Origin of the sequence: Shewanella algicola, assembly GCF_014648035.1 — a bacterium.
Taxonomy (GTDB): Bacteria; Pseudomonadota; Gammaproteobacteria; order Enterobacterales; family Shewanellaceae; genus Shewanella; species Shewanella algicola.
This window is the reverse complement of the sequence record NZ_BMQI01000006.1, coordinates 57672-115342: the sequence shown is the minus strand read 5'-3', so window position 1 is coordinate 115342 and position 57671 is coordinate 57672. Positions and strand designations below refer to the sequence as shown.

Here is a 57671-nt window from a genome sequence, read left to right as displayed (position 1 = left end):
CCAGTCTAACGGGATAAACACATCTTCACCGCTAGTAGTACCGTTCATAAACGCCATCATTAATGGGTTATGACGACGGCCAATTTCTACGCCTTCATGATCGGTTGGGATTAAAGCACAGGTAATACCTAGATTTTTTACATCACCTAATAAACCATCAGGGTCACGCATTTGGAACGCTAAGCCTAATACCGTCGCAACAGGTGCAAGGGTTATATAACGTTTGTTCCACGTTAAGCTTAAACCTAATGTTTCTTCACCTTCAAACTCACGACGACACACAATACCCAAATCAGGGATTGCGCCTGCATCACTGCCCGCTTCAGGACCCGTTAATGCAAAACATGGAATGTCTTTACCCACAGCAAGAGACGGTAACCAACGCTCTTTTTGCTCTTGAGTACCATAATGAGTTAATAACTCACCAGGGCCTAAAGAGTTAGGCACCATTACCGTTACTGCTGCACTAACGCTGCGCGTGGCAATTTTGGCCACAATGGTCGAGTTTGCATAAGCAGAGAACTCTCGACCACCGTATTTTTTAGGAATAATTAAGGCAAAGAATCCTTGTTCTTTAAAGTATTGCCACAACTCTGGCGGCAAATCTTTGCGATTATGAACAATGTCAAAATCATCGATCATGGTTAAGGCTGTTTGAACTTGATTATCGATAAAGTCTTGTTCTTCAGCCGTTAATGTTGGTTTGCCGTAACCATGTAAAGTATTCCAATTTGGCTTACCACGGAATAGCTCACCTTCCCACCACACATCGCCCGCTTCCATTGCTTCTTTCTCGGTAGTCGACAAAGGCGGCAATACTTTTTTGAAGAACGTAAACACAGGACGTGTAATAAACTGCATCCTGATGTTACGTACACCAAAGAGGACAATGATTACTATAAGTAACAGTATGACGATACTCATTTTATACCTTCTTAATTGTTTAGCACAGGGACAGCCACACCGGCCGCCATGTATGGAATAACTTTACGAATAATTGCTTCAGTGTTGTTGTGCTCACCATAATCGGCTGCTGCAATTTCATTTAACGCGTCTGCTGAAGCCATAGTGAACACGATAGTCCCCAGAGTGAAATGCAAACGCCAAAACATTTCTGCTGGCGGAATATGTGGCGCACTTGCGACAACCGCTTTCACGAATGTAGCTAAATGTTCACCATAATGCGTGGTAATAAACCAGCGTAAATGGCCCTGGCTTTCAATGTAGCCTCGACCTAACAACTGTAAAAAGATGATCGTGCCGCCATTACGCACTTTATTCAGTTCTAATAACGGTTTAATTAAAGCAGAAAATATTTCGTTTAGTGATGCATCTTCAGGTGCATTGTGTAAACGTTTAATCTCTATGGCAGCGTTTGGCATAAACACATCTAAGTATCTTGCTAATACTGCACGGATTAATTCTTTTTTCGAACCAAAATGGTAATTGACTGATGCTAAATTCACTTCAGCTTTACTGGTGATCAGTCGTAACGAAGTTTCAGAAAAACCTCTCTCAGCAAACAACTTTTCAGCTGCATCGAGTATTCTTGTTTTTGTATCAGTACGGCTTGCCATCCCATGACCCAAGTTAATTTAAACACCCGTTTAAATTAATCATTGAGCGCACAGATGTCAATCGAAATTGTTGGAATTTTTGTGTTGAGTAAAGAAGATAAACTGCAATAACTGCAACAAATTGGTCACTATTATGCAATGTTGATCATTTTTGGGTAAACTAACGTCGATAAGAAAAACAAGGATGCCAATAAATGAACTTCCCTTTAAAACAACCGTCTCAAATTGCACTCATCGTGTCACTCGTGTTAGGTCTGAGTGCCTGTAATGACGCCCAAGAAACTGTTAACACGTCAACAGCAGATCAACCGCAAGTAGCAAGTGAACCAAAAATTGACAGTGCTGCAGCGATTACCTTTATTAATCAAGCTGAAGCCGACTTAGCTGCGTTATCTGTTGAAGCCAATCGCGCGGAGTGGATTTACTCAAATTTCATTACTGATGATACTGCAGCATTGTCTGCCGCCATGGGCGAAAAAATCACCTCAACATCTGTGCGTTATGCTACTGAAGCGGCAAAGTATGCTGATGTCGCACTCGATGCGGTTAACAGCAGAAAGCTCAATAGCCTTCGCAGTAGCCTGGTGTTACCTGCTCCGCTCGACCCTGCCAAAAACGCAGAGTTAGCCAGTATTGCTTCAAAGTTAAACGGTTTATACGGTAAAGGTAAGTATTGCTTTGCTGATGGTCGCTGTTTAACTCAACCTGAATTATCTAATTTAATGGCTGAGTCGAAAGACCCTGCTGTGTTACTTGAAGCATGGCAAGGTTGGCGCGAAATCGCCAAGCCAATGCGACCATTATTTGAACGTGAAGTTGAACTCGCCAATGAAGGCGCTAAAGATCTGGGTTACACAGACTTGTCTGAACTTTGGCGTAGCCAATATGACATGAAGCCTGACGAGTTTTCTGCAGAACTGGACCGTTTATGGGATCAAATCAAACCACTGTATGACTCATTGCACTGTTATGTACGTGGTGAATTGAACGAACAATACGGTGATGACGTTGCTCCTAAAACAGGCCCTATTCCAGCTCATTTACTTGGTAATATGTGGGCACAACAATGGGGCACCATATATAACAGTGTTGCACCCGAAAATGCCGATCCGGGTTATAACGTCACTGAGTTATTGGCCCAAAATGACTATGATGAAATTAAAATGGTGGAACAAGCTGAAGGTTTTTTCACTTCGTTAGGATTTGACGAGCTACCAGAAAGCTTTTGGCGTCGTTCATTGTTTGTTCAACCGCAAGACCGCGATGTGGTATGCCACGCATCAGCATGGGATTTGGACAACCTCGATGATATTCGCATAAAAATGTGTATTCAAAAAAGCGCTGAAGACTTTACCGTCATTCACCATGAGTTAGGGCATAACTTCTATCAACGCGCTTATAAAAATCAGCCGTTTATCTTTAAAAATTCGGCCAACGATGGTTTCCATGAAGCCATTGGTGACACCATTGCATTGTCAATTACGCCTAAGTATTTACAAAAGATTGGCTTGTTAGCCACAGTACCTGACGCCTCTAAAGACATCGGTTTACTCTTACGTCAAGCTCTAGATAAAATTGCATTTATGCCGTTTGGTTTAATGATTGACCAATGGCGTTGGCAGGTGTTTAACGGCACCATTAAGCCAGAGCAGTACAACCAAGCCTGGTGGGATTTACGTGAAAAATACCAAGGCGTAAAAGCCCCTATTGCGCGCACAGAAGCTGATTTTGATCCCGGCGCTAAATACCATGTTCCAGGAAATGTACCGTACACACGTTACTTTTTAGCCCATGTCTTGCAGTTCCAATTCCACAAAGCTTTGTGTGATATTGCTGGCGATACCGGCCCTGTTCATCGTTGCAGTATTTATGGAAACAAAGCTGCTGGCGCTAAGTTGAATGAAATGCTTGAAATGGGTGCGAGTCAACCCTGGCCTGAAGCCCTTAATGTTGTCACAGGCACTAAGCAAATGGACGCCAAAGCAGTATTAGATTACTTTGCGCCATTACAAGTGTGGCTTGATGAGCAAAACAACGAGGCTAACCGCCAATGTGGTTGGTAATACTGAGATAAACCGAGATTAACTACTCGGCTCATACTTGAGTGTGATGCAGAAGTAAATCAACAAAGTGGCGCTCAAAAGCGCCACTTTTTTATCTAAAGCCACTGCCTTTTCGATTCAACTCACTGTTTTCAAGTTTCTTTTGTTGAGACTTCTTCAACATCACAAATACAGCCCCCACACCACCTTGATTACGTGTAGCAGAGTGATAAGCGGTAACAGGTTCAATTTGTTGTAACCAGTGACACACGGCTGATTTCATCAATGCTGGATACGGTTTACTTTTATAACCTTTGCCATGAATGATTAACACATTGCGCTCACCACGTTCATAGGCACTCAATAGGCAATTAATCATGCTGTCGCGCGCCTGATGCAGCCGATATTCATGGAGATCTAACACCGTTTTAATCGGGTACTTGCCCAACCTTAATTGTTTAAATACTTCGTCTTGAATACCGTCGATTTTATAACTGACCATGTCATCTGGCTGCAAAGGATGAATTAAATGCGGATCAGTCGGCAATAACTGTAACAATTCGTGTTGCTCGGCCGCGGCTCGCTTTGCCAATTGAGCCTCTGTTACACTAACTGGGTTTGACCATGTCTGCGCAGCGATGCTTTGACGCTCTGACTTTAAGGGGGTGACGTCTGCCATTTCTTGTAAAAATAAATCATCTTCTTTTAACGACATGGTTTACCTCCTACATACTTTGTAAAGATTATGCGCTTTGGCAAAATCATTGGATAATTTATAGTGATGAAAACGGTAACGCATTACTGTAGTTTGTTTTACCTATTATAAAAAAGAGAAACACTCATTGAAGAAAATATTGATCCGGTTGAATACACTAAGAATTACTGGGGCTTTACTGGCCTTAGGGCTATGCATTACCACGTTAAACGCTGTCGCAGCAGAAACCGTCCCTCATAAAACCTTAAACGCTAATTTTACCCAATTAGCCGATGCATTTGAACATTTAGACCTATCCAGCATAGAACAAATTTATACTGAAGATGCGGTATATATTTCAGAAACCCAAGATAAAGGCATTATCAACGGTAAAGCGAATATTGTCAGTTTGTATACGCGTTTTTTTGACAAAATTAAACGTAAGCAAGCCAAACTTGAAGTCGACTTTAGGGTTGTTGTGCGTCACATAGATAAAAATACCGCAACCGACGTAGGCTATTATTTAGTGCGTTTTCACCCGGGTGCTGATTCAGGCGAGCCTGTTAGTGAATTTGCTGGTAAGTTTGTGACCATTTTTGCAAAAGACCGTGATGGACATTGGCGGATAAGCGTTGACTCAAATACTCACGCAACCCCCCAATTTTATTATGATGCTAAACCTGTGCCTAACCTTTACTATGGCCGCCAATTTATCAGCTCGCCACACGCTGACACAAGTAGCCAGCCATAATGACGACAAAGATTAATCCAGCTGATTTATGCCCCTGTGGCAGCCAGCAAGCCTATCAACAATGTTGCTTACCTTTGCATGTAAACCAATTGGTTGCTCAATCACCGGAGCAACTGATGCGCTCACGCTATTGCGCTTTTGTGGTCGCTCAATTTGAGTATTTGCTAGTGACGCACCATCCAGATTACCGCCAAGGCTTAACCATTGAACAGTTAGCCCAAGGCAATATTCATTGGTTAGGTTTGCAAGTGATAAACACGAAACAGTTAGATACTACTGGTGAAGTTACGTTTAAAGCCTGGTATATAGATGACAAGCAGATAGACGCCATATACGAGCAGTCTAGATTTGTTTTGCAGCAAGGACGTTGGTTTTATACTGAGGGCAAACAAATGCACACGAAATTACCCGAAAGAAATGAGCCGTGCATTTGTCAAAGTGGTAAAAAATTTAAACAATGCTGTGCTAAGTTAACCTATTAATGCTCGACGGGTACCCAGGTAGTATGGTGCTCAATAAATTGCGCAAAATCGTTAACTCGAATGGCTGGACTGTACAAATACCCCTGGGCATGGTGACAAGCACTTGAGCTTAAAAACGCTTCTTGCTCTTTGGTTTCAACCCCTTCTGCGGTCAGCGAAATATTCAATGCATTGGCCATCGCTATAATGGCGCTGACAATTTCACGGCTTTCACGGCTCGATGAAATATCCATAATAAAGGAACGATCTATTTTTAACTTTGAAATGGGAAATTGTTTCAAGTATTTCATTGAACTATAACCCGTACCGAAGTCATCGATCGCCAATCCCACACCCAGTTCAGCTAATTCATGACACAAATTAATGGCATAGCGAATGTCACCCATTAATTCGGTTTCGGTGATTTCAAGCACCAAGGTTTTTGGCTTGATACGATAACGAGTCACTAAACGCCAAACTTGCTCATATAAATTGCCACTAAAAAACTGTCTCGCAGACACGTTTACGTGCATCGCAATATTAACGTCTTTATGTTGCCACAAATTAAGCTGCTTACATGCTGACTCTAGTACCCATTCACCGATTGGATTTATCATGCCCGTTTGCTCGGCAATTTCAATAAATGCACCAGGATAAAGCACGCCTTTTTTGGGGTGGTGCCAACGGATCAACGCCTCTGCACCTATGTATTGATTGGTTTTTAAATCCATTAACGGTTGATAGTACAATTCAAACTCACGCCCGCGGATTGCTTGATGTAAATCGCGTTCAATCTCTGCGTTAGTGGTAAATTCGCTCAACAAGTCTGCATTAAAAAACTGATAATGCATTTCAGACTTATTTTTAGCATGTTGCAAGGTGATATCAGCACAGGATAAAGGCGTAAATAACCCCGCTACCGATTTAATATCAACCACGGCGAGTGCCGTTTTAGGCTCAATTTTCTCTCGCGATATTATCGATGGCGCGGCAAGGCTTAAGTATAAACGTTTAATCACTTGCTCAAAATCAGATAGTGCCTGGTGGCTATTATCTTGGCTTTCAGGTAATAAAATGGCAAATTCGTCACTACCAATTCGTGCCACATCAATGGCATTTGCGGCGCTGGCAAAATGTTTTAAGCGACGGGCAATTTCAACCAACAACGCATCACCTTGTTCATGGCCATGGGTATCGTTAAAACGCTTAAAGCTCAGTAAATCAATGAGTATTAACGTGCCATCTACGGCACGCTCTAATTGCGGAATAAAATAACTGCGGTTATGTAAACCGGTAAGATTACAATGCCAGGCTAAGCGCTCTAACTCTGCTTTGTGCAAGTATTCCGCTGAATTGTCGTAGCTTGATACCAACGCATAGTGTTTGCCTAGCTCTGTTACAAAAGGTGAAAAGTGATAATTCATCCAATAGTCACTGCCATCGGCACGTTTTAGCTTTAAATTGCCCTTCACCACCTCATTATTGCGTATTTGGCTAATAATGCTGCTGTAAAGTAGTTGATTAGTTTTGAATATATCAAGATTTTTAGCACTGTGATGCTCAATGGTATTTCTAGGTAGCCCAGTCATTTTTTCATGGGCACTATTTACATACTCAACAATCCCAGTATCGGTATTGACTAGCATCACGACATGCTCTGATTGCTCAGTCGCATTGCGTAATAAGTATATTTGTTCATTGCTGTCATAGGTGTGGCGTGTCGCTAAAGTCAACGCAAGTTGGTCAGCGCACTGAATCGCAAATTGAATCGCTGATTTGAGCCATTTGGTGTCTTCACAATGCTCAATCGATAATACACCTTCAATATGACCATTAATACGAATAGCCACATCCACACTGGTGATAATTCCATGTTGTTGGTAATAGTCAGAAAATTGATGTGTTATCGATTGCTGCTGTGACTCACTTGATAAAATATATCGATGAGAACGCAGTTCGGTAAAAAATTGTGGTGTGATTGTGTTGGTTTGACGTAAATCAGGTGCATGATGTAATGACGGTGCGGTTTGACTAGCCACAAGGTTGTGTGAACACACTAAGTGCTCATCATGGTTTACCTTTGTAGTGTCAGGGTCAGTGGTCAATAACCAAACAGACACAAAAGAGGCATCAAAGTGTTCTTGCAGCAGTTGACATACCAATGCTGAGGTCTGTGAAAAATCACCTTGTTGTTTAGCACTGGAATTTACAATTAATTCCAATAAGTGCTGTTTCTCTTGTTGATTCATTTAAATCCCGAAATATGGCTTTTTTACTGATTTATCTGGTCTATATCATTTAATATGATTTTATTTATTAATAGGTTAAAACATACCAGATAAATTTAAGTAAACTTTGGGAGCGAAATCCGCTATTTGGCATGGTAAACGCCGTAAATAAGCTACAGCTACTATACCTTTGTTTAATAAATGCAGATTACACTTGTTATCCAAAAACAGCAATCCATTTAGTCGTGACTTGATCCTTTCTGCTTACGTCAAAAAAACATAAAAACTTTATATTTAACAAAAAATTAGTTTATATGCTTAGTTAAACAAAACCACTGATTTTGTGTTATTACAGGGCGTGTTCTAATTGAAAAATCATTTTTTCTACACTAAAGGCAAACTGCAATGACAACGTGACGCTACCTGCTTGTTGTTCAATATTGGCTTTCGTGTCGCTAAAACGTGCCAACGCAGCTTGTTGCAACTCTTGTGCTTGTGCCAATGCATTGTCACCATTTAGGTTGACTTGCAATAATGTATCATCTGCTTCTACTACGGCACCAATATCAACGTAGCTGCCGCAGTCGCTGCAACTATCATTAACAGAATCAGATTGTTGCTGCTTAATTTGTTTAATCATTTTGTCACCTCGAGTGCATGGTTTAATGCACACATGCTAACGTAAACCTTAAAAGCATTTATTTGCCAAGCTCACAAATAAGTAAAAAATTAGTTGTTTGTTAAGCATATTGCTGGGCAATGGTTTGGCTTATTTTACGTTGTGTCGCTAATTGATCAATGAAGTGCATGTCTTCAATCACTGTATGTTGTTGATAACTGTTAATCGCTTTACGCTTAGTTAATTCATCACAGTTGCTTAATACTTCGACCATGGCATCGGGTTGCGGCCCTCTTATTACTATGGCTTCTGGCGTTAACGCTTGTTGTAATTGAAATTGACGAGCGCCCTGTTGTTGAAATAGCGGCGCGTTATCGGTGACATGAATATCGCTTGAAACATCAGCAACCAGAAGTTGTGTTGGAGGCAGTTCAAATTGTTTGCGCAACTTTTGGTCTACATTGAGATCATTGTCTAACTGAAATTGCGCCATGTCGCGAGCATCTGCCGATAACATAGCCAATAGTAAACCAAATTCACCACGGCGATTTTGTTCAACCGCCCCGTTTAATCGGCTGCCTATTTGTAACTCATTGACTAATGTTGACTCAATTTGCATATAAAAACATCACTACTCTTGTGCATTGATATTTTATCGACCAAATAAATCAAAACTTTAGATTTTTTTTCAATTTTAGGCTTTACATACCAAGGGTTTGTGAATACTATGGCGGCCGCAATTGAGGAGGGGTTCCCGAGTGGCCAAAGGGATCAGACTGTAAATCTGACGGCTCAGCCTTCGAAGGTTCGAATCCTTCTCCCTCCACCATTTGCGTTATTATAAGGTGTACCCGTTTTAGTGATATAGATGACTAAAACAAAAGCGTTAAAGTGTAAAAAGAAAGTAAGTAGTAAAGAAAACGTGTGGAGGGGTTCCCGAGTGGCCAAAGGGATCAGACTGTAAATCTGACGGCTCAGCCTTCGAAGGTTCGAATCCTTCTCCCTCCACCATCTTTTCTTTGTTATCTTCTTTCGCAGTGGAGGGGTTCCCGAGTGGCCAAAGGGATCAGACTGTAAATCTGACGGCTCAGCCTTCGAAGGTTCGAATCCTTCTCCCTCCACCATTTTACATCTTGCGTTATCTTCGTTAAATTTTCCTACGTTTAATCCTCCTATTTTATTGTTATTCATTTATTTTTGTTCATTATCTACTGATTTAATTAAAAATAATCTTCAAATCCACTGTAAAAAATATCACTTTTTTTCGTTATTCATATTGGTTATTATCTATACCCATTTGTAATAACGAGTATTATCATGCCGACAACTTGGGTCAATCAGGCCATCGCAAAAATTGAAGCAGATTACCAACGTTCTGCTGATACGCATTTAATCAAATTAGATTTGCCTCAATTAACCGGCATAGATATTTATTTAAAAGACGAAAGCACCCACCCAACCGGCAGCTTGAAACACCGCTTAGCCCGTTCATTGTTTTTATACGCATTATGTAATGGTTGGATAAAACAAGGCACACCAATCATAGAGTCATCGTCTGGCAGTACGGCAGTGTCTGAAGCATATTTTGCGCGCTTATTGGGGCTACCTTTTATTGCGGTGATGCCAGAAACCACGGCAAAAAAGAAGATTCAACAAATCGAATTTTATGGCGGCCAATGCCACTTTGTTGATAACGGCAGCCAAATGTATGCCGAGTCAGAACGTTTAGCACAAGAATTAAATGGCCATTATATTGACCAGTTTACTTATGCAGAGCGTGCAACTGACTGGCGTGGTAATAACAACATTGCCGATTCTATTTTTAATCAAATGAAAAAAGAACCACACCCCATTCCAAGTTGGATTGTAATGAGTCCAGGTACAGGCGGCACCAGTGCGACTATTGGTCGTTATATTCGTTATCAACAGCGAGCGACTCAATTATGTGTTGTCGACCCTGAAAACTCAGTGTTTTATGATTACTTTACCAGTGGTGATGCCAATATTGTCAGTGATAAAAACAGCAAAATTGAAGGAATTGGCAGACCAAGAGTAGAACCCTCGTTTATTGCCGGAGTGATAGATGAGATGTTGCAAATTCCCGATGCGGCTTCTGTTGCCACGATTTTATGGTTAGAACAACTGATTGGCCGCAAAACGGGCGCATCGACCGGGACCAACTTATACGGTGTACTATTATTGGCGACTCAAATGCATCAAGCAGGTAAAACGGGGTCTATTGTGACCTTAATATGTGATGCGGGTGAGCGTTATTTAGATACTTATTACAATCCGCAATGGATTGACGCCAACATAGGCTGTTTTAAGCATTATCGACAAAAGCTGCAGCAATTTAATGATAGTGGTTTGTTGCTTTAATAGCGTAAGTCACCTCAGCTCGGGTTAAATACAACAATGCCGCAGATTATCCGCGGCATTGCTTTATCAATTTACAAGCAGTATCAATTGATGACACGAGCACAAGTGGAATTGGTATTAATCAATATTTAAATATTTGTGGGTCTGAATAGACAAACGCCAGTTACGAGCAATACAGACTTTCATCGCCAACTCTGTCGCGCGTTCTTTTTGACTAATAGGTTGTAAACAAATCGTTTTACCCGTTAGGTCAATGCCATTAAGCAGTGCATCTAATTCATCGACATGTTTTTCAGTCGCCACAGGGTGTTTAATTTCGTTGGCGCGCACTAATGCTTGCTCAAGGACTTTATAACCGCCTTTCATGTTCACTTTAGGCGACACCGTCACCCAAACCGAGTCATGACATTTAACCTCAAAAGTGCCACTGGTCTCAATTTGCACTTGATACCCTGCTGCAATAAAGTCACTGGTCATTTCGGTTAAATCATATAAACACGGCTCTCCACCGGTTAATACAATATGTTTTGCCGTAAAGCCTTTGTCTTTAAAGGCTTGGATTAAACTGCTGCCAGTATGATCGGCCCAACGACCAATGGTGCCGTCCACCTGAATAACTTGCTCTGTAGTGACTTTATTTTCAGGTAATACGTCCCAGGTTTGTTTAGTATCACACCAGGCGCATCCAACCGGACACCCTTGTAAACGAACAAAAAGTGCTGGTACGCCAGTAAAGCAGCCCTCACCTTGTATTGTCTCAAATACTTCGTTAACCGGATATTTCATGTTTTACCTTACTTTTTTACGCCCAGCCAAGCACCAGACAAACAACAGGGCGGCATTTATAGAGTATTTTACTTCTAGCTGCAAGTATTTACGCCGCTCGCTTTGCACTTAAGCTGACCTTAGGTAAAATATCATTTTGATTTTTTCTGAACGGCTTAGGTCATTATCTTGAGTCCATTTTCAGAACGTTAATGAGTATCCCCATGTCAGATTCATCAGTAAAAAACACCACTAAAGCGCTTGTTGTATTCAGTGGCGGCCAAGATTCTACCACCTGTCTTATCCAAGCTTTATCTCAATATGACGAAGTTCATGGGATTACCTTTGATTACGGGCAACGCCATCGCCAAGAAATAGAGGTTGCCAAAGCGTTAGCCGTTGAACTGAATTTGGCCAGTCACAAGATTATGAATACCACATTACTTAATGAGCTGGCGATATCTGCATTAACCCGCGATGCTATCCCGGTGTCGCATGAATTAATGAACAATGGTTTACCTAACACGTTTGTACCAGGACGAAACATTCTGTTTTTAACCTTAGCCGGAATTTATGCTTATCAACTTGGCTGCGATGCCATTATTACTGGCGTGTGTGAGACTGACTTTTCGGGTTACCCAGATTGTCGTAATGAGTTTATTCAGTCTATGCAGCAATCGCTTGCTCTCGGAATGGATAAACCACTGAAGATAATCACCCCTTTAATGTGGCTCAATAAAGCTGAAACCTGGGCATTGGCAGACAAATATCAACAACTCGCCCTAGTGCAACAACAAACCTTAACTTGTTATAACGGGATTGTCGGTGCAGGTTGCGGTGATTGCCCAGCTTGTTTATTACGCCAACGCGGTTTAGATGATTACTTACAAAACCAGGCATCGGTGATGGCATCTCTCAATCAAAAAATGGCAACAAACTAAGCTGCGGATCTGCTAAACAGATATGGTTTTATGACTAAAAAGTGATAAAACCGTCTTTTTAAGTTAATTTGACTATACTCAACAATAGATGCAACAAAACACAAAAATGATGTTTAGAGGTAATTTTGGCCAAAAATTATAATGCTGTTGGACCCTATCATTTTTTGGTGATGATCAGTGTACTCTGTATCGCCCTGTTTGCTGCTGACATTCCAACACCTGCATTTTTCCCTATCGATCAATATTTCAGCTACCGATATGATGATATTGCCCATGGGCAAGTGTGGCGTTTACTCACGGGTAATCTATTACATACCAATTTGTGGCATTTGCTCATGAATTTGGCGGGGTTTTGGGTCATCGTGTTTTTACACGAAGTGCATTACAAACGTCATCCCGAGAAACTCGTCTTATTGTTTTTATGCCTATGCTTATTAGAAGGCATTGGTTTGTACCTGTTTTACCCCAGCCTTAAAGCCTATGTCGGATTAAGCGGTATGCTGCATGGCTTATTTGCTTTTGGCGCCATGATGGACATTCGTAAAGGTTATATGTCTGGTTATTTGTTGCTTATTGGAGTAATAGCCAAAGTGGCTTATGAGCAATACTTTGGCGCATCGACAAGTATCACTGAATTAATCGCGGCTAGAGTCGCTACCGAATCACATTTGGTGGGGCTTATATGTGGTTTATTGTGTGCGGTATGTTGGTCAGTGATTGCCAATCGCTTTAAATACAATAAATTGTCTTAACTACCAACCTCGTAATGTATAGATTACTACTCAGTTGATTGTGATAGCACTTGTTTCTCATCAATGGCGGGTGTTGACAGATCTGTTTGCTGTGCGTTTTCAACCAGCTTGTTGTATTGCTCTTCGGTAATTAAATAACTCTTTAGTACTGGCAAAGGCTTGGGCGCGGTTTGCTCAAGTGGAATGTCGTTTAATCCGCTAATATCCACCCGTCCAAAAATCAATGCCATCGCAACCACTATCACATGGATCATCAAAACCAGCAGCCAACTATGGTCACTAACAAGTTTGCTTACTTTGCCTTGCAAGCCTTTATTATTTGCGGTTTCAACGTCAATTAAAAGTGGCTCATTATTGTTAGGAGAAGCCGCAATTGCACCTGAGAACTGTAACTGAATCTCATTCGCCACCTGTTGTTGATGTTGCTGTAAAAGCGTGTCGTTAGTGTCCTCTTTAGCATCAACAAACGGGGTCATTGCTGGGTCAAAATCAATATATACGCTGTCTGTTGCAGAGTGCATACACGGCTCAGTGGGTGACTTAGCGAGAGAATCATCAGAATCACACGATTGAGCTTCATGCTGATGAAGATGATTTTTCGATTGATTTTTATCTGTCATAAAAAACGAATAAGCCAAGAATAATTGCCTCAGTATAACGCGATTATGCCGTTTCAATAGCATTAAATCTTACCGTTAAAGTCTATCTAGTTGTGAACCTTTATTAATCTCATTGCTTCAATACACTGAAAATAAATAACAATTTATTAAACCATAATTTAAGCTTACACGTGTACTCTAAAATGTAGCATTTTAGTATTTAGGCTGATAGACTAACTTCGCTGAAAATCCATACAGCTTAGCAAACAGGATATTATGAACTCTTTAACAGATACATTAACGACGCCTCAATCGGAGACGACCACATCAATATCTGACTATTGCGCTAGAGAAGAATTAGCTAATGCCAGCTCGCATGCCTTAGGCGTTCTCACGGGTATTGTTGGATTGGTATTCATGTTGATCAAAGCGCCAGCACAATTAACGTTTGTGCAAACCAGCGGTATTGTGGTGTATGGCTTAAGTATTATTGTGTTGTTTTTGGCTTCAACGTTATATCACTCAAGCCAAAGTATGGTGTGGCGTAAACGTTTTAAAATGGCCGACCATTGCGCTATTTATACGTTAATTGCGGGCACTTATACCCCGCTTATGCTGATCAGTTTACAAAGTTCGCAAGCCAGCATCGTACTCAGTGCGATTTGGGCACTAGCCTTGGGTGGCATTATATTTAAAACTTTGTTTATAGGCCGCTTTAAAGCCTTTAGTGTGGTGCTTTATTTAGTCATGGGCTGGCTGTGTGTCACAGTTATGGATGATTTAAAAAGCCAAATGTCAGCGTTAGGGTTAACGTTGTTATTAGTTGGCGGTTTATTTTATAGCCTTGGAGTGATTTTTTACGTAGGTAAACGCATTCCATTTAATCATGCTATATGGCACTTATTTGTACTCGGTGGCGCGTTTAGTCACTTCTTTTGTATCTACTTGACAGTACTCTAAGTCACCCATTAATAATCCTTCATATACAAAATTGCGGTTGTACATTCGCCGCAGTTTTTCTATTATCTGTCGCTAATATTACCACTTTAATCGGATCCCCATGACTTCAGTTACGCCCATGGAGCGAATATGGTTTATTGTTAATCTTATCCCTCACGGCTCTGTGTTACCTTATGGAATAGTAGCGGATTTAGCGGGGTTACCAGGCAGAGCTCGATATGTATCGAGAGCCCTAAAACTGGCGCCAGACTCTTTATCACTACCTTGGCACAGAGTAATAAATAGCCAGGGGAAAATTTCGTTTGCTAAAGACAGCGAGCCCTATAGGCAACAACAAGAATTACTCAGATTAGAAGGGATAACAGTGAACACTGGCAAGATTTCGTTGTCTCAATATCAGTGGAAACCAGATCTTGCAACATTAGTAATGACATTACCCTTTTAATTTCAAGTTGTTAAAAATATTAACTGTTAAGGTATTTATACATTGAGCAATAAATTGACGCGATTTTGTACATTAATACTCTGCATCAGCCCAGCATTTTATGTGCAAGCTGCGGCTTCACTGCAGCCTACCGACAGTGAATCTACTGAGCAGTTGAGCAAAAAAGAAACCCAATTGATTGCAGAAAAAGCAACACAACTTATTTCTGCGGTGCCGTTATCCGAATTTGAAAAAGCCGCAATTTTATCTCCATTAACAGCGCATAAAGCCAACTACAAAGTATTTTACGGCAGTATCGAATTAGGTGAGGCTATCTATAGTTTGCCCGCAACCGATACTGGATATTACACCTATCATTTTGACAGCAATGTCAGCTTGCTATTACTGTCTGACAAACGCCAGTTAACCAGCGAATTTACTTTAGAAAATGGCAAGCTTGTGCCGTTTAGGTATGTGCATGAACGCAGTGGCACAGGCAGCGATTACACAGAACAAACCGCCTTTGCCAAAGCACAAGAGTTCATTCACACCATATACAAACAAAAAGCGCTTAAACTTCCTTACCAAGAGAGAGTGTTTGATCCGCTCATGGTGCAATTGCAATTTAGAATGGACTTAGCGGCCAATACCCGGCCGTTAGATTACAAGATGGTCAAAGAAAAAGAAGTGGATGACTATCAATTTAGAGTATTGGGCAAAGAGCAAGTGGTATTAGAGAGTGGCACTTACGACACGGTTAAAGTGGAAGTGGTTCGCGCGGCAAAGAAAGCAAAAAAACGTCAAACCTATTTTTGGATGGCACCCGATTTAGCTTATTTACCGGTAAGGTTAAGCCATTTTTCAAAAGGCAGTAAGCAGCTAGACATTCAGTTAGCCACTTATCAATTTGATCAACCGTTACCACCAATGACCCCCATTGTGATTGATGGCCCGGCAACGAATGCTTCGACATCAATAGATGATCTCACCGCCGAAGCTGACAATGATGCGCAAATAACAGAGTCTGAACTCGATGATATTAAGCAATTAGCCGAGGACTAACTCGCCTTTTCTAAATAACTTCCAGTCGCCAGGGCTGAGCACAACCCAATTTTCATTGTTGGTTAATGGCCTTGTCGCAATCACGGTCACCACGTCATTTGGCGTGGTTTCTTGACTAAAATCAATCACCACATCGGTATCAATCAGAGTTGCCTTACCAAAGGGCGCACGGCGGGTAATGTGGCATAAATTGTTGGTGCAATATGCCATTAAATCGATGCCATTACTCAGTAACATATTGAACACTCCTAACTCACGAATTTCATCTGCAAGCTTGGCGATATAATCAAAAACTGGTTGCATATTTTCAGGTTCTTGCTCACCAAAATGGTTAACGACTGATTCTAAAATCCAGCAAAAAGCCAATTCACTGTCTGTGTCTCCGACAGGTTGAAAACGTGATACTGTAAACTTACCTTTGTAATCTGATAATTGGCCATTGTGGGCATAGGTCCAATAGCGTCCCCATAACTCGCGGGTAAACGGGTGGGTATTGACCAGCGACACGCAACCTCGATTGGCCTGGCGAATATGGCTCACCACGATCTCACTTTTAATCGGATAAGATTTAATCAAATCGGCAATGTGCGATTTACTACTCGGACACGCGTCTTTAAAAGTGCGATTACCTTTGCCTTCGTAAAACGTAATTCCCCAACCATCAACATGCGGTCCGGTCACCCCACCTCGTTCGGCTAAGCCTGTAAAACTGAACACAATATCTGTTGGCACATTGGCACTCATCGCCAGTAATTCGCACATTAAACTTGCCTTTATAGTTGTAAAATTGAGCCATTTTGACCGATTTTAATAAGTCGAACGTATTGTATCTACTATGCTTATTGAGTGGAACGTTTCAAACACACAAATTTTCAAACAATTGTTTGAAAAACACTTGTATTCGAGGCTAGATAAGGTTAACTTTTATGTGACACAGGTCAGACCACAACAATTCCTGTGAATCAGATCAATAATAAATAAGCTATTTTCTGCCTATAAAATAGCTTTAAGGAGAAGTACAGTGACCACCCTACTTTGGATCATCGCGATGATCTTTGTGCTCGGCGCTATGGCATACCTTCGCGTATCGCTATTATCAACCACCATTGCTGCGGCAATTGTGATGGTTGTTGGCAGCACATTGGACATTATTGGTGTCATTTCATGGATTGTATTCCTTGTTATCGCACTGCCATTAAACATCAAATCTTTCAGACAAAATTACATCAGTCGTCCACTGTTGAAAGTTTATCGCGGCATTATGCCAGAGATGTCTTCTACCGAAAAAGAAGCCATTGAAGCGGGAACAACCTGGTGGGAAGCTGATTTGTTTGCCGGTAAACCGAACTGGAGCAAACTTCATAATTATCCAAAAGCACGCTTAAGCGCTGAAGAACAAGCATTCTTAGACGGCCCAGTTGAAGAAGTGTGTAAAATGCTTAACCAACATCAGGTTTCGCATGAACTTGGCGATCTCCCACAAGATGTGTGGCAGTATCTTAAAGACAACGGCTTCTTTGCGATGATCATTAAGAAGAAGTACGGCGGTTTAGAGTATTCTGCTTATGCGCAATCTTGTGTATTACAAAAATTAGCCGGTGTAAGCAGTGAACTGGCTTCAACAGTGGGTGTACCTAACTCATTAGGCCCTGGTGAGCTTTTACAACACTATGGCACTAAAGACCAACAAGACCACTACCTCCCTCGTCTAGCGCAAGGTTTAGAAGTGCCATGTTTTGCACTAACTAGCCCAGAAGCAGGCAGTGACGCTGGCTCTATTCCTGACTTTGGTATTGTATGTAAAGGTGAGTTCCAAGGCGAAGAAGTCCTTGGTATGAAGCTAACCTGGAACAAGCGTTACATTACTTTAGCACCTGTTGCGACTGTACTAGGCTTGGCCTTTAAATTGCGTGACCCTGAGCAGTTATTAGGTGATAAAGAAGAATTAGGCATTACTTGTGCGCTTATTCCAACTGACATTCCAGGTGTTGAAACTGGCCGTCGTCATTTTCCATTGAACTGTATGTTCCAAAATGGTCCAACACGCGGCAATGAAGTCTTTGTACCGTTAAGCTTCATCATTGGTGGTCCTGAAATGGCCGGCCAAGGTTGGAGAATGCTAGTTGAGTGCTTATCTGTTGGTCGTGGTATCACCCTGCCATCAAACTCTGCCGGTGGTGTTAAAACTGCAGCGATAGCAACGGGGGCATATGCGCGTATTCGTCGTCAATTTAAGTTACCTATTGGTAAGTTAGAAGGCATCGAAGAGCCAATGGCACGTATTGGTGGTAATGCTTACCTTATGGATGCCGTGTCAACATTGACCACGACTGCAATTGATTTAGGTGAAAAACCATCGGTAATTTCTGCCATCGTTAAGTACCATTTAACAGACAGAATGCAAAAATGTGTTATTGATGCAATGGACATTCACGGCGGTAAAGGCGTGTGTCTTGGCCCAAATAACTACTTAGGTCGTGGCTATCAAGCTGCACCGATTGCCATTACGGTAGAAGGCGCAAACATTCTAACCCGTTCAATGATTATTTATGGTCAGGGCGCAATCCGCTGTCATCCATATGTATTGGCCGAAATGGAATCTGCCTTTGATACTGATGCTAGCCGTGGTTTAGATAACTTTGACTCAGCCATCTTTGGTCATATTGGTTTTGCAACGTCTAACTTTATTCGTAGCTTCTGGATGGGTTTAACCTCATCTTACTTCACCAATAGCCCTTATTCAGATAAAACAAAACGTTATTATCAGCAGATGAACCGTTTCAGTGCTAACTTAGCGTTATTATCTGACTTAGCTATGGCAACCTTAGGTGGCAACCTTAAACGTAAAGAACGTATTTCTGCCCGTTTAGGTGACTTATTAAGCCAGCTATACCTGACTTCAGCTACGTTGAAACGTTATCAAGATGATGGCCGTTTAACTGAAGATTTACCATTAGTACAATGGGCTGTAGAAGATTCGTTATACAAGTTACAAGATTCATTAGATGACTTGCTTAACAACTTCCCAATGGGGCTTGGCATTGCACTACGTGCCGTTATCTTCCCATTTGGTCGTCCAATTAAACGCCCTAGTGATGTATTAGATCACAAAGTGGCTAAGATCATGCAAACGCCATGTGCGAGTCGTGACCGTTTAGGTAAAGGCCAGTTCTGGACCCCATCAGAGTTCAACGTTGTGGGTATTCAAGAACAAACCTTTAAAGATATTCTTGCAGCCGAACCGCTTTATGACAAAGTCTGTAAAGCTGCCGGTAAGCGTCTACCATTTATGTGGTTAGACAAAGTTGCTGCAGAAGGTAAAGCGCTTGGTGTGTTAAGCGACAGCGAAATCGCTTTACTTGAACGTGCTGAAATTGGTCGTCTGAAATCAATTAACGTTGATGACTTTGACACCGAAGAGTTACGTGCACAACTTGCGCCTAAAGCCAAGCAAGGAAAAGCAGCTTAATCACTAAGCTGAAGTCAAAAAAGGTAAAGCATGTGCTTTACCTTTTTTTATGGTTAAAAATTGTGAATGACATAAACCGTCAAGGATAATGATGAAAAATCTCACTGGATTACAACAAATGCAAGCCATATTAAATGGCGAGATCCCTGCCCCTTCAATTAGCAAAGTCATCCCGATGAAGCCCATCGATGTCAATGAAGGCAACGTGATGTTTGAAGCCTTTGCAAATGAACACCATCTGAATCCTATGGGCGGTGTACACGGTGGGTTTGCGGCGACAGTACTAGACACTGTCACCGCCTGTGCTGTGCATTCGGCATTGCCAGCCGGTGTAAGTTATTCAACCATTGATCTAAATATTAAAATGGTGCGCCCTGTACCGAAAAATCAGCGCTTAATTGCCAAGGGTAATTTAATGAACTTGTCTAAATCTTTAGGTATTTCAGAAGGTACCTTAACCACAGAAGATGGCAAGTTACTCGCTACTGCAACCGCGACATGTTTGGTTATTCGCCCTTAATTATGTGTTAACACATTTCAGGAAGAGACAATACAAACAAAAAAGCCAGTCATTGACCTGACTGGCTTTTTAAGTGCTTGCGAGCCGCTATTAGTCTTCTTTTAATTCGATTTCTAACTGCTTAGCCACCGCTTCTGGCGAGCTGCTATTACGGGCAAAGAGACTGTATGCCACCGGAATAACAATCAAGGTAAAGAAGGTTGCCAATAAAATACCCGACAACACCACCACACCAATCACAAAGCGAGTTTCAGCCCCTGCACCAGAGGCTATCACTAACGGAATAGCGCCGGCTGCAGTGGTGATACCTGTCATTAAAATAGGCCTTAAGCGCTGAGAAGAAGCCTGCAAAATGGCTTGTTGAAACTCAACTCCGCGGTCACGGAGCTGATTAGAGAACTCCACAATCAAAATACCGTTTTTAGCCGCCAGCCCCACCAACATGATGATACCAATTTGGCTATAAATGTTGATACTTTGGCCAGTCACCCACAATCCGATTAACGCACCTAAAGTTGCCAATGGCACCGTAAGCATAATCACCATCGGGTGAATAAAGCTTTCAAACTGCGCTGCTAACACTAAAAACACAATGCCCAGCGCCAGCAAAAACACAAAGTTCATCGAGTTACCAGATTCTTGATAATCCAATGACGGCCCTTTGTAACTAATCACGGCTTCAGCAGGTAAATAAGTGCTGGCTAAGTTATTTAGATAATCAAGCGCTTCACCTAGGCTGTAATCATGAGCGAGGTTAGCCTCTAGGGTAATCGAGCGCATGCGATTATAACGATTAAGCGAACTGGCATCGGCAAACTCTTCAATCGTGACTAAGTTTGATAATGGTATTAGCTCTTGTGAGCGGTCAGAGCGCACATAGATGTTTTCCATATCAGTGGCCGTATTTTGATTATCGCGGTTACCTTCAACGATCACGTCATACTCTTCGCCATCACGCATAAAGGTAGTGACCAGGCGTGAGCCTAACATTGACTCTAAAGTACGCCCAAGATGCGAAATAGACACCCCTAAATCGGCGGCGCGATCACGGTCAATGATCACTCTTAATTGCGGTTTAGTTTCTTGATAGTCATGATCTAAGCCAATGATATTTTGATTGTCTTTGGCTTTCTCAAGCATGGTGTCTCGCCAATCGGCGAGTTCTTCATAACTTGGGCCACCAATGACAAACTGTACTGGTTTACCGACGCCACGACCAAAAGCTTGTCGCATGATGGGGAACGCTCTTATACCAGCCAAATCTGCTAAACGAGCGCGTATATCAACAATAATCTCATTGGCACTACGGCGTTCAGCCCAATCCTCTAATACAATGATAGCCATACCTTTGGAGAAATCAGCTCCTGCACCAAAACCTCGTGGTGCACGAATAAGTAAACGTTTAATATCACCGGCTTCAACCAATGGCATTAAGCGCCCTTCCACTTCATCCATGTACTTTTCAATGTACTCAAAACTGGCGCCTTGCGGACCATTAACAATCAAAAACATTGAACCACGGTCTTCTTGAGGAGCAAATTCTTGCGGCACTTTATTGAGCAAATAGCCACTTAAACCAAACGCAATTAGCACCACGAGCGACACCATAACAGGACGCTTCATCCCAGTATTAAGTGTAACCAGATACCAGTCAGATAACTTGTTCATCATCTTATCGACTTGCTTAACGAGCCATGGGTCTTGATCGGCCGGTTTAAGTAGTTTAGAGCACATCATTGGAGTCAGCGTTAACGCAACAATACTTGAAAATATCACCGCGGCGCTCATGGTCACCGCAAACTCTTTAAATAGCTTACCTAAATCGCCTTCTAGGAAGGTAATAGGCATAAAGACCGCTACCAGTACCAATGTGGTTGCTACGACGGCAAAGGCGACTTCTCGGGCACCTAAGAAAGCCGCTTTTAATGGCGAGTCACCTTCTTCGATACGACGGTGAATGTTTTCTAACATCACAATCGCGTCATCAACCACCATACCAATGGCTAAAATCATTGCCAGTAAGGTCAGTAAGTTAATGGTATAACCTAAGGCATAAAGCACAATAAAGGTGGCTAATAACGACACAGGTACCGTGATTGCCGGAATTAACATTGCCCTAACTGAGCCTAAAAACAGGTAAATCACAATAATGACCAATACCATGGCGATAAATAGGGTTTGGTACACTTCATCAATCGAGGCTTCAATAAATACCGAGCTGTCGTATGAACGTTTAATTTCCATACCCGCTGGTAATGTTGGGTTTAATTGATCAACCAAGGCATTAGCAGCACGGGCAACTTCAAGTGTATTCGCCGTTGATTGCTTGCTTACACCAAGGCCAATCATCGATTCTTTGTTGCCTCTAAAGATAATCCGCTCTTCTTCTGAGCCAATTTCAACTTTGGCAACATCTGCAAGTTTGACTAAGTAACCATCATCACCTTGAGTGATCACCAAGTTAGAAAAATCTTCTGCTGTTTTGAACACCCGATCTAAACGAACGGTAAAGTGACGGTCTTTAGATTCAATTGAGCCTGCGGGTAATTCAACGTTTTCAGAGCGTAATGCATCTTCAACATCAGACACGGTTAGATTGCGTGAAGCAAGAGCTTGACGGTCAATCCATATCCGTAAAGCATAAACCTTGCCACCGCCTAAACGCAGCGTTGATACCCCGTCAATCACCGAAAAACGGTCAACTAAGTAACGGTTAGCATAATCCGTTAACTCTAGTATATCCATTTGATCAGAGACCAAATTTAACCACATGATAACTTCATCACTACCGTTAGCTTTGTAAATAGACGGTGAATCGGCTTCTTCTGGTAATTGTTCTAATAACCCCGAAATTCTGTCTCGTACATCGTTGGTCGCGGCTTCAATATCACGATTAATATCAAACTCAATCGTCACGTTTGAGCGGCCATCGCTACTTGATGAACTGATTTGACGAATACCTTCAACACCACTGATTTTATCTTCAATCAGCTGGGTAATACGGCTTTCTACCACTGAAGCACTTGCTCCACGGTAACTGGTTTCAACCGAAACAATCGGTGGGTCGATATTGGGGTATTCGCGCAGCGGCAACTTACCAAACGACACTAAGCCCAATACAATTAATAAAATACTGATTACAGATGCAAAAACTGGCCGTTTGACAGATAAGTCAGTTAATATCATGCTGCCTTCTCCGTATCTTCGACTTGGGCAAATTTAAAGTTTTCTGCTTGTTGGACTTTTACTTCATCACCTGGACGTACTTTTAAAATACCGCGAATAATCACTTGCTGACCAATATCGAGTCCTTCAGTAATTTCAGCCCAACCTCTTGAGCGGATCCCTAATGTCACTTGCTGTTGAACCACTTTATTGTCTGCACCAACGATATAAACAAAATGTTTACTTTGAATAGGAATAATGGCCGCTTCAGGTAATAAAAGTGCTTCGCGACTTTGTTTAATCAGCTTTACTTTCATTAGCATACCTGGCAGTAGGCTAAGGTCTGAGTTTGGCATCACCGCACGAACAATCACCGCACGGGTTTGAGGATTAACTCGGCTGTCTATCGAAGTCACAACCCCTTTGAATATACGATCAGGATAAGCAACTGCGCGTGCTTCCACCAATTTGCCTGGTTGTAACTCTTGAATAAACCGTTCAGGTACTGAGAAGTCTAATTTGATTTTACTGACATCATCTAAGGTGCTTATTTGCTCGCCTGGGGTGACTAAACTGCCCATACTAACCTGACGTAAACCAAGACGCCCTGCAAAAGGCGCTGAAATAACCCGATCGTTTAAGGCCGCTTTAGCTTGCGCAACTTCAGCACGGGTGGTGTCAATAAGGCTTTGTAAACGGTCACGCTCTAATTCTGCAATGGTTTTACTGCTTACCAGTGAACGAATACGCTCAAGTTCACGTAAGTTTTCCGTTAATTTAACTTCTGCCGCAACCACTTTGGCTTTTTGTTCATCGCTACGTAACCGCACTAACACGGCACCTTTTTTAACGATGTCACCATCATCAAAATTAATTTCATTCACGATTTCAGAGACTTTAGATGTCACGATAATCGATTCATATGCTCTGCCGGTACCTAGTGCTTCAACTTCATCACGGATCGGCATCACTTCAACTTTTGCCACCACCACGTTTGGTATTGGTCTTGGTCGTTGAGTTTGAGTCTTTTGAGGCACAAATGAGTTGTAACCTAACACCGCAATGACCACTATGGCGATCAGTAAGAGTATTTTTTTCATTGTTTGTCCGTAACCATCCAGGAAAATGAATATTTATTATTAATAACAGAGATTGTACTCAGCAAACCGCTTGCTTCAAGGCGTTTTACTTACGCCAACATATTACGCATTTACGTTAAAAGTGGTTTACCATGACAACTTATGCAACAAACATACAATTTACGCAACAATATCGCATAAATGTTGCATAAAAACGCATAACACTTAATTTAACACTCATCATCACAGGTTAACTTGTTACAAATAGCTTACAATCGACACATATTGTGACAATTAGCTTAAAAAAAAAGACGCATAAATGCGTCTTTTTTAATCAGCAGATTAAATCACTTAGGGTCTTTCACCACGTTCTTCACGTTGCACCGGTGCTTGTTGTTGTGAATTTTCAGAGATTTTACGATCTTCTTGCATTAAGTCTGAAAGCACTTGATACACTTCGGTGATCGCTTCATTGTCTAAATCATTATCTTCTACATCGTGTAGTAAGATTTTTGTTTGCTCTGGGTTATCAGTCTCTTCAAGCAATAAACGATAATTACCCTTTTTCAATGTGAGCTTTTCTTCAGCCCATAACGAACTCCAGAAACCACCACTCTCTTCTAAACTGATGAAGAACAAGCCTTTGCTGGTATCCATATCAACCACATCAAAGCCCATTTCTGGCAACACTAAACGTAAACGATTCCAAACAGAATTGTAATTCGCATCCGCTAACCAATATGCTGGATCATCAACACCGCCAGTGATTAAATCAACTTTAATCCCTAGACTTTGTTTAATACGTGCAGCACGGATTGCTCTGTCACGCGCAATGCTCATATAACTAATGGCATTGTTAAGCATGTCAGTGGTGTAACGACGTTTATCGTCACCGCTCAGTAAAATCTTTTGATCTTCGCCGTTATAGAACTCTTCATGTTCGAGCAAATTAATCATGACACTGCCAGAACGACCGTGCGATTTAACATCAATGTTATAGCTATAACGCTGACGCAGCGTATACACTTTGTCGCTGCCCCACCAATTTGATTCGATCACTTCTTGGTGCTCAATCCAATCAGTTTCAATCACACCTGATGCGTAATCTTCAGCACGAATAACCATATTGTTCTTCGATAAGTAGCCTTTGATAACATCAAAGACTTCCTGTTTTAGATCTGTGGTACTTTCGATTGAATCAATCACAACACGGATGTTGTCACTGCTTTCTTCGATATGAGTACCTTCAGCCATTGGCAATACTTGCAGTGGTGCACGGATATCAAGTTTTTTACCAATTAACGATTTATCTGACTTAGTACCCACAGAAGGAATATCATACTCTTTGCTGTAAGTAGGCGCATTTAATCCTTCAGGGATCGATAATATTGGTGTAGTTTCGGCATTGATAAAATCGTCAGTACCATTAGCCTGACGACGCTCAATTGGGGTACTGCAAGCTGAAACAGCTGCAACAAGAAGTAACGGAGTGACTTTCTTTAACATGAATTTATTATACCTTTATCTGGGCTTGTTTCATTGTTTCTATTAACAGACCATGAAACTGCTCAGAAAGTTCAGTTAAAGGCAAACGAATATGTCCATGAGAGATTAAGCCCATGTGGTGAACTGCCCATTTCACAGGGATTGGGTTAGCTTCACAAAATAACGAACTGTATAAGCCCATTAGCGGCTCATCGATCGATTTAGCTAATTGGGCATCTTTGGCTAATGCGGCATCACACATGGCTTTAAACGCACGTGGAACCACATTGTTTGCCACCGAAATAACACCATTACCACCCAAGAGTAAAAACTCACGAGCAGAGCCATCATCGCCGCTGTAAAGTAAAAAGTCTTCGCCACATAATTCACGTAAACGTGCAACACGGCTTACATCGCCAGTGGCTTCTTTTACGCCAATAATGTTACTTACGCCTGCTAATTCAGCCACGGTTTCTGGTTTCATGTCCACGGCAGTACGCCCTGGTACATTGTATAAAATCTGCGGAATATCAGTACACGCAGCCACGGCCTTGTAATGGGCAATTAATCCCTTAGGCGTCGGCTTATTGTAATATGGGGTTACACCGAGCATTGCAGCAACACCGGTATCTTGCAGAGACTTTGTTAATTCAATGGCTTCAGCGGTCGCGTTAGCGCCGTTACCGCCAATCACAGGAACTCTACCTGAGGCAAATTTAACGGTTTGAGCCACAACAGCAGCATGCTCTTTCATTGGCAACGTCGCCGACTCACCGGTCGTACCGACTGCCACAATGGCATCTGTGCCTTCTTCGATATGAAACTCAACAAGCCGTTCAAGGCTTGCATAATCTATTGTGCCATCACTATTCATTGGTGTGATTAAGGCTACGATGCTTCCGTTTATCATCTATCTTCCCCAAGTTTTCAGGATTCGCTATGTTACTGATGCCAACCACTAATGACAAGCACTACGGCAAGCAATCTCCGAAATAACTCACTTCAATTCTTTATACTGGTATAACCTAGCATTTTTCAAGCTATTCCAGTAAAAAATAATCGTATTAATGTGACCGATATGAGTTAGTATCTTGAGGTGTTTTGCGGTTAAATGTTAGCATTAGCTCCCGCATATAAACGCAGAGCTTAAGTAGGCGTTTTCGCAACAAGATATCGACAGTGAGGAAAATCCATGACCAACTACCTGGTCGTTACGGCAATGGGCGCTGACCGTCCTGGTTTAGTGAGTCGTTTAGCGCGTTTAGCTAGTGAGTGTGAGTGCGATATCGTCGACAGTCGTATGGCGTTATTTGGTAATGAATTTACCTTAATAATGATGATATCTGGCTCATGGACAGCCATCACTAAAATTGAAAGTTTATTACCGAGTTTAAGTGTTGAACTTGAACTCATGACAGTAATGAAGCGCACCTCTAAACACACGCCTAAAAACTTTATTTCGCGGATAGAAGTCATTTTCAACGGTGAAGACCAACGTGGGTCGATGAAAATCATTACCCAATTCTTAGCCGATAAAGGCTTAGATCTCGCCGCAGTACGCTCGCATGCCGACGATAACGACAATCTCAAAACGCAATCCATTTTGTTGGCAATCAATATTCCAGACAAAGTCAACTTACTCACACTTGAAAATAGTATCCATGAGCTGGCTGAGTCAATGTCTTTAGAGTGCACCATTAAACGAATGCAAGGCATTGCAGCGCCTTAGCAGTCAGGTTCAGCTTGAGTTGAACCTCACTCGCCATTGGATCGTATTATCTGCAAATGACCTGATAAGGAAAAATCATGAACACCCTAAACGTGGGCGACATCGCTCCTAATTTTAGTTTGCAAAACCAAGCGGGTGAAACCGTATCATTACAACAAGCATTAACCAACGGACCTGTACTGGTGTATTTTTACCCCAAAGCCTCTACCCCAGGCTGTACAGTACAAGCTCAAGGCTTACGTGACATCAAAGCTCAACTTGATGGGTTAAACGTTACCGTGTTTGGTATTAGTCCAGATCCAGTGGCAAAATTGGCCAAGTTTGCTGACAAACAAGCGCTCAACTTCACCTTACTCAGTGATGAAGACCACGCTGTAGCAGATGCTTTTGGCGTATGGGGCGAGAAAAAGTTTATGGGTAGAATATTTGATGGAATACATCGCTTAAGCTTTATTGTGGGCATTGATGGTAAAATTAGCCATGTGCTGAATAAATTTAAAACCAAAAACCATCACGAAGTCGTGCTTACAACGTTAGCTGAATAGTTATCTGTACTGTACGAACTTCTAATCGTATAAAACCCAATAAAAAAGGTTTAGCAATGACTGCTAAGCCTTTTTTGTTACCCGCTAACGATTAAACCGTTTTAGGGTCTGTTGATTGTGCAAGCTTATCTTCCTCTGCAGATGACTCAACCTGAGTTGATTCATCAGCACTTTCAGATGTTGCTTGGGCTTGTGCGGCCACTTTTTTCGCTTTTTCTTCTGCGGCCAACTCTTTGGCTAATTCAGCCGCTTCTTTTTTGACTAGTGCAGCTTGTTCTTCAGCAAGCAGTCGCGCTTTTTCTTGCTCTTCAAACTTTGCTAACTCTTCTTCTTTTCGACGTGCTTTTTCAATTGCGCGTTGCTCAGCCTCTTCCGCTTCGCGAATAGCGCGGGCTTCTGCAGCGGCTTTCGCTTCGGCTTCGGCTAATGCTTTTGCTTTACGGTCAGCTTCGTCATCTAATGCGCGCTGAATAACCGCTTGGTCTTGGGCTTCTTGTGGTAACAAGCTTATCAACTCAATCCCAACAGGATAGTCAAATGGCCCCACGCCAGACAAGACTTTCACTTTACCCTCTTTAGTTAGGTACACCAGCGGCATCGCCGTTTCGCCATAGCGCTTTTTAAAGTGCTCATAGGTAAAATTTTCAGTAATGTTGGTGACTTTTAACACCGCGCCTTTAGCCATTAAGCTGGCAATTTTTGCATATGAAATATTTTCACCAAACAAACACAAGCGCTTTAAATACGACTCAGACAACTGATGACGGGCACTGCCGCTGTCGGCGTTGTTTAAGCCATAAACCTTTTCAACCCCAAGTAAGTCCTGGAAATAGAAGGTCACTAATGGGTTTAACTGGCGATAAGGTGACATCACTAGCACACGGCCTACACCACTTAAGTCCATGTAGGTTTCAGCATGTTCAGATGCAGGATTACCAAAGTACACCGGAATGTTTTCCATACGCGCCTGGCGAATACTGTCCCAGTTGTTATCAGCTAACAACACCTTAATGTTTTTAGACATAAGGACTTTGGCCAGTTCACGTGAAAAATTAGACGCACCAAAAATTAATAACCCCTGGTTTGAACCTTCTTTTACGCCTAAATATTTTGCCCAACGTCCAGCCGTTAAACTTTGAATAACAACCGTACCAATAATAATTAAAAACACTAATGGTACGATTGAACTGGCGCCTTCTAAGCCGACTTCTTCTAGCTTAATCGCAAATAATGATGAAATCGCTGCCGCAACAATACCGCGTGGTGCAACCCAGCTTAAAAACCATTTTTCTTTTGACGATAAATTAGTCCCAAGCCCCGATATCCAAATGCTTAATGGCCTCGCCACAAACATCACCACTAATAACACAGCAAAACCACCAAAACCTAGCTCGAGCATGGCGCCAGAATCTAATCGCGCCGCCAGTAAAATAAACAGTGCCGAGATCAGCAATACGGTAAGGGTTTCTTTAAATTCTAAAATATCGGCAATATCTACGCCGCGCATGTTAGCCAGTAAAATACCCATCACAGTTACAGTTAATAAACCTGACTCATGCTGCACTAAGTTAGAACCAACAAACACCCCTAGCATAATGGTTAATACTGCGGTATTGAGTAAGTAATGTGGGAATAAGTTTTTACGGATAGCCAAACCCGTTAAATACCCTGCAACAGAACCTAAACCAAAACCAATGACTAAGGTTAAGCCAAGGGCATGCAATACATGGGTCGTCGGATCATTCGATACCGCAATATACTCAAACACCAAAACCGCCATTAGGGCGCCAATGGGGTCAATCACAATCCCTTCCCAACGCAGAATACTGGCCAGGTTAGATTTGGGTTGAACAGTACGTAGCATAGGCACAATTACAGTGGGGCCAGTGACCACCACTAGGGCGCCAAATAATGCGGCAATACTCCAATCAAAGCCCATTAAAAAATGCGCAGCAGGCACAATCACTAACCAGGTGATTAATGCACCGATACTCACAAGGTTGGTGACCATGCGGCCATGATCTTTAATTTCTTTAAAGTTAAGTGTGAGTGCACCTTCAAAAAGGATGACAGCAACACCTAAGGAAATTATCGGAAACAGCAAATCACCGAAAATCTCATCGGGATCTAAAATGCCTAGGCCCGGGCCTAACAGTAAACCGCACAATAACAGTGGTAAAATAGCTGGTAATCGTAACTTCCAACCAAGCCATTGACACAAAAGCGACAGCACACCGATTAACGCCAGCATACCTGTAATGTGTTCAACCATATTTGATTCCTTTTTTAATAACACTGCAATAAGTAGCCACTGTTGCAATGTGCTTCACGATAATACGTGAACTGTTTTCTCTATCTGGCTTGATGTTTTATTACCTTAGCCAATCAAGGTAAATGTAATATCGTCGACAATCGCTTTTGTCAGCAGCATTGATTATTTTTTATTAAATGACACCCTTAAAATCCAAAAATGCGTGATGGGCTATAAGAATTTCAGCATATAACATACTAATTTTACTACATGATCAAGCATTATTTAACAGATGTCACATTTGTCATAAACCACAAATTCAGCCAATAAGCGTATAATTTAATTATTATATTTTTATGTATATGACACTTTTATTTTGAGTTAACCCAATAAAAAAACCTTGGTAAAACCAAGGCTTTTTATTAATTTACATCGCTTTATTTTCTCAAGCTTACTGCGGCACGCGTACCTTTCCTTCCATTAATACTCGTGCACTGCGGCTCATAATGGCTTTCTTTACCTGCCATTGACCTTGCACTAATTCAGCTTCAGCTCCCACTCTCAGCGTGCCTGAAGGATGGCCAAAGCGCACAGCACTGCGTTCACCACCACCAGCAGCTAAATTAACTAAGGTGCCAGGAATAGCTGCTGCTGTGCCAATAGCCACAGCTGCGGTACCCATCATCGCATGATGTAATTTACCCATCGACAATGCACGTACTACTAAGTCGATGTCAGCAGTGGTTACGGATTTACCACTTGATGATACATACTCAGTGGCCGGTGCGACAAAAGCCACTTTTGGCGTATGTTGACGCGCGGCGGCTTCATCAATGTGCTTAATGAGTCCCATTTTAACCGCACCATAGGCGCGAATGGTTTCAAACATGGTTAAGGCTTTGTCATCATTATTAATGTCATCTTGCAGCTCTGTGCCAACATAATTGATGTCTGCTGCATTAATAAAAATGGTCGGAATGCCTGCGTTAATCATGGTGGCGTTAAAGCTACCCACACCTGGCACCTCTAGTACATCAACCACATTACCCGTTGGGAACATCGCGCCATCGCCGTCAGCAGGGTCTAAAAACTCCACTTGCACTTCAGCGGCCGGAAAGGTCACTCCATCCAGCTCAAAGTCGCCTGTTTCTTGCACTTCACCGTCAGTGATGGGCACATGGGCAATAATGGTTTTTTGGATATTGGCTTGCCAAATTCGCACCACTGCGGTGCCATTTTGCAGCACACGGCTTGGGTCAATTAAGCCGTTGCTGATGGCGAACGATCCCACTGCTGCAGTTAAATTACCGCAGTTACCGCTCCAATCAACAAAGGGTTTATCAATGGCAACTTGGCCAAACAGATAATCAACATCGTGATCGGCTTGAGTGCTTTTTGATAAAATCACGGTTTTGCTGGTACTCGAGGTTGCCCCGCCCATACCATCGGTGTGCTTGGCATAAGGGTCTGGGCTACCAATGACGCGCAATAACAAGGCATCACGCTCAGGGCCAACAACCTGGGCGGCTTGAGGTAAATCCGTTAAACTGAAAAATACCCCTTTACTGGTACCGCCGCGCATATAAGTGGCGGGGATTCTAATTTGTGGTAAATGAGCCATGACAACATCCTACATTTAAATAAGAAATCGGCAGCCTGATCACACACTGCCGATATAACGAAATGCTACGTTAACTAGCTAGCCGCTTCGTTGGCTAAAAAGTCTTGAGCAAAGCGTTGCAGTACGCCGCCCGCCTCATAGATAGAACACTCTTCAGCGGTATCTAAACGGCACTTAACCGGAATCGTCACTTGTTCACCATTAAGACGCGTCATGACAACAGACATCATGGCTCCCGGTTGACGGTTACCAACCACATCATAGGTTTCTGTGCCGTTAATCTCATAGGTATGGCGGTTCTCACCTTTTATAAATTCAAGCGGTAACACGCCCATGCCCACTAAGTTTGTGCGGTGGATACGCTCAAAGCCTTCGGCGACAATGACTTCAACACCAGCAAGACGTACGCCTTTTGCAGCCCAGTCGCGTGACGAGCCCTGACCATAATCAGCACCCGCAATAATAATCAGTGGCTGTTTACGCTCCATGTAGGTTTCAATGGCTTCCCACATGCGGGTAACCTGGCCTTCTGGCTCAATACGGGCTAACGAGCCCTGACGCACATTGCCGTTTTCCTGCACCATTTCGTTATACAGTTTCGGGTTAGCGAATGTCGCACGCTGCGCCGTTAAGTGATCACCGCGGTGAGTAGCATAAGAGTTAAAGTCTTCTTCTGGTAAGCCCATTTTATGCAAATAGGCACCTGCGGCACTGTCGAGCATAATCGCGTTCGATGGTGATAAATGGTCGGTGGTAATGTTATCACCTAATACCGCTAACGGACGCATGCCCTTCATAGTGCGTTCACCCGCTAATGCGCCTTCCCAATAAGGTGGGCGACGAATATAGGTACTTTGTGGACGCCAATCATATTGGGGATTTACATGATTACCATATTCAACTTTTATGTCGAACATAGGCTCATACACTTTACGGAACTGCTCTGGCTTAACACTGGCTTTGACAACTGCATCAATTTCTTCATCAGTTGGCCAAATGTCTTTTAACGTCACTTCGTTGCCGTCTTTATCGATACCTAACACATCTTTTTCAATATCAAAACGAATGGTACCGGCAATGGCATAGGCAATGACCAATGGCGGTGAAGCCAAGAATGCCTGTTTAGCATAAGGATGAATTCGCCCGTCAAAGTTACGGTTACCCGACAATACGGCTGTGGCGTATAAATCACGGTCTATCACTTCTTGTTGAATCACCGGATCCAGTGCGCCGCTCATGCCATTACAGGTAGTACAGGCAAAACCAACAATGCCAAAACCTAAGTTTTCAAGCTCGGGTAACAACCCAGCTTCTTCTAAATACGATTGCACGGCTTTTGAGCCAGGCGCAAGGGATGATTTAACCCAAGGTTTACGTAATAAACCACGGGCATTTGCATTACGGGCTAACAAACCGGCGGCAATCATGTTGCGCGGGTTACTGGTATTGGTACAACTGGTAATGGCAGCAATAATCACCGCACCGTCTGGCATTTTACCTGGCTCGTTTTCAACCACGCCACTGATGCCACGTTCAGCGAGTTCTGACGTTGGTACACGATTGTGCGGATTTGATGGACCAGCAATGTTACGCCCAACGGTAGAGAGGTCGAAATGTAACACACGCTCATATTCAACTTTAGTTAAGGTATCAGCCCATAAGCCAGCTTGTTTAGCATAGGTTTCAACGAGTTTAACTTGCTCGTCATCACGACCAGTAAGCGTTAAGTAATCGATAGTTTGTTGATCGATATAAAACATTGCAGCTGTGGCGCCGTATTCTGGGGTCATGTTGGTAATGGTTGCACGGTCACCTAGGGTTAAATGGGTCGTACCCTCACCAAAAAATTCTAAATATGACGACACCACTTTTTGTGCGCGCAAGTATTCCGTTAACGCGAGTACGATGTCGGTCGCAGTAATACCTGGTTGCGGTCTGCCGGTAATTTCAACGCCTACAATGTCTGGCAAACGCATATACGATGCGCGGCCTAACATAACACTTTCGGCCTCTAACCCGCCGACACCAATGGCGATAACACCTAGCGCATCAACATGCGGAGTGTGGCTGTCGGTGCCGACTAAAGTATCTGGAAATGCCACACCATCAAGGGCATGAACCACAGGCGACATTTTCTCTAGGTTAATTTGATGCATAATGCCGTTACCCGGTTGGATAACATCGACATTTTTAAACGCGGTTTTGGTCCAGTTAATAAAATGGAAACGGTCATCATTACGGCGGTCTTCAATGGCGCGGTTTTTCTCAAACGCGTCTTTTTCAAAACCGGCATGCTCAACAGCTAATGAGTGATCGACAATTAATTGTGTTGGCACGACTGGGTTTACTTTTGACGGGTCACCGCCTTTTTCAGCAATGGCATCACGTAGGCCGGCTAAGTCAACCAACGCGGTTTGACCTAAAATATCGTGACACACTACACGCGCTGGAAACCAGGGAAAATCTAAATCGCGCTTGCGCTCAATTAACTGCTTTAACGAGTCAACGAGCATATCAGGTGAACAACGGCGCACTAAGTTCTCGGCAAACACACGTGAACAATAAGGCAGTTTGGCATAAGCACCAGGCTCAATGGCGTTAACCGCTTCTTGAGTATCAAAATAATCGAGCTTAGTGCCGGGTAAAGATTTACGGTATTGAGTATTCATAACAAGATCCACAGTTAATACAGTTTGGGTGATCGACTATCAAAATCGAAAAAGCCGAACCTAAGGCTCGGCCAGTGGATTAACGTTGGCTAATTGGCACAACTTTACGAGGCTCACTACCGACATAATCAGCGCTTGGGCGGATAATGCGGTTATTTGAGCGCTGTTCCATCACGTGTGCAGCCCAACCGGTTAATCGTGAACACACAAAGATTGGGGTGAACAGTTTTGTTGGAATGCCCATAAAGTGATAAGCCGAGGCATGGAAAAAGTCTGCGTTACAGAATAGCTTTTTGGTGTCCCACATAAACTCTTCACAGGCGACTGAGATGTCGTATAAAGAAGTATCACCGTTTTCATGTGCCAGCTTTTCAGACCAGGCTTTAATAATTACATTACGTGGATCAGACACGCTGTAAATAGCATGACCAAAGCCCATGATTTTTTCTTTACGTTCTAACATGCCTGCCATTTGCGCTTTGGCATCGGCCGGTGAACTGAACTTTTGGATCATGTCCATGGCCGCTTCGTTAGCGCCGCCGTGTAATGGACCGCGTAAAGTACCAATGGCACCAGTGACACATGAATACATATCAGACAAGGTTGATGCACATACTCGAGCAGTAAAGGTTGAGGCGTTAAATTCATGCTCTGCATACAAAATTAACGATACATCCATCACTTTACGGTGTTGAGCTGACGGTGTTTCGCCACGCAGCAGTTTAAGAAAATGTCCGCCGAGCGATTCTTCATCTGTGGTGCAATCAATTTCGACACCGCCATGGCTATAGCGATACCAGTAACACATAATGGCAGGGAATGCCGCAAGCAAACGATTGGCAGCTTTGTGTTGCTGAGTAAAATCAACTTCTGGTTCAAGATTACCTAAAAATGAGCAACCGGTACGCATCACATCCATTGGGTGAGCATCAGCAGGGATCAATTTTAATACCGCTTTTAACGCATCGGGTAAGTCGCGCAGCTCAGTAAGCTCGGCTTTATATTCGTTTAATTGAGCTTGAGTCGGTAATTCGCCATTAAATAATAAGTAGGCGACTTCTTCAAAGGTGGCGTTATCTGCCAAGTCTGACACATCGTAACCGCAATAGGTTAGGCCTGATCCTGATTTACCTACGGTACATAATTTTGTTTCGCCAGCACTTTGACCACGTAATCCTGCGCCTGATAATTTCTTGTCTACCATGATATATCTTCCTTCTTAAGCTTGCTGTGTGCCCCCATCAAGGACACACATATGTAGGGTTTTGAGTCTTGTTGTTTATATTTATACGCTTATTTGTTTTTGCCTTCAGCAAACAAACTGTCTAATTTTTGTTCATAGTCGTGGTAACCCAGGTAATCATAAAGCTCCATGCGCGTTTGCATGCTATCGACTACCGCTTTTTGATCACCATCGGTTAATATGGCGCTGTAGACCATTTCTGCTGCTTTGTTCATGGCTCTAAATGCGCTTAATGGGTATAACACCATTGCCGCGCCCCACTCACCCAACTGCTGTTTATTCCATAATTCGGTTTGACCAAACTCGGTAATGTTAGCCAAAATAGGCACATCTAATGCCTCAGCAAAAGCGCGATAGTGCTCTTCTGTTTTAATGGCTTCAGCAAAAATACCGTCTGCACCGGCTGCTACATAGGCTTTAGCACGTTCAATAGCGGCTTCTAACCCTTCTTGAGCAAATGAGTCGGTACGCGCCATAATGAAAAAGTCTGGGTCAGTGCGCGCATCTACCGCTGCTTTAATGCGGTCGACCATTTCTTCTACTGGCACTATTTCTTTATTAGGACGGTGACCACAACGCTTTTGTGCCACTTGATCTTCCATGTGCACTGCGGCTGCACCGGCTTTTTCCATATCGCGCACGGTTTTAGCAATGTTAAACGCCCCGCCCCAACCCGTATCAATATCGACCAATAAAGGTAAATCACAGGCTGAGGTAATACGTTGTACATCCACCAGCACATCATTAAGTGATGTCATGCCTAAATCTGGTAAACCATACGATGCATTAGCCACACCGCCGCCTGACAAGTAAATGGCTTGATGACCAATTTGTTTAGCCATCATTGCTGAATAAGCATTAATGGTGCCCACAATTTGCAATGGTTTGTTATTAACTAAAGCTTGACGAAATTTTTTCCCTGCGCTCATGCTATTCCCCTTTATACAATGTCGTGAGTGACGTTTTACGCCACATGTCAGCGATTACGATAATTTATGTTCGATACTGTTTTTAGAATATAAAATGTGCCGGCGCATCAGCATTTCAGCTAATTCAGCGTCACGATTTAAAATGGCCTGAACAATGTGCTTGTGTTCATCATAAGCGGTGGTCACACGCGGCCCCGCCATGCCAAGTTGTACGCGATACATGCGCACTAAATGATAAATACCATCAAAGAGCATAGAAATTAGGTGCTTGTTTTTGCTACCTAAAATAATCCGATAATGAAAGTCCACATCACCGGCTTCTTGATAATATGACTCGCCGCCTTTGACCTCATCAAAATGAGATTGTAATAACGCGCCTAAGTCAGCAATTTCTTCATCGGTCATGTTTTTTGCCGCTAACCGAGCGGCCATGCCTTCAAGTGATTCGCGCACTTGATACAACTCTATTAACCCTTGCGGAGATAACGCCACCACCCGAGCCCCGACGTTGGCTTTACGCTCAACAATGTGGCACGACTCTAAGCGATTAATGGCCTCACGGATCACCGCACGACTGACGGCAAACTTTGTCGACAATTCAGTCTCGCTTAACTTTGAACCGGCTTCAATACGACCTTCGACGATGTCGTCGCGTAGTGCTATAAAGGTCTTATCTGCAGCGGTTATCGGTTGGTTCATAGTGATACCTTGAACATATAAATAGAATAATTAACACCAAGTTGTCGACAATATAGCAAGTTTAGAACATAAAACAACCATAAATGCCTACTTATTGTCGACAAAGTGCATTTAATGATGAGATTGACGCTTAACAGGTGTTCGCTCGCATCTCAGATTAACAATGCATGCTAAGATGACGACCAATATCCTGCCTAACAGATCAACCTAGCTAACGACAAGGAATGCGCATGACCCAGTCATCAGGCCCACAATTAGAGCTGATTCATTTATTCATTCATGTGGTTAATGCCGGTGGGTTTTCGCCTGCCGCAACTGCATTACAATTACCCGTCGCGACCGTTAGCCGAAAGATCAGCAAATTAGAACGTAATCTGAATACTCAGCTGATCATGCGCAGCACACGCAAATTACGCTTAACAGAAGAAGGCGGCGCGCTGTTTGACCGTTATCATCACCTCATTGCGCAATTTGACCAGTTATCTGCAACCCATATTAATGAGCAACAGTCGACTTTACGCATCTGTACGCCAATCTCAATTACGTCGATGATCCTGATTGATGCGATAAATGATTTTTCTAAGTTGCATCCACATATACAGCTGCATGTGACGCAAAATAACAGCACCATTGATTTGATTGATGAAGGTGTTGATGTGGCCATTGTCGGTGGTGCTCAACCCGACTCATCCTGGGTGTCTACATCGCTTGGTGTGCTGGACTATGGCTTATACGCCTCTGCCAACTTTGCCGAACAGTTGACCGAGTTACGTCATCCACAACAATTAATTCAGTTCCCTTTGATTAAAGTGTGGCCACTGTTTAATTGGAGCCTTACACATAAAAATGGTCAAGAATTTTACTATGATGGCCCAGCGAAACTGACCTTAGGCGATATTCATGCCGCGGTTAAAGCCACTGTGGCAGATGGTGGGATTTTGTATGGGCCCGCGTTGTTTGTTAAGCCGCAGCTTGAGCAAGGCAAACTGGTTAAAGTATTACCAGATTGGGCTGGAGAGCATCGCAGGATCAGTATTTTATATCATCAACGCCGCCAACAACCGTTAAAAGTAAAACTGTTTATCGAGTTTATTCAACAGCGTTGTGCGACTATTTTTGATTTATTTTAATGCCCCGGCACAAACAGACATATGAGTGTAAAAGTGGTGCAAAGCACTTATCGTGAGTGGCTGATGTTAGTCACCCAACATCAGCTTGCCTTGCACCGATTTATTTACCCGGATAACACTAATACAAATACACCTGCAGGCTGCATGCGCCATGTGCGCCCACAACCAGTGCTTGTTCAATATCAGCCGTTTTAGATGGGCCAGCCACAAACACGCCGAGTGCCCCTTGCGCCAAAGACACCTGATTAACCGCTTGATGCATATTGGCCACCAGAGCCTTTTCAGGCAGGGCTAAAATCAAATTCTCGCAAATAAAAGGGGTCACCCGGTGCTGCGTTTGGCTCACCCAAATTGCCCCGTTTTCAGCAACACCTAACTCCCCCGCTAAAATGGCATAATCAATATCAGCCAGTTCATGAGCTGTACTTGGCACTTGTCGATTACCACTCACCCCTTCAACTAACGACAACACTTGTAAATTTTGCGCCATTAATTCATCGACTTTGGCTTGTAATGCCACCAAACCACCGTATTGATGTAACTCACCTGCTACCGTAGCAAGGCTTGCTGCAAAGGTTTCAACTAATGGCTGAGGTGTCACTTCCACCTCAATGTTGGGCATTGGATGAGCGGTTAATGCTGATTGTGATAACGCTGATAAAATACTGTTTTTACTCGACATATTAACGGCTCCGGTTTTTAGCATACCAACTGGCAAAGCTTGATTCTGGTGCAACAGGCAATTCGCGATATTTACCCCAGGCACCACTGAATGGTTTAAGCAAACTACCGGGTAACACACGCAAAGCCAGTCTTGCCGCAGACATTGATGTATTCATCATGGTGTCACTTGCCATAAAACGGCCCACCAAAGGCATGTAGCCACTTTTGCCATACGGTAAGGCTTTACTTTCGGCTTTAAGACGACGGTGATGGGCAATAATTTTATCTAACGGCACTTTGGTTGGGCACACATAAGTGCAACTACCACATAAGGTGCAGGCCCACGGGATTGAATGGGTTGAATCCTCTTTTGCCCCCACCGCAATACCAATAGGCCCTGGGATGGTGTAGTTATAACTGTAACCACCAGAGCGGCGATAAACCGGACATGTATTTAAACAACCACCGCAGCGGATACATTTTAATGATTCGGCTAATATCTTATCCTTCATCATTTCTGTGCGACCATTATCAACAATAATCACGTGCATCTCGCCGTCTTGTTGCGGACCACGGTAAAATGATGAATAGGTGGTAATCGGTTGCCCTGTCGCATTACGTGCTAAGGTACGCAGCAATATACCTGCGGCATCCATATTCGGCACCACTTTGTCGATACCCATTGAATGCAGTTGCAATTTAGGCAAGTTGGCACCCATATCGGCATTACCTTCGTTAGTGCACACCACAACTGCGCCTTGGTCTGCAATGGCCATATTCACGCCTGTCATCGCAGCGTCGGCCGTTAAAAACTTCTCTCTTAAATGGGCTCGTGCAGCCCGCGTTAAATACAATGGGTCTGACTCGCCCTTTTTAGTGCCCAATTGTTGATGAAACAACTCGCCCACTTCTTGTTTTTTCATGTGAATGGCAGGCACCACAATGTGCGATGGCGGCATGTTAGCTAACTGGATAATCCGTTCACCCAAATCGGTATCCACCACTTCAATACCGTGTTGTTCTAAAAACGGGTTCATGTGACATTCTTCGGTAAGCATCGATTTAGATTTAACTAAGCGTTTAACCTGATGCTTTGCCAATATATTCAATACAATTTGGTTATGCTCTTGGCCATCTTTGGCCCAATGCACCACAATGCCATTGGCTTGGCATTGTTGTTCAAATTGCTGCAGGTAATCAGTAAGGTGGGTTAAAGTATGCAACTTAAGCTCTGAACCGAGTTGTCTTAATTGCTCCCACTCAGGAATACTCGCCGCTGCACGGTCACGCTTTTCACGCAATAGCCATAAGGCTTTTGAGTGCCAATCGACGCGGGTTTCATCACGGCAAAATATATCCGCTTTATGTGCATGCACCTTTGAGCCAGATGCAGAATATAATTCAGTCATGGTGTCTCCTACAGGGCATCGTTAATGACTTGGGCAATATGGCGGGTTTCAATGGGCAGTAATTGGCGGCGGATCATGCCGTCTAAATGCAGTAAACATGAGGGATCAAAACCCACAGCATATTGAGCCCCGGTTGCGGCGTGAGCCTGAGCTTTATCTTTACCCATTTTGGCCGACACGGCGCCCTCATCAACTGCAAATGTTCCGCCAAAGCCGCAACATTCATCAATACGTGCCGGATAAACAATCTCGAGCCCTGCAATCTTGCCTAATACAGCTTCGACTTTATTAAATCGTTGTTTACCCATTTCTTCTGTTGGCGTGGCTAAGTTGAGCATACGGATGCCGTGACAGCTCATTTGCAGGCTTATTTTTTTGTTTATTGGTCGTACAAAGCCATCAATTGGCGCAACATCATGTAAAAACTCGGTCAACTCATACAGTTTACTAATAACTTCTTGAGCCTCCTTACTGCTGTCAAACTCATGAAAGTTTTCTTTGGCTGCAACTAGACAACTCGCAGCAGGACACACAATGGCGTCACACTCAACACCTTTAAAGGCATTAAGCAATTTAAGCGTGGTTTTTTTGGCTTCATCAAAACAACCTGAATTGGTCATTGGCTGGCCACAACAAGTTTGCCCTTGCGGAAAAATGACCTGGTGCCCCAGTTTTTCTAACAAGTTCAAAGTGGCTATCGCAACATCAGGCATCATCTGATTGACTAAACACGGAATAAATAGAGCTATTTTCATAAGGTAGTATGTTCCCCAAACGCGTTATTACTCATTAACGAGGCAAACAGTTTTCACTCAAGTTAATGGCTAACGACTTATCATCGAGCCAACAATGTATGCTTATACCCTTATAAAATGTAGTGCTTATTTAGCAAATATCGCGACAGACTTTTTCATTTTTATGGTGAATAGATCGACAACAATGACATTCTCTGTTCAATTTTCGACCTTTGTTAGACGACACCTGCGACACAATGTCGCAGATAGTGCTTTTATGATTGTAACTTTCTCATCGTTTTTGCAAAATCAATTCAAGGGTAACGTCAGTGACTTCCCCCTTTTACAATCTTGCTAAATGGACTTATTCACACTGATGTTAATCTAGCGGGTACAACGCTTTGGCATTGTTTGCTTGTATTTATGGCTGAATTTAATTTTGATTAAGAATGACTTGATTGAAATTACATTAAGCTTAATTAAATATAATCAACTGTCTACACAATGCTTGGTGACTATACTCAGCGTCTATCTGTTATGGGAATGGGGATAAACGCTGATTATAGGTATCGCTTTTAATCTGCATAAGATTATCAGGCCTCTATAGATTTAGAGGCTTTTTTTTGCGGTTTTTTCTGTTGTGGTAGTAACACCGTGATCAGGTTATTTATTTCAGTTTTATTCCTAACCCCAATGAAACTACTGCCCCAATCAGAGTGGTGATCACCACCGACAATAACGAACCAATCAATACATACTCAGTCATGCTGCGGTTGGCTGATTGATTTAACTCACCAAATCTGAATATCGACTTGGCGGCTAATACAAACCCCACCGCGGCATAGCTGCCAACCAGCGTAAACGTCAGTATTAATAATCGTTCCAGATAACCAATCAACTCGCCACCGGCAACCAAGCCGCTGACATTTGTAGCCCCAGCGTTAACAGGGCTAGCGGTTGTCACTTTAGCAACCGCTGTAACCGGATCAGCTGCAGCATCGTTAGCCTCCATGGTGTCGACATTTACTGAAGTGTTTGCATTTACGCTAGTATCTTCCGCTGAGTTTTCGATGGGATATTTACCCAACACAGCACCTATCACAATTGAGGTTGGCTTGAGGATAAGCAAGTAAGCAAACACCACTAACACCCCATCTGAAAAGTGCTCATGCGTTAACACGGCCTCAATCGATGCACCATCGGTGACATGAAACGCAATCGCTACCAGTACCAACACATGCAAAGCCTGATCAATCACAAAGTAGGCTAACTTACCGCCCTTGGGTGTGGTCACTTTCCATAAATCAATCACAAAATGCGTCACGGCAACAATCACAACTAAGCAAACCGTTGAACGCCAATCAATGCCTAACACCATTGCAGGCAGTATTAAACCTACTCCATGTAACAGCGAGTGAAAATATAACTCAGGTGAACGGTATGTGTGCGCTTTTTTAGCCTCAACCCAGCTATCGGGTTGAAGATAAAAGTCACAAATGATGTGAATAAATAAAAATGGGATAAGCACGCCGAAAAAATCAAACATACTTGAGCCCCGCAACTTTGTCGATAAACCGACTGTTCAGCTCATTAATTAATGGCCACCCTGACGCTTTAAGTGACTTACTGGCAGTCGCTGTCGCCACATCAAGCTGTTCTGCTAATTCACTGATCGACAATTCTTGATTGGTGCGAAGCATGGGCAACATGACTTCGCATTGGCGCGCGGTTAACTCGGTCAGTTGTTTATCAAGGTATTTAAACAGCAAGTCAAAGTACTCTGTGAGCGTGATCCTATCGGAGCTAAACAATAATCTGTCATTTTTAAGGCCATTAAGCCCTCGGCCAGAAAGCACAAAAGCAGGCCCCATCGACTCCGACACCGACTCACGTAAATCGGCATTCGCGGCAATGGCAAAACTAATGCGGCTATCAAAGGCTTTACCCAGCGCTTTAATGCCAATGCGATAGATAATGGTGTATCTCAAGGCATTTTCAATATCATGCACTACAGACTGAAACTCATCACCGCGCTCAATACTGTGCGCATTGGCGCTATGCCCTTCGCTGATCCATGTCTGTATTTTTTTAATGCGTTCAAGTAGTTGCTCAAACTGGGCTGATGTAAGCTTGGTTGAGTCAACAACATCGCCAACAATCACCGCTATCGGTTTATAAGTAGACTCCACACAAGGCTCCTTTGTTTGCAGACTGATACCAATTTAGCCACTTTAGGCTAATAATGCAAATTTAGCCTTTTTTGGCTAATAGCGATTAAGCGCACAAGCCTTACCGATTTAATTAGCCGTTAATGGCTAAATATTAACATTTAGCCATTTTAAGCTAATGGCAATCACACTATCGAGTCTCAGCTAGCTTGAGAAGAACCCAAAAATGCACTGAGCATCACAGATGTTAAATCAGACAGTTTATGACGAGCAGCTCAAGTGCGACAATCCACCGATAGCAAAATATTCAGATGCCTTAAGACGATAAAAGGTGTCCTCTACTTCTTGAGATTGCTCTGCATAAGGATCGGTCATCACAGCCTGCAGTTCACGCAGCAAGGTATAATCACCCTGGCTTGCTTGTTGGTATGCTGGCACCAGTAACCATTCACGCAAGCTGTACTTAGGGTTAACCTGTTTCATCTGCTTGGCGATATCGTCATGGCTGCGAGTCAATACGCTAATGTCATCGCTAGTGTCATCGCTATTAGCCTCACTGCTTAGCAGCGAATGCCACTGTGCTAACCACGCCACCCAGCGTTGCTCTAACCCCTGCGGCCCTTGCGATAACTCTCGGTAAAAACTTTTTGTCAGTGGCCCAATATCATCAGGCAACGATGAGAGTTCACGGAAAAACATTGTGTAATCAACAGAGGTTTGCTGCATCAGGGTGCTAAGCTCAGTAAATAGCGCCGCGTTAAAGCGGTTAAGCCCCAATTTAGTCGCCCACATCTGCTCCATTTTTGTTTGCATCTCAGTAGAAAAATCATTAACCAATTGCTGAAGCCCATCTACACCATCGGCTTCATTTACTAGCAATGGACTTAATGCGGTACAAAACATCAAGTAGTTACGTTCAGCGGCTGCGTCTTGATTTAAAAACGCAAAGTGCTGCCCGCCGCCGGTCCACGGTTGATATTGTGGGTTAAACACATCGCAAAAACCAAATGGGCCGTAATCCAGGGTAAAGCCACCGGCGGCGCAATTATCGCTATTAAAGTTACCTTGGCAATAACCCACACGCACCCAATTAGCCACCAATGACGTTAAACGGCTACGGAACTCACTTGCGAGCTTCAGCACTTTATCGCGCAAAGGTAGTTGCGGGTCGATAACATCGGCGTATTCACGATCAATTAAGTGAAGCACCAGCTGTTCAAGCTCTGCCATCGCTTGCGGATGTTCATGTTTGCGGGCGCGGCGGCCAAAAAGCTCAAGCTGCCCTACCCGAATAAATGACGGTGCAACCCGAGTGGAAATCGCCACGGCTTCGGTGATCATCCGATCGGGGTCTTGCTCACGCGAGCCTTCGGAGTACCAAGGACGCTGCACTGTTTCGGTTTTCGATACATATAAACTCAGCGAGCGAGACGTGGGTACACCCAGCGCATGCATGTGCTCCTGGGCTAAAAACTCACGTACACTTGAGCGCAATACCGCACGGCCATCTGCACCGCGGCAATATGGCGTACGTCCGCCCCCTTTAAGTTGCATCTCCCAACGCTTGCCATTGATAACGGCTTCAAGCACAGACACCGCCCGGCCGTCACCATACCCGTTACCGGTTTGGAACGGACATTGCTGAATATATTCGGTGCCATAAATCGATAATGCATAACCACATGCCCAACCAAGCTTGCTCATTGGCTCAGGGACATTAGACAGATCACCAGAGAACACGCGCATAAAATCAGCAGACTGTGCCATGCTGTCAGCAAAACCCAATTCATCAAAAAAAGTACTGCTGTGGGCAACATATTCAGGATGTTCAATCGGTGTGGGATTAACGGGAACATAATGGCCCGAAAATACTTGCCTAGGCCTATGATCAGCACCATGAGATGTGGCATCAGGATCGCGTTTAAGTGTGTTCATCAACGAGTAATTGGCCCATTTAGCAAGGTCTTTCACTGTCTCGACAGTGGCGTTTTTTTGCGGGGACAGTTGATTAGTCATAGGGATACCTGGTTGATTGAGTAGAAGGTTTGTTCACCACTGGATGACTCATCGTATCGACGATGAGTCGATTTGTTCAAGTTCTGCAACGGAACTTTTCAGCATATCGAAGGCCTGCGCTGCGATATTTAAAAGAGCCTGAGAGAAACCAAACCTATGGTAACGACAGCTTGTACTAATGAAAAGCAGACTTTGCTACATCTGTAAAATTGATAATTTGTCATAGGGATAAGGTGTTTTTTTATACGTTGTACTTATGGCCTACGACCACTAGCGTTGTGGCACTTCACTGACTCCAAAGTTGGATTAAATGTTACTCTAATTCTTAAGTTTGGGATCCAGGTGTTTCATTAGTCGTCGTCCCGGCAATGCTTTTGAGCCGGGATCCAGGTGTTAGCTTTGTGCTTTTGTACTTATGGCCTACAAACACTCACGTCGTGGCGCTTCACCCATTGCAAAACATATAGCGGTAAGGTTTTATTTGGCTTCAACATGGCATTCACTTACCGACACGCGCTAGTGCATCCATGTAGCTCGACCGACCCGTCCATGGGTCGGACGGTCGGCTCGCAAACCACCATGATGAAGCTGTTAATGTTTGTCTTATCAGCAAGTTTTAAAGAGTTGTTTAGTGAGGTGCATGCGTTGGTCAGCTCACGTATTCTTTTGTAAAGAGTCTTCAACGGCCTCAAGTTCAGAGTTGAATGTAGGTATTTCAAGCTGGGCATCTAACTCATTTTTAGATAGAAGCTTTATAGCTGCTTTCTCGTCGTCCCGGCAATGCTTTTTAGACGGGATCCAGGTGTTTGTTTTGTACTTTTGTACTTATGCCAGTTCACGTATTCACTTGTAAAAAGTCTTCAACGGCCTCAAGTTCAGAGTTGAATTTAGGCATTTCAAGCTGAGGCATCTAACTCATTTTTGGATAGAAGCTTGTTAGCTGCTTTCTCGTCGTCCCGGCAATGCTTTTTAGCCGGGATCCAGGTGTTTGTTGTTTTTGTTTTGTACATATGGCCTGCGGCCACTAACGTCGTGGCGCTTCGCCCACACCAGACCAAGAGGAAACCAACGGCTGTTCCCTCTTGGATCTCCCAGCCGCCACATCAAAATTATCTGAAAAGCGATAATTTCGCGACGTGGTCAAATCCAGCTTTTAACTTCGTCTGAGTATTCTTCAGCCTTATTCGAAAATGCTAACGCTTCAGATGGGGCGTCCCTTCCCCTCTAAAGCTAGCTGGCCGTCCATGGCCAGCTCACGTCATTTTCTTCAACGGCCTCAAGTTCAAAGTTGAATTTGAACTGTTGCAAGAAATATTCGTAACTCATTGTTGCCGCGTAGTTTGTTTCAAATATGAACCAGTGGCAACATTTTCTTCAACGGCCTCAAGTTCAGAGTTGAATTTAGGCATTTCAAGCTGAGGCATCTAGCTCATTTTTGGATAAAAGCTTGTTAGCTGTTTTCTCGTCGTCCCGGCAATGCTTTTTAGACGGGATCTAGGTGTTTGTTTTTATTGTTTGGTCGTTTTGTATTCATGGCCTGCGGCCACTCACGTCGTGGCGCTACGCCTAGCGTCTAACAGCACATCTTAACTGACTTAAAAATATCGGATCAGTATCCTGTGTGAGCCATAATCCCTACCTTTATGTTGTGTGTAATGTAAACAAAAACAGTTGTAATGGTGTTTGGCGTGTTTTTAAGACAAACCGGCTAACAAGTAAACTAAAGTAGTACGATAAATAATTTGATTATTTTGTAACACATTGAAATAAATTAATTTTTATTTATTGCAGCATCTTGAGTCCACTTTTAATGCGCAAGCCCGCTTTTATTTGTCAGTAGAGTTAAATAAAACGGCTTTACATCAAGAAGATAGTAAATGTAGGATGTTATTAATCAATAACTTGAACGGCCGACTTTAAATTTACTTTGCCGTTCAATAAGCTGTTACATGCCATGAAAGTATCTGATCTACAAAATGTATTTATCGAAGAGCTGAAGATTCTTTTAACTGACTGGAAGTTTGTTAAGAGTCAACGTCACTTCAAGAAAAATGAAGGTGATGTTAATTGGTATCTTCATATAAGTTGCATAAATCACATAAATGACTTTGATGCAGTAGGTAATGTTGCAGTAGAGTTCAAAGCAGGAAACGAGAGAATTTGTATTGTGGGCGCAGAGCTAGGGAATATCGAAGGAATTGGGCAGCATCGATTTCAGATTTCCAATAGTGCAGAAGCTACATCATCAGCGCTTGGGATTCATGAATACTTTAAAGAGCATGGTTTGCCGTTCCTGTACAAATATAGTGATCCTAGTGAGGTTGTTTCTACTCTACAAAAAGGTGGTACGGAAGCAATGTTGATAAGTCCACTTCTAAACAAGCACCAAGATCAAATTAACCAGCTGAGTAGCCACTATGAGCTCAGCATGTAACCGGAAAAAACGATGCCACCGAAAAAACGATGCCACCCATTTCTTGAACAAATAACATAACTCGTTTTCATGGCTTTGGCGAGGGTTACGGTCGATGTGTTCAACTCATCAATTGTTATCGATATGGCTAAAATATTATCGTTAAATGAGTGATTTATGGTCATCTAAGAAATTCAACACAGCAGAAAATCTTGATATCAATCAATTGTAAGGAAGATAGTGGTTTTTCAATAATTAATGCTTAAGCGCACAGCCAGCGATGACAATTTGCCGCGCCTTGTCGTCGTTTTCGGTCTAAATGCTCACAGTATTCGGTTAACGCAGGTAAGGCGCCGACAGCACCTTTAAATAATGCACCAAACTCAGTGGTGATTTTAAGCCAATTCTCGGCGGGGATGTTTAATCGATTCAGAATGTCCTGACTGCTTGAGCTAATAGCGCCACGCTTATCTTCTCGAATAATCCGACCGGTATCTTCAACCTGGCAAAAACGATGCCACCCATTTCTTGAACACTTTAAAGAAATGGCCTAACTCACTTTTTGGTTAGCTATTTATTACAATAATGAACTGCGACCCATCCATCTCTTAGTGAATATAATCCTATTTTATTAACTGTTTATTTGAGCTTGGCATTACTCAATATTTTTTCTGTGTCCCTGGTCATCACTTAAAACAAGAGTAGAGCTACGCCAGAGCCTTAACTTGTGATACCCAAAACACTTTGTGGGGTTAGCCCTCTCACAAGCAACAGCTGCTTAAAAATGGGGAGCATGTTTATTTTGATTCGTCGTCTTGTACCCATGCTTCGCGGGGCTACCCTTACCAACTCATTCCTAGCCTATGCCTCATATGATGTTCTTGTTCATCGGCTCGCATTCTTTATCATAAAAAGGCTAGTGGCCTCCTCCAGACCAAACATCGCGATTAAGCCCTTGCCATTCGCTAGTAGTTAACGTTTAATAACAGGATGTTATTCTCTAATTGATAAGAGTAACGGGCTTACCTGTGACCTTCCTACAGAGGACTTTCACCTTATTAGTTCATGCCCATGCTTGGCGTATACAAGCGCATCAAGTCGCTCGCAAGCTCACTGGGACACCAAAACTACACGGCAATTTGTTTTGGTGCTTCGCCCAAGTTTAACCAAATAGCCGCTACGTTTTGCACCCCTTAAGCGAGCGCTAGTTTTAAAGGATACGTATGAGAAAACTTCTAATAATTGGGCTATGTTCTATTTCATTTTTAGGGACAGCGTCAGATATTTTTAAATGTAAAGATTCAAGCGGTAAAGTCACATATAGTGATATGCCTTGCTTAACTGATTCAGGCACGGAAGAGAAATTAAATAAAAGGGAGCCTCAACCTAATGATGTTTCTAATTTAGCTTCTGTTAATGAAAAAATAGAACCACTTCAAGGTTATGATTCCAAAAGCATCGAGCACTACTTAGAATCATTAAAATTTGATAAATTTAGTCAGGTTCTTTCTGGAGTTCAAAAAAGTAGTTTTCATGGAATTGATATCAAAAAATTAGTTAATGAACCTGATGTTAATTTGGAAAAATTATTATTAACGGATGAAAGCTTAGAATATCTATTTTCTGTATCCAAAGACTATAAATTATTTTTTGTGAGGAAAGCAGTATATAACGATGATGCTAATTCACATCCTTTTTTGGATCTAAGTGATAGCAAGATTATTAGCATATTATCAAGTAGAGGCTTTGGCCCCCCTGAGAATAGGTTTAATGAAGGTGACTACACCTGGAAATGGAATGTAGCAGGACTAAAGTGTGAATTTCGTTATAAAAGAAATCGATTTTCCCCTGAAAAGAGATTTCAATATGGTTGTAACAATTAACCATGCTTGGTCAGTTATTTTAAAACTAATCGGCTAGCCGGAGGTATCTAGCCTCCATACCACCCTGCATGCAGCTCTGCACACGGCAGAATGGCCAATGAGACTCCAGGCATCAACATGGCATTCCCTTCGGGTAGAGCAACGCAGGTGATATTGCCGAGGGCGGTTCATTTACTCTCTTTAAAGAAATGACCTAACTCACTTTCTGGTTATGAATTTAGTAGGGATAGAAACAGTTCAATACTTGTCCTACAAGCTAATTTATGTCCAGAAATGCATTAGATCGTTCAATTACAAACTAAGGTTAAATCGAAGATAACTATACGGCGGAAGTCATCGCAGCTATGACCTTCGAAAACAGGGATGTTTTCGCAGAGGGCCCAGGGATGGGTTTACCACGTGTCATAGAAGTGATTACATTGAGTATCGTTACCTAGCACTATCATTTAGTCTGCATTAAATTTTTTAACACTTTCCGTCCAAAAATGAACTAGATAGCATCTAAATTAGTGACCAACTTTCATTGGCCACTCTTGTTATGGTGTGGGCAAAGCGACGTTAGCGGCCGCGGTCCATAAACGACAAAAGTACAACGTAAACACCTGGTTCCCGGCTCAAAAGCATTGCCGGGAGGACGAAAAAGTCGCTAACAACCAATGTTAACTTCAGGCGACTGCCTAAGCTAATCACACTGTTTACTGATGATGAATTGCGCTCATGTTGCAGGTGAAATAAACCCGTTTTTGTTGAAGTGCCAAACCACGTATAAATAACTCATCGCTTAGCAAACAAGCTTATTTAGATTTGATATTAAGCTGTTACTCAAGCCGTCAGTTTGAAAAAGTGCTGAGCTCTACTGACTTAGCAGTCAGCGCAATGAGTAACGCATCAATTCGGGTTTGAGAGCAGAAAAATGGGAACCACAACATCATGAATAAACAATTTACCTTTACCGTTAATAGCATTTGTCTTGATGAAAACTATCATCCCTCAGACACAACGCGGATCACCACCAACTTTGCCAATTTAGCCCGTGGAAGCTATCGTCAGGCCAACTTACGCAACGCGTTAACAATGATAGACAATAGTTTTAATGCCTTAGCGCATTGGGATAACCCTAGAGGCAATCGTTATACAGTCGAACTTGAAATCATTTCGGTCAATATCGATATAGCAGGCAGTGGCCAAGCCTTCCCGTCGATTGAAATCTTGAAAACCACCATTGTGGATAGCAAAACCAACAAACGCATTGACGGTATTGTTGGTAATAACTTTTCATCTTATTTACGCGATTACGACTTTAGCGTCTTACTGCCAGAACATAACAAAGACCAAGCGCAATTTAGTATTCCAACTGACTTTGGCGAACTGCATGGCAAGCTATTTAAGTCTTTTGTGAATTCAGATGTTTACAAACAGCACTTTGCTAAGCCACCGGTTATCTGCCTCAGTGTTTCCGATAACAAAACCTATCAACGCACTGAAAATCAGCATCCGGTATTAGGGGTTGAATACCTGCCCAATGAGTCGTCGTTAACTGAGCAATATTTCCAAAAAATGGGGTTACAGGTACGCTACTTTATGCCGCCCAATAGTGTTGCGCCGCTCGCGTTTTATTTTGTGGGTGATTTACTCAATGACTACAGCCACCTTGAGCTAATAAGTACCATTAGCACCATGGGCACCTTTCAAAAAATCTACCGACCTGAGATTTATAATGCTAATGCCGTGGCAGGCAAATGCTATCAACCGAACTTAAATAACCTCGATCATTCACTCACTCAGATTGTTTACGATCGCGCCGAACGTAGCCAACTGGCAAGTGCGCAAGGCAAATTTGCAGCGGAGCACTTCATTAAGCCCTACCAGGCAGTGCTTGAGCAATGGACTGCTCATTATGCGTAATCGCTAGGCTTAATAACCCAGGTTAACCGTTAACCCCAATTGATGGCATTAATACTATGAAAACACACCTTAAAAACACACTATTACCGACTTCAACAGCTGGCAGTTTGCCTAAACCTTTATGGCTGGCCGAACCTGAAACACTGTGGTCCCCCTGGAAATTACAAGGTGACGAGTTAGTTGTTGGCAAACAAGATGCGCTGCGTTTGTCATTACACGACCAACAGCAAGCAGGCATAAATATTGTTAGCGATGGCGAGCAAACACGGCAACACTTTGTCACCACCTTTATTGAACACCTCAACGGTGTTGATTTTCAAAAACGTAAAACCGTTAAAATTCGTGATCGCTATGATGCCAGCGTCCCTACCGTTGTGGGGCCTGTGAGTCGGCAAAAGTCAGTCTTTGTTGAAGACGCCAAGTTTTTACGCCAGCAAACCACACAACCAATTAAATGGGCGCTACCTGGCCCCATGACCATGATAGATACACTTTTTGATGACCATTACAAAAGTCGCGAAAAACTTGCCTGGGAATTTGCCAAAATACTCAATCAAGAAGCCAGAGAATTAGAGGCTGCGGGAGTGGATATTATTCAATTTGATGAACCAGCATTTAACGTGTTTTTTGATGAGGTGAATGATTGGGGCATTGCATGTTTAGAACGAGCCATAGAAGGCCTTAAATGCGAAACAGCGGTACATATATGTTATGGCTATGGCATAAAAGCCAATACCGACTGGAAAAAATCCTTAGGATCAGAGTGGCGTCAATATGAGCAAGCGTTTCCTAAACTGCAACAATCGAGTATCGATATCATCTCACTCGAATGCCACAACTCTCATGTGCCAATAGAACTGCTTGAACTCATTCGCGGTAAAAAAGTCATGGTTGGCGCGATTGACGTGGCAAGCAATACCATAGAAACACCAGAGGAAGTGGCAGACACGTTACGCAAAGCCCTGCAATTTGTTGATGCAGACAAGCTCTACCCTTGCACCAATTGCGGCATGGCGCCGTTATCGCATCAAGTAGCCACAGACAAAATTAACGCCTTAACTGCCGGTGCTGAAATTGTCAGAAACGAGCTTTTAGCCAAGAAGAATAAGCTTCAAGGTTGATTATAAAACAGTTTACATAGTTGGATAGATAGGTCATTTACGGCCAATGTTGATTAAAACGTAGGCCTATCTAACCCACTCAACAAAAAATTAAAAACTATCGATTATCTGCCGTGGGCTTTTTTAATAACTTGCGCTGCAAAGTGCGACGGTGCATGCCGAGTTGGCGGGCGGTTTCTGATACGTTGCCATTATTATTGGCGAGCACTTGTTGAATGTGCTCCCACTCTAAGCGTTTGGGGTTGAGGGGCTGTTCAGTAATGGCTTCAAATTCATCGGGTTCTGCACTAAAAGTCGTGCTGGATGAATGTAGCGCATTGAGCAGGGTTTGGGTGTCGACAGGTTTAGCAAGATAGTTATCTGCGCCTAAACGTATCGCTTCTACTGCAGTGGCAATGCTGGCAAAGCCGGTAAGCAATACCATATACACATGGGGCAATTGCAGCCTTAACGGTTTAATTAACGACAAACCATTACTTTGTGCCAGCTTCATGTCGAGTACAATGTGCGTTGGCATAAATTGTCTGGCCATTAGTAAGCTGTCGCTGGCATTGTCACAGGTTTTACATTCAAAACCGTGCCGAGTAAGACGACGCGCTAAAATAGTCGATAACGCGCTATCATCTTCAATTATAAGTAATTTATTCATCTACGTCCCAATGTCCCCTTAGCGATAACCGTTAAACCTTTGTGTGATCCGCTTTGGCTGCTAATGGTAAAGTCACGATGGCTTCTGTGCCGCCCTGAGGATGCGCTTTAAGGTATAACTTACCGCCTAAACGCTCAAAACTGGTGTGGCTTAATAATACCGCAATCCCCAAGCCTTTAGGACTGCTAACCATATTACTGCCTAATGTGGATAATAAATGTGTCGCAATACCCACGCCATAGTCGCGAATCATAATGTTGATCTCTTGAGGCATTATCTGAGTAGATGGCGAACGAGATGACGATACGCTGATATTAATGTCGACTTTGGCACCTTGTTGATTGTCTTCACTAGCCTGGGCGCCATTTTGAACGAGCGCCAATAACGCCGGCAGTAAACTCATGTCGGTATGCAAAATGGCGGTTTCTGCCTCTGGTGAAATATGTAGGCTTATTTGCGTTTCGGGCATTAATAAACTGACCTGCTCTGACAGCAAGGCCACCAGCTTAGCAACCGATTGTTGCAACTGTTTTTGCTCGCGAATGGACTCAGTCGCTAAGCGTAAGTCGCTTAAGGTCACTTCACAGCGGTTGAGTGCTTGCTCCATATCAGCCAGTAATTCAGTTTGCTCGGCATCTTCGGCTGTGTCTGATATTTCATCGACTAATAAGCGTAACGTTGCCAATGGCGTGGCGAGTTGGTGCGCCATTTGTGCTGATGCGGTACCTAACGCAAGGATCTTTTCTTGCCTTAATTGCGCTTCACGTAAATAGCGTAACTCAACATTTTTTTGCCGAATACGTTTAGCAATAAAGCCCACGGTAATGGTCAGCACTAACGCTGAAATAACAAAATTGAACCACATGCCTAAATAATGTGAGCTCATGTCCATGCTCATATTCATGCTGTGACTCATATTGGGATTGGCAGGCATGTCCATTGCCATTTGGCTCATATCATGGCCTGCATGCATATCTGCGGCAGTGTTAGCTGTATCATCAACGCTATGATCAGGAATATTGATAATCATCAAACTATAAAACGCGGTAGACAACGCTGTTAACGACCAGGGCGCCCACCCAGGTAAAGTAATTGCTGAAATGGCTATCGGCAGCAGTAATAATGAAACAAACGCATTGGTGGCACCGCCGGTAAAATACAACCAGGTGGACCAAAATAAGGTGTCCAGCAGTAAGGTTAAAAACAATAAACCATGATTGTCGATACTCAGGCGATGAAATCGATAACTAAACCCCACATAACACGCTTCGATAATCAATACATAACTTAAGGTTATTGGCGGTGTGGTTAAGCCAAATAAATCAGCCGTAAACACAATAAGGCCTATTTTTAGGCCCCAGTTAACCAATCGTAACAGTGCTAATTGTTGTTGATTTGCACTAAAAGGCAGATTCAGATTTGCCATATTTATCATCCTAACTTATTGACGCAACCCTATAATCTCACAGCAAACAATAATCAACCTAACGACACTTATCAATTGCGTAAATATTATCCGAAAAAACCAATCGATATTGCCGCCTCCCCACAAGCCTACCTTGAAATGAACCGCTAGGTGATTTTTTTATCGATTAGGAAAGGGAACGACCATTACCCGCAATCAATGCCTTGCCTAAACGCGTGTAAATTCTTGCAGAAATCGAACATCTTCAGGTTGATTGGGTATATATGTTGTTAACGATGCTTCAAATCCAAAGCTTTTGGTGTTATTAATGTATTTTAATTGCATAACCATTCTACCGAGTTGTTTGACTTAATTCTATTTCAGTCTATTTATGAAGCGGTTACCGACAAAAAATGCTTACCCACTTTTGAGTACATTGACTGGCGACATTAACGTCAGACAGCTTAAGACGGCTAATAAAAAAACTCAAACAATGAGATAAACCAGGGATTTGTTCAATGATTAATGAAATTGTGTCATTCGCTAATAATGTTTTATGGGGCGAATACCAAATACTGATCTACATATTAGTATTTGCAGGTGTATGGTTTTCATTGAGGTTACGCTTTATTCAACTGCGCCACTTTGCTTATATGTTCAAAGTCATGAAAGGCAGTACCCAGGGCGATAAGTCAGGGATCAGTTCTTATCAAGCTTTGTGTACTGGGTTATCAGCCCGGGTAGGTACCGGTAACTTAGCTGGCGTTGCCATGGCGATATCTCTTGGCGGCAGTGGCGCCGTGTTTTGGATGTGGGTGATTGCACTGCTCGGTATGGCTACCGGGTTTGCCGAAAGTATTTTAGGCCAGCTGTATAAAGTCAGAGACGATCATAAAGAATACCGCGGCGGACCCGCCTACTACATTCGCGCGGGGTTAAATAAACCCTGGCTTGCCGTGTTGTTCGCGCTGTGTTTATTTTTAGGTTACGGCATTAGTTTTAGCGCCATGCAAGCTAACACCATCACCGATGCCCTTAATCACACCTTCGAGATCTCCAGCGTGTACTCAGGTGCTGTTATCACCTTTTTTGCCGGCATTATTGTGATGGGTGGCCTGCGAAGTATCGCCCGCTTTGCAGAATTAATTGTGCCGTTTATGGGCCTTGCCTTTATTTTGGCAGCAGTATCGGTGACCTTAATCAATATTCAGCAAGTACCCGCTGTGCTAATGGATATCTTTAACTCGGCCTTTGGCTTAACTGAAGCTGGCGCTGGTGCATTAGGCGCGGCAATTAAAAACGGTATTCAGCGTGGTTTATATTCAAACGAAGCCGGTGCCGGTAGCGTACCGCATGCGGCGGCAGGTGCAACGCCTGTGCCTAACCATCCGGTTGCGCAAGGTTACGTGCAAATGCTCGGGGTGTTTATCGACACTATGGTGTTATGTAGCTGTACCGCCATTGTGATTTTACTGGCGCAAGGTAATATCGGCAGCGAAATGGAGGGCATCCGTATTACTCAAAATGCCATGACTCATCACATGGGCATGAGCGGCGATATGTTTGTGGCCATTATTATCACCCTATTCTCTTTTACCTCTGTGGTGGCCAATTACGCTTATGCCGAGAGTAACTTACACCTGTTTAAGCTTGATAATATTTATGGCCGTACTGGTTACACTCTGTTGTATTTAGCCATGGTGTATTGGGGCGCAAACGCCAGCTTAAAAGAAGTGTGGAACATGGCCGACATGGCACTGGGCTTAATGACGGTGGTCAATATCAGTGCATTGATGCTGTTAACTCCAACCATTGTTAATTTAACCCGCGACTATCAAGTCAAACTTAAAGCCACTAACAAACCAGAGTTCAAACTGGCCGATGTAAAAATCCAAGGTAAAACTGAAGACGGTGTATGGTCGTAATACTGTAAATACTAATTCAAAGATAGGTCGCTAAAAACATGACGTTGAGTCACCACACGAGTTCACGTGTTTTTATAAGCAATTAAAGCCTAATAAACATGGAATATACCCAATCAACTTGAAGATCCGTGTTTCAGAGCTTCACCGTGTTTTCAATACTAGGCGCGTTAATGCGGTAATGTAGGTACCTTATAAATTAGCGCAACAACGCTCTTGATTTAACAATCAGGGGAACACGGTGAAACTCCCAAAGGGCAAGTTTTACACGCATTTATGCTGCGTTATTGATTTTGGAAAGGGAATGACCATTACCCGCAATCAATGCCTTGCTTAAACGCGTGTAAATTCTTGCTGAAATCGAGCATCTTCAGGTTGTTTGGGTATATACTCATTTGTGATTAAAAATTAATGCAATACACTGGCCTTACCTCTATGCGATATCGTAAAATAGAGTAATAACTAAAGAGGGGCTCATGGCTAATATTTCAAAATTTGATCGCGACGATGTACTTGAAAAAGCAAAAAACCTATTTTGGCAAAAAGGTTTTTTGGCTACGTCTACGCGTGAAATTCAAACTACCATGGACATGCG

At 42.9% G+C, this 57671-nt stretch carries 47 protein-coding genes, 3 tRNA genes and 1 pseudogene (2 of these 51 cut by a window edge); 23 read left to right on the top strand and 28 right to left on the bottom strand.

The features are described 5' to 3' along the window. Together IEY42_RS04385 and psrA are read right to left on the bottom strand one after the other, a co-directional pair. Positions 1-924: the beginning of an acyl-CoA dehydrogenase gene (locus tag IEY42_RS04385; protein WP_188920895.1), read on the bottom strand. The gene continues 1353 nt to the left of window position 1, outside the view; the window shows 924 of its 2277 coding nt (coding positions 1-924); its start codon is at positions 922-924; its stop codon lies beyond the left edge, outside the window. A gap of 11 nt (positions 925-935) precedes the next feature. After that, on the bottom strand, positions 936-1577 hold the full coding sequence (gene psrA, locus IEY42_RS04380; protein ID WP_188924121.1) for a TetR family transcriptional repressor PsrA: 642 nt from the start codon (positions 1575-1577) through the stop codon (positions 936-938). A 194-nt stretch (positions 1578-1771) separates the two neighbouring features. Here psrA and IEY42_RS04375 point away from each other — a divergent pair, with 194 nt between their 5' ends. Then, the gene (locus IEY42_RS04375) at positions 1772-3640 is read left to right on the top strand and encodes a M2 family metallopeptidase (RefSeq protein WP_188924120.1); all 1869 of its coding nucleotides are present in this window, start codon (positions 1772-1774) and stop codon (positions 3638-3640) included. A gap of 91 nt (positions 3641-3731) precedes the next feature. Here IEY42_RS04375 and smrA read toward each other — a convergent pair whose 3' ends face one another. Beyond that, a complete protein-coding gene (smrA, locus tag IEY42_RS04370) occupies positions 3732-4334 on the bottom strand; it encodes a DNA endonuclease SmrA (protein ID WP_188924119.1) in 603 nt (200 codons plus the stop codon). Positions 4335-4461: 127 nt separating this feature from the next. Between smrA and IEY42_RS04365 the strand changes: the two genes are divergently transcribed. Together IEY42_RS04365 and IEY42_RS04360 are read left to right on the top strand one after the other, a co-directional pair. After that, positions 4462-5064 (top strand): YybH family protein, encoded by a 603-nt coding sequence (locus IEY42_RS04365; protein ID WP_229779910.1) that lies wholly within the window; start codon positions 4462-4464, stop codon positions 5062-5064. Further along, positions 5064-5546, top strand: a complete 483-nt coding sequence (locus IEY42_RS04360) for a YchJ family protein (protein ID WP_188924118.1) — start codon at positions 5064-5066, stop codon at positions 5544-5546. Before IEY42_RS04365 ends, IEY42_RS04360 begins: the two co-directional genes overlap by 1 nt. Here IEY42_RS04360 and IEY42_RS04355 read toward each other — a convergent pair. From IEY42_RS04355 to IEY42_RS04345, 3 genes are all read right to left on the bottom strand, one after another. Beyond that, positions 5543-7774 carry a bifunctional diguanylate cyclase/phosphodiesterase gene (locus IEY42_RS04355; RefSeq protein ID WP_188924117.1) on the bottom strand — a complete coding sequence of 744 codons (2232 nt, stop codon included), beginning with the start codon at positions 7772-7774 and terminating at the stop codon, positions 5543-5545. The genes IEY42_RS04360 and IEY42_RS04355 overlap by 4 nt on opposite strands. Positions 7775-8102: 328 nt before the next feature. Then, positions 8103-8393, bottom strand: a complete 291-nt coding sequence (locus tag IEY42_RS04350; protein WP_188924116.1) for a DUF406 family protein — start codon at positions 8391-8393, stop codon at positions 8103-8105. A 100-nt stretch (positions 8394-8493) separates the two neighbouring features. After that, a complete protein-coding gene (locus tag IEY42_RS04345; RefSeq protein WP_188924115.1) occupies positions 8494-8991 on the bottom strand; it encodes a VC2046/SO_2500 family protein in 498 nt (165 codons plus the stop codon). Positions 8992-9116: 125 nt separating this feature from the next. On the opposite strand from IEY42_RS04345, the gene IEY42_RS04340 reads away from it, so the two are divergent. The 4 genes from IEY42_RS04340 to IEY42_RS04325 all read left to right on the top strand — a co-directional run bounded on the left by IEY42_RS04340 (position 9117) and on the right by IEY42_RS04325 (position 10751). After that, positions 9117-9201: transfer RNA gene (locus IEY42_RS04340), tRNA-Tyr, on the top strand. A 97-nt stretch (positions 9202-9298) separates the two neighbouring features. Beyond that, positions 9299-9383, top strand: a tRNA-Tyr gene (locus IEY42_RS04335). A gap of 28 nt (positions 9384-9411) precedes the next feature. Next, positions 9412-9496: transfer RNA gene (locus IEY42_RS04330), tRNA-Tyr, on the top strand. 193 nt (positions 9497-9689) lie between these two features. Beyond that, positions 9690-10751: a PLP-dependent cysteine synthase family protein gene (locus IEY42_RS04325; protein ID WP_188924114.1), complete on the top strand. Its 1062-nt coding sequence runs from the start codon at positions 9690-9692 to the stop codon at positions 10749-10751. A gap of 117 nt (positions 10752-10868) precedes the next feature. On the opposite strand, the gene queE is transcribed toward IEY42_RS04325, so the two are convergent. Beyond that, positions 10869-11537, bottom strand: coding sequence for a 7-carboxy-7-deazaguanine synthase QueE (queE, locus tag IEY42_RS04320; RefSeq protein WP_188924113.1), 669 nt, complete (start codon positions 11535-11537; stop codon positions 10869-10871). Between the two features lie 203 nt (positions 11538-11740). Between queE and queC the strand changes: the two genes are divergently transcribed. Then, positions 11741-12457 carry a 7-cyano-7-deazaguanine synthase QueC gene (queC, locus tag IEY42_RS04315; protein WP_188924112.1) on the top strand — a complete coding sequence of 239 codons (717 nt, stop codon included), beginning with the start codon at positions 11741-11743 and terminating at the stop codon, positions 12455-12457. 170 nt (positions 12458-12627) lie between these two features. Continuing rightward, complete coding sequence (gene rrtA, locus IEY42_RS04310; protein WP_188924130.1) at positions 12628-13209, top strand: rhombosortase; 582 nt, start codon at positions 12628-12630, stop codon at positions 13207-13209. A 26-nt stretch (positions 13210-13235) separates the two neighbouring features. On the opposite strand, the gene IEY42_RS04305 is transcribed toward rrtA, so the two are convergent. Then, positions 13236-13730 carry a hypothetical protein gene (locus tag IEY42_RS04305; protein WP_188924111.1) on the bottom strand — a complete coding sequence of 165 codons (495 nt, stop codon included), beginning with the start codon at positions 13728-13730 and terminating at the stop codon, positions 13236-13238. A gap of 354 nt (positions 13731-14084) precedes the next feature. On the opposite strand from IEY42_RS04305, the gene trhA reads away from it, so the two are divergent. From trhA to IEY42_RS04290, 3 genes are all read left to right on the top strand, one after another. Further along, positions 14085-14768, top strand: a complete 684-nt coding sequence (gene trhA, locus IEY42_RS04300; protein ID WP_188924110.1) for a PAQR family membrane homeostasis protein TrhA — start codon at positions 14085-14087, stop codon at positions 14766-14768. Between the two features lie 100 nt (positions 14769-14868). Next, positions 14869-15213, top strand: a complete 345-nt coding sequence (locus IEY42_RS04295) for an MGMT family protein (protein ID WP_188924109.1) — start codon at positions 14869-14871, stop codon at positions 15211-15213. Between the two features lie 42 nt (positions 15214-15255). Continuing rightward, the gene (locus IEY42_RS04290; protein WP_229779909.1) at positions 15256-16254 is read left to right on the top strand and encodes a DUF3108 domain-containing protein; all 999 of its coding nucleotides are present in this window, start codon (positions 15256-15258) and stop codon (positions 16252-16254) included. On the opposite strand, the gene IEY42_RS04285 is transcribed toward IEY42_RS04290, so the two are convergent. Further along, entirely contained in the window at positions 16240-17016 is a 777-nt protein-coding gene (locus tag IEY42_RS04285; protein ID WP_188924108.1) for a class II glutamine amidotransferase, read from the bottom strand. The genes IEY42_RS04290 and IEY42_RS04285 overlap by 15 nt on opposite strands. A gap of 259 nt (positions 17017-17275) precedes the next feature. Between IEY42_RS04285 and fadE the strand changes: the two genes are divergently transcribed. Continuing rightward, positions 17276-19723, top strand: a complete 2448-nt coding sequence (fadE, locus tag IEY42_RS04280; protein WP_188924107.1) for an acyl-CoA dehydrogenase FadE — start codon at positions 17276-17278, stop codon at positions 19721-19723. A gap of 85 nt (positions 19724-19808) precedes the next feature. Next, a complete protein-coding gene (locus tag IEY42_RS04275) occupies positions 19809-20243 on the top strand; it encodes a PaaI family thioesterase (protein ID WP_229779911.1) in 435 nt (144 codons plus the stop codon). Positions 20244-20333: 90 nt separating this feature from the next. On the opposite strand, the gene IEY42_RS04270 is transcribed toward IEY42_RS04275, so the two are convergent. The 4 genes from IEY42_RS04270 to dapA all read right to left on the bottom strand — a co-directional run bounded on the left by IEY42_RS04270 (position 20334) and on the right by dapA (position 26882). Next, positions 20334-23429: an efflux RND transporter permease subunit gene (locus tag IEY42_RS04270; protein ID WP_188924105.1), complete on the bottom strand. Its 3096-nt coding sequence runs from the start codon at positions 23427-23429 to the stop codon at positions 20334-20336. Then, on the bottom strand, positions 23426-24508 hold the full coding sequence (locus tag IEY42_RS04265; RefSeq protein WP_188924104.1) for an efflux RND transporter periplasmic adaptor subunit: 1083 nt from the start codon (positions 24506-24508) through the stop codon (positions 23426-23428). Before IEY42_RS04265 ends, IEY42_RS04270 begins: the two co-directional genes overlap by 4 nt. A 330-nt stretch (positions 24509-24838) precedes the next feature. Continuing rightward, entirely contained in the window at positions 24839-25993 is a 1155-nt protein-coding gene (bamC, locus tag IEY42_RS04260) for an NlpB/DapX family lipoprotein (protein WP_188924103.1), read from the bottom strand. A gap of 7 nt (positions 25994-26000) precedes the next feature. Further along, positions 26001-26882 carry a 4-hydroxy-tetrahydrodipicolinate synthase gene (gene dapA / locus IEY42_RS04255; RefSeq protein WP_188924102.1) on the bottom strand — a complete coding sequence of 294 codons (882 nt, stop codon included), beginning with the start codon at positions 26880-26882 and terminating at the stop codon, positions 26001-26003. Between the two features lie 282 nt (positions 26883-27164). Between dapA and IEY42_RS04250 the strand changes: the two genes are divergently transcribed. Both IEY42_RS04250 and bcp read left to right on the top strand, forming a co-directional pair. After that, on the top strand, positions 27165-27701 hold the full coding sequence (locus IEY42_RS04250; protein ID WP_188924101.1) for a glycine cleavage system transcriptional repressor: 537 nt from the start codon (positions 27165-27167) through the stop codon (positions 27699-27701). A gap of 77 nt (positions 27702-27778) precedes the next feature. Then, on the top strand, positions 27779-28246 hold the full coding sequence (gene bcp, locus IEY42_RS04245) for a thioredoxin-dependent thiol peroxidase (protein ID WP_188924100.1): 468 nt from the start codon (positions 27779-27781) through the stop codon (positions 28244-28246). 91 nt (positions 28247-28337) lie between these two features. Here bcp and IEY42_RS04240 read toward each other — a convergent pair whose 3' ends face one another. The 6 genes from IEY42_RS04240 to IEY42_RS04215 form a co-directional block, all read right to left on the bottom strand. Beyond that, positions 28338-30518, bottom strand: a complete 2181-nt coding sequence (locus IEY42_RS04240; RefSeq protein WP_188924099.1) for a cation:proton antiporter — start codon at positions 30516-30518, stop codon at positions 28338-28340. A 430-nt stretch (positions 30519-30948) separates the two neighbouring features. Further along, positions 30949-32118 (bottom strand): 2-methylaconitate cis-trans isomerase PrpF, encoded by a 1170-nt coding sequence (gene prpF / locus IEY42_RS04235; protein WP_188924098.1) that lies wholly within the window; start codon positions 32116-32118, stop codon positions 30949-30951. A gap of 74 nt (positions 32119-32192) precedes the next feature. Continuing rightward, positions 32193-34787, bottom strand: coding sequence for a Fe/S-dependent 2-methylisocitrate dehydratase AcnD (acnD, locus tag IEY42_RS04230; protein WP_188924097.1), 2595 nt, complete (start codon positions 34785-34787; stop codon positions 32193-32195). A gap of 79 nt (positions 34788-34866) precedes the next feature. Then, a complete protein-coding gene (gene prpC, locus IEY42_RS04225; protein WP_188924096.1) occupies positions 34867-35991 on the bottom strand; it encodes a bifunctional 2-methylcitrate synthase/citrate synthase in 1125 nt (374 codons plus the stop codon). An 89-nt stretch (positions 35992-36080) separates the two neighbouring features. Continuing rightward, a complete protein-coding gene (gene prpB, locus IEY42_RS04220) occupies positions 36081-36959 on the bottom strand; it encodes a methylisocitrate lyase (RefSeq protein WP_188924095.1) in 879 nt (292 codons plus the stop codon). 54 nt (positions 36960-37013) lie between these two features. After that, the gene (locus IEY42_RS04215; protein WP_188924094.1) at positions 37014-37658 is read right to left on the bottom strand and encodes a GntR family transcriptional regulator; all 645 of its coding nucleotides are present in this window, start codon (positions 37656-37658) and stop codon (positions 37014-37016) included. 230 nt (positions 37659-37888) lie between these two features. Here IEY42_RS04215 and IEY42_RS04210 point away from each other — a divergent pair, with 230 nt between their 5' ends. Then, positions 37889-38788 (top strand): LysR family transcriptional regulator, encoded by a 900-nt coding sequence (locus IEY42_RS04210; protein ID WP_188924093.1) that lies wholly within the window; start codon positions 37889-37891, stop codon positions 38786-38788. 118 nt (positions 38789-38906) lie between these two features. On the opposite strand, the gene IEY42_RS04205 is transcribed toward IEY42_RS04210, so the two are convergent. From IEY42_RS04205 to IEY42_RS04180, 6 genes are all read right to left on the bottom strand, one after another. Then, positions 38907-39470 carry a LutC/YkgG family protein gene (locus tag IEY42_RS04205; protein ID WP_188924092.1) on the bottom strand — a complete coding sequence of 188 codons (564 nt, stop codon included), beginning with the start codon at positions 39468-39470 and terminating at the stop codon, positions 38907-38909. A gap of 1 nt (position 39471) precedes the next feature. Beyond that, the gene (locus tag IEY42_RS04200; protein ID WP_188924091.1) at positions 39472-40860 is read right to left on the bottom strand and encodes a lactate utilization protein B; all 1389 of its coding nucleotides are present in this window, start codon (positions 40858-40860) and stop codon (positions 39472-39474) included. An 8-nt stretch (positions 40861-40868) separates the two neighbouring features. Next, positions 40869-41615, bottom strand: coding sequence for a (Fe-S)-binding protein (locus tag IEY42_RS04195; RefSeq protein WP_188924090.1), 747 nt, complete (start codon positions 41613-41615; stop codon positions 40869-40871). A 646-nt stretch (positions 41616-42261) separates the two neighbouring features. Beyond that, the gene (locus tag IEY42_RS04190; protein WP_188924089.1) at positions 42262-43140 is read right to left on the bottom strand and encodes a DUF3307 domain-containing protein; all 879 of its coding nucleotides are present in this window, start codon (positions 43138-43140) and stop codon (positions 42262-42264) included. Next, complete coding sequence (locus tag IEY42_RS04185) at positions 43133-43783, bottom strand: hypothetical protein (RefSeq protein ID WP_188924088.1); 651 nt, start codon at positions 43781-43783, stop codon at positions 43133-43135. The genes IEY42_RS04190 and IEY42_RS04185 overlap by 8 nt, the downstream gene beginning before the upstream one ends. Before the next feature lie 240 nt (positions 43784-44023). Beyond that, positions 44024-45778, bottom strand: a complete 1755-nt coding sequence (locus IEY42_RS04180; protein WP_188924087.1) for a protein adenylyltransferase SelO — start codon at positions 45776-45778, stop codon at positions 44024-44026. Between the two features lie 1954 nt (positions 45779-47732). On the opposite strand from IEY42_RS04180, the gene IEY42_RS04175 reads away from it, so the two are divergent. Next, on the top strand, positions 47733-48212 hold the full coding sequence (locus IEY42_RS04175) for a hypothetical protein (protein ID WP_188924086.1): 480 nt from the start codon (positions 47733-47735) through the stop codon (positions 48210-48212). A 241-nt stretch (positions 48213-48453) separates the two neighbouring features. Here IEY42_RS04175 and IEY42_RS22315 read toward each other — a convergent pair. Continuing rightward, positions 48454-48693: pseudogene (locus IEY42_RS22315) on the bottom strand (transposase); the annotation flags it as partial. Positions 48694-49414: 721 nt separating this feature from the next. Between IEY42_RS22315 and IEY42_RS04170 the strand changes: the two are divergent. From IEY42_RS04170 to IEY42_RS04160, 3 genes are all read left to right on the top strand, one after another. After that, the gene (locus IEY42_RS04170) at positions 49415-50074 is read left to right on the top strand and encodes a DUF4124 domain-containing protein (protein ID WP_188924085.1); all 660 of its coding nucleotides are present in this window, start codon (positions 49415-49417) and stop codon (positions 50072-50074) included. A 930-nt stretch (positions 50075-51004) separates the two neighbouring features. Next, positions 51005-51979 carry a DUF1852 domain-containing protein gene (locus IEY42_RS04165; protein WP_188924084.1) on the top strand — a complete coding sequence of 325 codons (975 nt, stop codon included), beginning with the start codon at positions 51005-51007 and terminating at the stop codon, positions 51977-51979. Positions 51980-52035: 56 nt separating this feature from the next. Continuing rightward, positions 52036-53100 (top strand): methionine synthase, encoded by a 1065-nt coding sequence (locus IEY42_RS04160; protein WP_188924083.1) that lies wholly within the window; start codon positions 52036-52038, stop codon positions 53098-53100. A 97-nt stretch (positions 53101-53197) separates the two neighbouring features. On the opposite strand, the gene IEY42_RS04155 is transcribed toward IEY42_RS04160, so the two are convergent. Both IEY42_RS04155 and IEY42_RS04150 read right to left on the bottom strand, forming a co-directional pair. Beyond that, positions 53198-53749, bottom strand: a complete 552-nt coding sequence (locus tag IEY42_RS04155; protein ID WP_188924082.1) for a response regulator transcription factor — start codon at positions 53747-53749, stop codon at positions 53198-53200. 31 nt (positions 53750-53780) lie between these two features. Beyond that, positions 53781-55175, bottom strand: a complete 1395-nt coding sequence (locus IEY42_RS04150) for a sensor histidine kinase (protein WP_188924081.1) — start codon at positions 55173-55175, stop codon at positions 53781-53783. Between the two features lie 497 nt (positions 55176-55672). On the opposite strand from IEY42_RS04150, the gene IEY42_RS04145 reads away from it, so the two are divergent. Then, complete coding sequence (locus tag IEY42_RS04145) at positions 55673-57079, top strand: alanine/glycine:cation symporter family protein (protein WP_188924080.1); 1407 nt, start codon at positions 55673-55675, stop codon at positions 57077-57079. Positions 57080-57552: 473 nt separating this feature from the next. Continuing rightward, positions 57553-57671, top strand: partial view of a TetR/AcrR family transcriptional regulator gene (locus tag IEY42_RS04140; protein ID WP_188924079.1) — the 5' end (the start) only. Its footprint extends 469 nt past the window's final position; only the first 119 of its 588 coding nucleotides appear in the window; it begins with the start codon at positions 57553-57555; its stop codon lies beyond the right edge, outside the window.

Coding starts and splice junctions, on each gene's coding strand:
- IEY42_RS04325 (WP_188924114.1), top strand. CDS start 9,690: ATGCCGACAACTTGGGTCAATCAGGCCATCGCAAAAATTGAAGCAGAT.
- rrtA (WP_188924130.1), top strand. CDS start 12,628: ATGATCAGTGTACTCTGTATCGCCCTGTTTGCTGCTGACATTCCAACA.
- IEY42_RS04355 (WP_188924117.1), bottom strand. CDS start 7,774: ATGAATCAACAAGAGAAACAGCACTTATTGGAATTAATTGTAAATTCC.
- psrA (WP_188924121.1), bottom strand. CDS start 1,577: ATGGCAAGCCGTACTGATACAAAAACAAGAATACTCGATGCAGCTGAA.
- prpB (WP_188924095.1), bottom strand. CDS start 36,959: ATGAGCGCAGGGAAAAAATTTCGTCAAGCTTTAGTTAATAACAAACCA.
- IEY42_RS04295 (WP_188924109.1), top strand. CDS start 14,869: ATGACTTCAGTTACGCCCATGGAGCGAATATGGTTTATTGTTAATCTT.
- IEY42_RS04195 (WP_188924090.1), bottom strand. CDS start 41,615: ATGAAAATAGCTCTATTTATTCCGTGTTTAGTCAATCAGATGATGCCT.
- IEY42_RS04160 (WP_188924083.1), top strand. CDS start 52,036: ATGAAAACACACCTTAAAAACACACTATTACCGACTTCAACAGCTGGC.
- bamC (WP_188924103.1), bottom strand. CDS start 25,993: ATGTTAAAGAAAGTCACTCCGTTACTTCTTGTTGCAGCTGTTTCAGCT.
- IEY42_RS04200 (WP_188924091.1), bottom strand. CDS start 40,860: ATGACTGAATTATATTCTGCATCTGGCTCAAAGGTGCATGCACATAAA.
- prpC (WP_188924096.1), bottom strand. CDS start 35,991: ATGGTAGACAAGAAATTATCAGGCGCAGGATTACGTGGTCAAAGTGCT.
- IEY42_RS04190 (WP_188924089.1), bottom strand. CDS start 43,140: ATGTTTGATTTTTTCGGCGTGCTTATCCCATTTTTATTTATTCACATC.
- smrA (WP_188924119.1), bottom strand. CDS start 4,334: ATGTCGTTAAAAGAAGATGATTTATTTTTACAAGAAATGGCAGACGTC.
- IEY42_RS04250 (WP_188924101.1), top strand. CDS start 27,165: ATGACCAACTACCTGGTCGTTACGGCAATGGGCGCTGACCGTCCTGGT.
- IEY42_RS04145 (WP_188924080.1), top strand. CDS start 55,673: ATGATTAATGAAATTGTGTCATTCGCTAATAATGTTTTATGGGGCGAA.
- IEY42_RS04240 (WP_188924099.1), bottom strand. CDS start 30,518: ATGGTTGAACACATTACAGGTATGCTGGCGTTAATCGGTGTGCTGTCG.
- IEY42_RS04170 (WP_188924085.1), top strand. CDS start 49,415: ATGAGAAAACTTCTAATAATTGGGCTATGTTCTATTTCATTTTTAGGG.
- trhA (WP_188924110.1), top strand. CDS start 14,085: ATGAACTCTTTAACAGATACATTAACGACGCCTCAATCGGAGACGACC.
- queE (WP_188924113.1), bottom strand. CDS start 11,537: ATGAAATATCCGGTTAACGAAGTATTTGAGACAATACAAGGTGAGGGC.
- IEY42_RS04360 (WP_188924118.1), top strand. CDS start 5,064: ATGACGACAAAGATTAATCCAGCTGATTTATGCCCCTGTGGCAGCCAG.
- IEY42_RS04155 (WP_188924082.1), bottom strand. CDS start 53,749: ATGAATAAATTACTTATAATTGAAGATGATAGCGCGTTATCGACTATT.
- IEY42_RS04205 (WP_188924092.1), bottom strand. CDS start 39,470: ATGTCGAGTAAAAACAGTATTTTATCAGCGTTATCACAATCAGCATTA.
- acnD (WP_188924097.1), bottom strand. CDS start 34,787: ATGAATACTCAATACCGTAAATCTTTACCCGGCACTAAGCTCGATTAT.
- IEY42_RS04210 (WP_188924093.1), top strand. CDS start 37,889: ATGACCCAGTCATCAGGCCCACAATTAGAGCTGATTCATTTATTCATT.
- IEY42_RS04345 (WP_188924115.1), bottom strand. CDS start 8,991: ATGCAAATTGAGTCAACATTAGTCAATGAGTTACAAATAGGCAGCCGA.
- prpF (WP_188924098.1), bottom strand. CDS start 32,118: ATGGCTCATTTACCACAAATTAGAATCCCCGCCACTTATATGCGCGGC.
- IEY42_RS04180 (WP_188924087.1), bottom strand. CDS start 45,778: ATGACTAATCAACTGTCCCCGCAAAAAAACGCCACTGTCGAGACAGTG.
- IEY42_RS04350 (WP_188924116.1), bottom strand. CDS start 8,393: ATGATTAAACAAATTAAGCAGCAACAATCTGATTCTGTTAATGATAGT.
- IEY42_RS04285 (WP_188924108.1), bottom strand. CDS start 17,016: ATGTGCGAATTACTGGCGATGAGTGCCAATGTGCCAACAGATATTGTG.
- dapA (WP_188924102.1), bottom strand. CDS start 26,882: ATGATAAACGGAAGCATCGTAGCCTTAATCACACCAATGAATAGTGAT.
- IEY42_RS04305 (WP_188924111.1), bottom strand. CDS start 13,730: ATGCACTCTGCAACAGACAGCGTATATATTGATTTTGACCCAGCAATG.
- queC (WP_188924112.1), top strand. CDS start 11,741: ATGTCAGATTCATCAGTAAAAAACACCACTAAAGCGCTTGTTGTATTC.
- bcp (WP_188924100.1), top strand. CDS start 27,779: ATGAACACCCTAAACGTGGGCGACATCGCTCCTAATTTTAGTTTGCAA.
- IEY42_RS04265 (WP_188924104.1), bottom strand. CDS start 24,508: ATGAAAAAAATACTCTTACTGATCGCCATAGTGGTCATTGCGGTGTTA.
- IEY42_RS04150 (WP_188924081.1), bottom strand. CDS start 55,175: ATGGCAAATCTGAATCTGCCTTTTAGTGCAAATCAACAACAATTAGCA.
- IEY42_RS04165 (WP_188924084.1), top strand. CDS start 51,005: ATGAATAAACAATTTACCTTTACCGTTAATAGCATTTGTCTTGATGAA.
- IEY42_RS04175 (WP_188924086.1), top strand. CDS start 47,733: ATGAAAGTATCTGATCTACAAAATGTATTTATCGAAGAGCTGAAGATT.
- IEY42_RS04270 (WP_188924105.1), bottom strand. CDS start 23,429: ATGATATTAACTGACTTATCTGTCAAACGGCCAGTTTTTGCATCTGTA.
- IEY42_RS04215 (WP_188924094.1), bottom strand. CDS start 37,658: ATGAACCAACCGATAACCGCTGCAGATAAGACCTTTATAGCACTACGC.
- IEY42_RS04375 (WP_188924120.1), top strand. CDS start 1,772: ATGAACTTCCCTTTAAAACAACCGTCTCAAATTGCACTCATCGTGTCA.